This window comes from Barnesiella intestinihominis YIT 11860 (genome assembly GCF_000296465.1).
Lineage (GTDB): Bacteria > Bacteroidota > Bacteroidia > Bacteroidales > Barnesiellaceae > Barnesiella > Barnesiella intestinihominis.
Genome location: NZ_JH815203.1, coordinates 459,872 through 517,542, shown reverse-complemented (window position 1 = coordinate 517,542; position 57,671 = coordinate 459,872). Strand labels below are relative to the sequence as shown.

The following is a 57,671-nucleotide window of genomic DNA, read 5'->3' as shown; positions in this document are numbered from 1 at the left end:
AATGGCAGCTACTAATATTATCGGTCGCCGTTTTGACAGAGAAGTCGTAAATTTAGGGTTTAGTGCAAATGCTTTTTTAGATAAGGAGATCGCCGAATTGATGAGCGAGGTGGAGGCTTCGGCATACGTATTGGATTTTGTGCCGAATGCGTCGGTCTCTCAAATAAAAGAGCTGACAATTCCCTTTTATCGTATTTTGAGAAAAAAACATCGGACAACGCCTATCATATTCGTGGAAGACCCTCAGTTTCCGAGTGCTGTTTATAATCGGGTGTTGGCCGATGAGATACGTGAAAAGAATGAAGCTTTGCAATTGGTCTACAAGGAGCTGCAAAAAGAAAAGGAGAAAAATATATATTACGTCCCGTCTCAGGCTTTGATAGGTGATGATTATGAGGCGACGGTCGATGGAATCCATTTTACCGATTTGGGACAATTTCGTTATGCCGAGTGTATAGGCGATTGTCTGGAACGAGCATTTAGAAAAAATACCATAAAAGATTTGGCGTTGATTTATCAGGGCGGAATAAATCGAATGGACTGGACGGAGGAGCAGTTTCGTCCGTATGTAATGCATCAATTTCAAGATGGCCGAAAAGAATGGCTTTTTGACGGATTTCTCTTTTTGGAGTTTAGCGATGGGAAAGGCCGGCGTTATGCGCAAGGTTACGGTAAGGATGCAAGGAAGCAAGAATGGGAGTGGTTGTTACAAAGATTATTCGAGGAGGGAAAATCGTTATCTGCTCTCGATGCTTGTATTGAGACTGTGAAAAAAGAGATAGGCGAGCCCGAATTTCGTCATCGGGTTGTTATCGGGTTACCAGCTGCCATGTTTAGACAGAGAGATTGGGGTGAACTGAATGGTAAAACATTGTGCTTTTTGTATCGGGAAGACCAAGTAGCCGCCACACGGTGGTACGTCGATAGGGTTTTGGAGTCTTTCCGTAATGCCAATTATAAGAATTTGGATCTTGCCGGTTTCTATTGGGTGGACGAGGATATTGCTTATAACGGTGATTTATCCTTGTCGGTGAGCGAATATATACATTCGAAGAATCTATTGTTTTATTGGATTCCTTATTGGAAAGCAGTGGGTTATGATAAATGGAGAGAGCTTGGTTTCGATATGGCCTATCTTCAACCCAACCATTTTTTTGAAGAAAATATTCCAGATTCGAGATTGGAAGAGGCTTGTAAAGAAAGTGAAAAGAACGGAATGGCTATCGAGATGGAGTTCGATTCTCGTGCGTTATCTGATTATGAGCCGGTTTCTTTTCGTTCTCGAATGAAATCGTATATCGATGTTTTCAAGGACAATGGAGTCTTTTTTGATCTTCCGATTGCATATTATAGTGGAAGTAGAGCCATTTATGAAATGTATAAATCCGAAGATGAAAGAGATAAGGAAATCATGGACGAGTTGTGTGAATTGATTGTAGAACGACATAAAAAGTAAAATTATGAATAAGTTGATGAAAAGTTTATGTGGAACATTATGGATTGCTTTAATGTGTCCAAGTTGTGATTCGGCCGAGAGTTATGATCCGCCTATCGATTTGCAAAAGAGCTGTGTGGTGGAACGGATTGGAGATGCTCTTTATGTATCGTCGAAACTTGATGAAAGTAACGATATCGTATATGTATTTGAGAAATGTATGTTCAATAAGTTGTACACTTTTTCGAAGGTGGGAGTTGTTGCGAATAGTTCGAGTAAGCCAGTCGCTCACTCTCAAGATGTTGCAAGTATGACCTTATTGAATGAGGCAACTAGTGATAACATTGGTCCGTTTGAATTGATGGCTGGTGGTTGGTGTGGGGGTAATCATTCTTATGCAGATGATAATACGACCCGAACGGCTTTTACAGATAAAGTCATTATTAAATGTAACGATAAAGAGTTGACCGGAGATGCTGTGTTGAATGCTACCGATGTGAGAGTGTATGTGTGGAGTTATATTTACAATCCGGCTAGCGCCTATCAAGAAGATGGGAAATATCTTTTTTCCGATACCTTGTGTAAGGAGTTTAGCAGTTATAATATCTGCCGAAATACTATAAATGTAGAGGTGACTCATACCTATATGAATAAAAGTAGTGTTACTGTAAATCGTTATTATGGCATGCAATCGATGTTTAAAGACGAAGAATGTACTTTTACGCCGGAAGGTGAATATATAGGTTGGATTCCACAGGCACAGGTCGATAGGTTTACAAAGACCAATTATCCTAATTTTCACCGATTTATAGAGAAAAGTTCGACCGCTTATCAGTCGGCACACATGTTTAATGAAGGTTTGGGAACAAGAGGGGAGGTTGATGCTTCGGACGTAGTATTTATCGGTAATTCTTATGGAAAGAGTTATCATAAAGTCATAGGCAGCAAATCGCGTTCGAAGGGTGATACGGACTATTGGAAAGGGGCTTATACGTGGTTTGTCTCTCCTGTGGCAGATGATGAAGATTTGCTTTGTTATTGCGGATATATCAGAGACAAAGAGGCTGTTTACATAGATTTTAAAAAAGCGGCTAATAGACAGATTGCTTTGCCGGAACGTTTTGTTGGTAAAGACTTTGCAATTTATGAAAGTAGTGAAGGTGTTTCCTGTAAGTGGAGTGAAACACAAGGAACTATAAGTGTCGTAGCGAATGAGGCAGGTAGCTGTGTAATCGTGTTTTGAAATGGTACAGTAGATGTAGTAGGGGCTGAACTTATTGAAGTTCAGCTTTTTTTATTAAATTGTTATTGGTATTTGATTTTTAAATGTAATTCATTCCTTTTTAAAGTAATTGGGGTGGATTGTTATAGATGTATAAGCAGGGATAAATTTTATGTAAGGTATCGGAGTTTCATTAAAATTTAGCATCTTTGCATGAGATGTGAAAATGGGATGCGGTTTGGCATGATTAATAAAAGACAGATGAACGTAAATAGTCCTTGTCCGGGGTATTTTTCGGGAAGGAAATTTATAATTTTGTAAGAAAGAGAGATAATATAGAAATCGATGAATAGGATTGTAGCGAAAGAATATTTTTCGGAAAAAGTTGTAAAGTTTGTCGTAGAAGCCCCTCTGATTGCGAAGGCTCGTAAAGCAGGTCATTTTGTTATCGTGAGAGTCGGCGAGAAGGGCGAGCGTATTCCGCTTACGATTGCTGCTGCCGATGTCAAGGCCGGGACAATCACTTTGGTCGTACAGGCGGTAGGAAAGTCTTCTTCGAAATTGTGTGCTCTTAATCCCGGGGATTATATTACAGATGTAGTAGGTCCGTTGGGCAGGGCGACTCATATCGAAAAATTCGGTACGGTAGTTTGTTGTGGCGGTGGTGTCGGTTGTGCTCCCTTATTGCCGATTGTTGCGGCGATGAAGGAAGCCGGTAATCGGGTGATTACGGTGTTGGCCGCTCGAACGAAAGAGCTGATTATTCTTGAAAAACAAATGCGGGAATATTCAGATGAAGTAATAATTATGACCGATGATGGTTCGTATGGTAATAAGGGTCTTGTGACACAAGGTGTAGAGGCTGTCATCAATCGGGAGAAGGTAGACCTGTGTGTGACCATAGGGCCGGCGGTGATGATGAAGTTTGTTTCTCTATTGACTCGAAAGTACGATATACCCACGGTTGCATCTCTGAATACGATTATGGTAGATGGAACCGGCATGTGTGGAGCATGTCGGATTACGGTGGACGGAAAAACTCGTTTCGTATGTATAGACGGGCCGGAGTTTGATGCCCATCAAGTGGATTTTGACGAAATGCTTATGCGATTGTCTTCCTATAAAGATTTGGAATCGAAGTAACAAGTTTTGTTATATTTATGAATAAAGAAGAATTATCGGCGCAACGTGCCGAAAAATGGAGAGAAGAGCTGCGTAAAAGTAGAAAGGCTAAGGAGCGTACCGATATACCTCGGGTGAGAATGAAAGAGCTCGATCCTGCTTACCGCATAACTAATCGGGAAGAGGTGAATTGTGGGCTTACACGTGAACAAGCCGTTTTGGAGGCTACTCGTTGCCTCGATTGCGTAGAGCCTCTTTGTATGACTGGTTGTCCGGTTGGGATCAATATACCAAAATTTATTAAAAATATAGAACGGGGTGATTTTTTGTCGGCGGCTCGTACGTTGAAAGAAACGAGTGCTTTGCCTGCGGTGTGTGGGCGAGTATGTCCACAGGAACGTCAATGTGAATCGAAATGCTTTTATACTCAAAAATTGAAAAAAGAACCGATCGCTATCGGTTATTTGGAGCGTTTTGCTGCCGATTATGAACACGCTTCGGGAGAGGTCGCTCTCCCTGCCATGAAGCCATGTAACGGAGTGAAAATAGCCGTAGTCGGTTCGGGCCCTTGTGGACTTTCTTTTGCGGGAGATATGGCTAAATGGGGATATAGAGTCACTGTGTTCGAGGCTTTGCATGAGATAGGAGGTGTTCTAAAATACGGTATACCCGAGTTCAGATTGCCCAACGAGGTTGTCGACGTTGAAATAGAGAACCTTCGTCGTATGGGAGTCGAGTTTATGACCGATTGTATTGTCGGGAAGACTCTCTCGTATGACGACCTTCATGAGATGGGATTTAAGGGTATCATGGTCGCCAGCGGAGCTGGCTTGCCGAGATTCATGAATATTCCGGGCGAGAATTTGAATGGGGTGATGTCGAGCAATGAATATCTGACACGAGTGAATTTGATGGATGCCGCTAATCCCGATTCCGATACTCCGGTGTGGAGAGGCCGTAGAGTGGCGGTTATCGGAGGAGGTAATACGGCGATGGATTCAGTCCGGACGGCTCGTCGGCTGGGAGCGGAGAAAGTTATGATAATCTATCGTCGCTCAGAGGACGAGATGCCGGCTCGTAAAGAAGAAATACATCATGCTAAGCAGGAGGGTGTGGAATTTTTGACATTGCATAATCCTGTCGAGTACATAGGGGACGAACGGGGTAGGGTTTGTCAAATGCGACTTCAAAAAATGGAGTTGGGAGAGCCGGATGCTTCTGGTCGGCGTTCTCCTGTCCCTGTTCCGGGAGCTATCGAGACCATCGATATCGACGAGGTGATTGTCAGTGTGGGAGTTTCTCCTAATCCGTTGGTCCCTAATTCCATAGAGGGCCTTGAAGTAACTCCGAAAGGGACGATTGTCGTCAATGCCGACACATTGCAGTCTTCAATACCTGATATTTATGCAGGAGGAGATATTGTGAGAGGTGGTGCTACGGTTATTCTTGCTATGGGAGACGGTCGGCGTGCTGCGGCTGCTATGCACAAGGCTTTGCAGGAGAAATAAATAAGTTTGTATTAAAAGAAAAGGGCTGCATTGCAGCCCTTTTCTTTTAATATATCTAATGCCGATCAGCTGGCTTCCCAGCCCAGAGCACTGGCTCCCAATACGGCGGCATCGCTCTCTTTCAATTCCGAAAGTACCAGTTTTACTTTTCCTTTGTAAATAGCAAGCAGATTTTTTTCCATAGCTTCGCGGATAGGACGCATGATCAGTTCGCCCGACTTTGCTAATCCTCCGAACAGGACAATCATCTTGGGGCTTGAAAATGCAATGAAATCGGCGAATGCTTCTCCTAAGATTGTACCGGTATACTCGAAAATCTCCTGAGATAGTTTGTCGCCTGACACGGCCGCATCGTAAACATCTTTCGAAGTGATCTCTTGAATGGGAAGCTGCCGTAAAGTGGATTCGTCGTTGCGAAGTTCGAGGAATTCCCGAGCCGTACGCGCAACACCTGTGGCGGAGGTATAGGCTTCGAGACAACCCGTTCTGCCGCAACCGCAGAGGCGGCCATTTCCACGGCGTACGATTACGTGCCCGAGTTCTCCGGCGAACCCATCGTGTCCATAGACCATTTGTCCGTTAATGACGATACCGCTACCTACACCCGTACCGAGGGTAATCATGATGAAATCTTTTACACCGCGGGCAGCTCCATAGGTCATTTCACCGATGGCGGCGGCATTGGCGTCGTTGGTGATAGTTACCGGGATATTGAATTTTTCCCGTACCATTTGGGCTAAGGGGATTACGCCTTTCCACGGGAGGTTGGGAGCAAATTCGATTGTTCCGTTAAAATAGTTCCCGTTAGGAGCACCTATACCTATACCGGCAATTTGATCGGTTACGTTCTCTTGTGCCAAAAGACGGGATAGTTCTTCGTGCAGTGCATTTACGTAATCTGTTATTTCGGTATATTTCTGAGTCTTGATAGAACCTGTGGCTAAGATAGAACCGCGGGCATCAACAATTCCGAATACTGTATTGGTACCACCTATATCAATACCTACAACATATGGCTTACTCATGGTTTTGTGTGTATAAAATTATTATTTTAGTTAATTTCACGATACAAATATAGCGAAAGATGATCGGTGGGACAAAATGAACAACAAGTTTTTTTATTTTGCCTTGTCCAAATCGAGACCTATATTTTGATAGAGTCAAATATACGGATAAATTTTCGATGGGAGCTGCTTTTTTTATTCTAAAAGTATTTAATAAATGAAATATCCTTTTTGATGGTCGATGTCGTTTGAGCGAGTCATTGGTCGTTTGGTTTTGTCAATTTGTAAGTTGGAGATTATAAAGTGCTGAATTGTAATGTCGAGATAACAAAATCGAACTTTTTGTTTTGCGGTTAAAAAAAAGTGTCTATATTTGCAGCCGCAAAACGGCACAATATTGCACAAACTGTGCAATATTGTGCTTAAAAGTATAAATTATGAGTTATAACTTATTAAAGGGAAAAAGAGGTATTATTTTCGGAGCCCTTAATGAAATGTCCATTGCATGGAAAGTAGCTGAAAAAGCTGTGGAGGAAGGTGCAACGATCACTCTTTCCAATACGCCTATGGCAGTGCGTATGGGGGAGGTGAATACATTAGGTGAAAAATTAAATGCTGAGATTATTCCGGCAGATGCAACCAATGTGGAGGATCTTGAAAATGTTTTCAAGCGCTCTATGGAGGTCTTGGGGGGTAAGATAGATTTTGTGTTGCATTCTATCGGAATGTCTCCGAATGTAAGGAAAAAGCGTCCTTATGATGATTTGGACTACGATATGTTATCCAAGACATTGGATATTTCGGCTGTTTCGTTTCATAAAATGATACAGGTGGCTAAAAAGATGGATGCCATTAACGAGTACGGCTCTATTTTGGCTTTGTCTTATGTCGCGGCTCAGCGAACCTTATTCGGCTATAACGACATGGCGGATGCGAAGGCTTTGTTAGAGTCTATCGCCCGTAGTTTTGGATATATTTATGGTAGGGAGAAAAATGTTCGAATCAATACTATATCTCAGTCTCCTACCATGACGACTGCCGGTAGCGGGGTGAAAGGAATGGAATCGTTGATGGATTTTGCGAACCGTATGTCTCCTCTCGGTAATGCCAATGCCGACGAGTGTGCCGATTATTGTATCGTAATGTTTTCCGATTTAACTCGTAAAGTGACTATGCAAAACTTGTATCACGACGGAGGATTTTCGAGTATGGGTATGAGTTTGCGGGCGATGACTCAGTATAATAAGAGTTTCGATGAATATCGAAATGAGAATGGTGAGATTTGTTATGGATAAGTTTGGTAATTTGATTTAGATAGAACTGCCCCCGACTGTTGATCGACCGAAACAGCCGGGGGCGATTTTTAATAGTCTATGTCGGTACTTTCTCCATATACGTGGTCATAGAATTTTTTGTAGTTTTTCCATTCAGGGTCGTTTTCCCACAAGAAACGGTATGTTTCCGGGTCGGATTCGGTTAGTGGTGTCCCTAAGTCGTCCGATTCGTTTAAATGCCGTTGTCGGATTTTTTTGTTCATCTCGGAAATTGAATCGTCCTTTTTTAATGCATTTTTGGAACGTATGAGAATGTTACGTATTTCTCTTTCCGAGAAGTTTAGTCCCGGAATGAATATTCGGAGCATATTTCTCAATTCCCCATAGATTTGATCCCATGCGGAAGACGATACGCCGTTACTCGCCAAATCGGCCAAATACTCTTCGGCATCGGTTTTTCGAGCATTCCACGAATTGCCTCTCAATTTCCATTCGGAGGGCATAGACCGATAGACTTTCATTAAAAATTCGTCTTTAAAATAAGAGTCGCCGAAAAGAGCATCAAGGCCTTGATGCCCTATCGCTTCGTGCAATAGGACTCTCTGCAATCTCGTGTAGGAAGGGATATTGTCGAGAACGATACCTATGTTGCCGTTGTGCATATAATATCCGCCTATTTTACCACCTTGTTTTTTTAGAGATCGGACGGAGACCGGTAGGTCGGACTCATGTTCATAAACAATAACGTTATCGAGCCCCATACGTTCGGCTAAATCTTTGGTTAGTCTGTATTTCCCACGTGTAGACATTTTTTGCCATACTTTATCTTTGGTTTGGTCCGGTATAATTGGGGCGAACGGATCGGGTTCGTTTATCTCTCTTTTTATTTTGCCGGTATTTTTATATTCTCCTACGGAGAAGGAATGAATCATGTCGGGCTCAATATCGGGTACGTTTATTGTATTTTTTCCATTGGGCGAAAGTACTTCGGCGATTTTGTTTTCCGGATCGTAGTCGAGGACTTCCCATGCAAATCCATGTTGGTCTACAAGGGCTGTGGTGGTTTGCTTGTTTCTCCGCATATTTCTCTTTTTCAGATTGATGGCTCGTCCTGTGCCCCCAACGGTAGCTCCGCCCAAACTACCCGATACCATACCGGTAGTAGCGTTTTGTAGGATCGATTCGAGAGTCGGATATTGTCCCGGTTCGTTGTAAATCGTTTTAGCCATATCGTGAGCGACCGAATTGAGAGCTTCGGCGGTCCCTCCTGTTACTGCATCGTTAAAGGTTCCTGCTATAAGAGCCGATTTATCGGTCTTTGACAGTTTACTCATTATTTTACTTATTTCAGTCTGTGCTGTTTGATTTTTAAGAATCGTCTTTTTGAAATATTCCGATGCTTTCTTTTTGGCTCCCGATTTTAGATTTTTAAGGTATCGGCTTTGTAAGATTGTGTCAAACAGGAGATCGGCTCCCATACAAATAGCTACGAATCCGGTACGTTGTCCGTCGGTTAAACGTTGTCCTGTTTCTTGTTCGAAATTATCCAGTTCCATTTGTGCTTGTGCGTGGCTTTCGGCAACGGAAGAGGCAACATTAGCAATACCAGCAGCGATACCTGCCGGAGCGAAGGCGGCTCCGGCGGCAACCGGTATTCCCACTCTCCCTATATTAGCTATGATTTCACCAATAGTTGCCCAGCCTTCGGTTTCGGGAAAAGAGTTATTCGCTATGCGAGCTTCTTCCATGAGTTTTTTCCCTTCGTTTCCCCATCGGGCTGTCTCGGAGAGTTGTCTGTTTATTTCGTTTGGAGAAATATTCTCATTCCTTAATCGACGATATTCTTCGAGTCCTTTTAATTCAAGACGAGGACGATCGGAGGTACTGTGTTCGGTTTCATTTTGTAAAGAGTCTTCTTTATTTTGTAGTTGGGACTCGGTGCTTCTTTGATATTCGGGAAGTCGCTCCAACGCTTTTTGGGCGGCTTCGGACATTTCACTATCGGATAGTTTGTCTTGTATGTATCCTCGGGAATATTTTAGATCGTTCCAAATACGTTCGCCCGCTAGATTTATTCCTTCGGTTAAAGACTTTAATTTGCGAGGTGTTTCGATCGGGATTTCCGGTTCGGGGTTTATCGGGTAGTCGGGTTTTAGGGGTATTGGTGTTTCTTGTTTAGGAATAGAGGGGAATGGTACAACCGAATTTTCTCCCGGTAACGGAGCTATGAAAGCGGGTGATTCTTCGTTCTCTCCATTTTCTTTTTTTCGATACCATTCTTGTAGATAGGGATTGATTAAATCCCAACCATATATACCATTACCTTCTTGTAGTAAATCGGGGTTTAAGGTGCTCATATTTTTATTGGAAATTTTTTAATGAATATTATTATCTAAATATTTAGCAAGCAGGCCGGCTTGTTGTAAAGGGTATCCGATGGATACCAATAGATTGAATATGTGATGTTTGCGCTCGAACTCATTACGTCCCATACGAAAGGCTTGCAATAAAATTTTTTCGCTCAAAGGAGGGCAAGGGTGTTTCGGTTTGTTACGGTCAGAGATAAACGTTAACCATGAGAGATAGTTAAGGAACCTCTTTTCTTTTTCAGGATATGTTTTCGGAATTAAAACATCTGTAACCTGCTGTACCTCTGTATTATCCGGCTGATGTAACAAGTTTAACAGCTCTTTCAGCATTTCTACCTGTTCGTATGCTTTGCCTCTGGCAAGTCTTTTTGGTGATTGAGCTTGATAGGCTTCCAAAAAACTTTTCCCTTCATTTATATAGTCTGCTAATGTTTTAGTCGGTTGCGAATTTTCTGTTGTAAAAATTGTATCCATGATCTTAAAATTGTGTATTTGGGTTGAACAGATTTTGTAAAGGATTGAAGGAGGGAAATGTTTTACCGAGTATATTGCTCATATAATCCGATTTCAACGGACGGTAAAAATCTTCCAAAGCACTACGGGCCGACAAATAATTTTGAAGCGTATTTTCTTTCCATGTCGCCGCTTGACTTGCTATTTGGCTGACGGCATTGCCGTATGCTTGGTTTTGAGATTTTTGGACAGTGACGACGGTCTCGGGTGTAGCTCCGGTAATGGTTGCCTTATTTTTTAGATTTCGGGTTGTTTCCGACATCTGTTCGCGTAGATTACCAAGTAACCCCCTCACGTCGGATCGATCGAGAATGTTACTGTAATAGTTCCTATTGAAGAGACTATCTAGTTGTGATAGTTTTTGTTCATAGCGTTTTTGATTTGTTTGAATGGTTTGTTGAGACTGTTTTTTATTCTTTTGTGAAAACAAATAGTTCCCTAACAGGGGAAGTGCCGTTAAAAATAAGTTTAGCATTTTAATAAGTTTTTAGTTTGTTCGATTGTATCTACTGCAAATATCTATGAGAAAGAGGGGGAAATTGTGGCAGGATCGAAAAACATACGGGAGGGGAAAATAAAAAGGCATCCGATGAAAATCGGATGCCTGTAAAATATTCAGATCAAGTTATTTTAGAATAGTAGAGAGGTCAGATACAATCCTCGTTTTTTACCCATGTACCTGTTTTGTCGATAACTCCCCAAAGCGTATCCATTTTGACTTCGGCGAATCCTTTTGAGAAAGAATCTGCTTCGTCATATAGGAACGGTAGAAATTCTTGCCCCGCTTTATCTATAAAACCCCATTTCCCGTTTTGCTTTACCGCTGCGACATCTTCTTTGAAATTCCAAGCATAATCATATTGTAAAGGTATGAGTAAATGTCCGGTTTTATCTATAAAGCCCCATTTCTCATCGACTCTGACAGCCGCCAATGACTCGTTGAAACACCAAGAATCGTCGTATCGAGGGGGAATGACAACTTTCCCCGAACAATCTACATAACCCCATTTATCATTTAGTTTTACCGGAGCCAGCCCTTCGTGAAAATCGTCGATGTGTTCATAAATAATAGGAACGATTTCTTTGCCTTCTTGATTGATATATCCATATCGATTGTTTCGTTCTACCATGGCTAATCCATTATGAAAGGAGCTGGCCCAGTCGTAGTCGAGTTTGATGACTATTAATCCGTGTCGGTCGATGTATCCATATTTATGATCAACTTTCACTGCCGCTATTCCTTCGTGAAAAGAATATGCTGCATCGAATTGCGGGGCGATAAATATCTTTTGAGTTTTTTTCTCTCGATACCCATATTTCCCAGATTCGTCTTTGAAAGATTCAAGATCGGGAAAACCTCCTAATGAATTGAATTTGGAACTATTTTTCATAAGTAATGTGGTAAAGATAAAAAGGAAACAAGAACAAATATATTTTTTTTAATTGTAACTTCCAAGAAATATTCCCAAAATGTTTGAATGTAAAAAGGAGGGTTTCATACCGATCGATACTGTTTTTTGAGGACTAAAAAACAAAAATTAGAGAAAAAGATTTGGCAGTTTATGCAAACCAACTTACCTTTAACCAGTCTAAAAATGTTAACTTAATTATATAATTGCTATGACAAATGCATTATTCTGGCTTGTGCCTATTTCTTCGGTATTAGCATTACTCTTTGCTTGGTATTTTTATAAGCAGTTGATGAAAACGGACGAGGGAACGCCTCAAATGAAAAAAATAGCTCTTTATGTTCGCAGAGGAGCTATGTCTTACTTACGTCAGCAATACAAGGTCGTGGGTTTGGTGTTTTTAGTTCTGGTGATATTGTTTTCTATCATGGCGTTCGGTTTTGGAGTCCAGAACAAGTGGGTTCCGGTGGCGTTTCTCACGGGCGGTTTTTTCTCCGGCTTATCGGGGTATTTGGGAATGAAGACAGCCACTTACGCATCTGCTCGAACGGCTAATGCCGCCCGTACTTCATTAAATAGTGGACTGCGAATCGCTTTCCGCAGCGGGGCTGTTATGGGGCTTGTCGTTGTAGGGTTAGGTCTTCTCGATATATCGTTTTGGTATCTTCTGTTGAATGCAGTGATTCCGGCAGAAGCTATGAATCCTGCCCATAAACTTTGTGTAATAACGACTACGATGCTTACCTTCGGAATGGGAGCATCTACACAGGCTTTGTTTGCCCGTGTGGGAGGAGGTATTTATACAAAAGCTGCCGATGTGGGAGCCGATCTTGTCGGTAAGGTCGAAGCGGGGATTCCAGAAGATGACCCTCGCAACCCAGCAACGATAGCCGATAATGTGGGTGACAATGTAGGAGACGTGGCCGGTATGGGGGCCGACTTGTATGAATCGTATTGCGGTTCGATATTAGCGACATCGGCTTTGGGAGCTGCGGCCTTTATGGGAGCCGGCGAAACCGACATGCAGATGAAAGCCGTAATCGCTCCTATGTTGATTGCGGCAGTGGGTATATTGCTTTCTATTATCGGGATATTTTCGGTTCGTACACGGGAAGATGCAAAGATGAAAGATTTGTTGAAATCTCTCTCTTTCGGTACAAACCTCAGTTCTGTACTTATCGTATTCGCTACTTTTGGAATTTTATGGGCTTTACAGTTAGAAAACTGGGCATTTATCGGCGGTTCGGTAATCGTGGGATTGTTAGTGGGGATTGTTATAGGTCGCAGTACGGAATATTATACCTCTCAATCCTATCGTCCGACACAGCGTTTGTCGGAGAGCGGGAAAACGGGCCCTGCAACAGTCATAATTTCGGGTATCGGGTTGGGTATGATTTCAACTGCCGTTCCTGTGATTGCCGTTGTCGCTGGTATTATCCTTTCCTATTTGTTTGCATCCGGGTTCGATTTATCGAATGTCACTCTCGGTTTATATGGTATAGGTATTGCTGCGGTGGGAATGCTTTCGACATTGGGAATCACGTTGGCAACCGATGCTTATGGTCCTATTGCCGATAATGCGGGAGGAAATGCTGAGATGAGCGGTTTGGGCGAGGAGGTGCGAAAAAGAACCGATGCCCTCGATTCTTTGGGAAATACAACGGCGGCTACCGGAAAGGGATTTGCTATCGGTTCTGCTGCACTTACCGGTCTCGCTTTGCTGGCTTCTTATATGGAAGAGATTCGTATCGGGTTGACTCGTATCGGAGAGACGGTGCTCGAATTTGCCGATGGTACATCGGTCTTGATTAGTGAGGCGACATTTACCGATTTTATGCGGTATTATGATATTACGTTGATGAATCCGAAAGTTTTGTCGGGTATGTTCATCGGTTCGATGATGGCATTTCTTTTCTGCGGATTGACGATGAATGCTGTGGGACGCGCTGCTGCACACATGGTGGAAGAGGTGCGTCGCCAGTTCAGGGAGATAAAAGGTATTCTTACCGGAGAATCTGAACCTGATTATGAACGTTGTGTAGCCATTTCTACTCAGGGAGCGCAACGGGAAATGGTATTCCCTTCGTTATTGGCGATTGTCGCTCCTATTGCTACGGGATTGATATTCGGTGTATCGGGTGTTGTCGGGTTACTTATCGGTGGTCTTAGCGCAGGATTTGTTTTGGCTATCTTTATGGCGAATGCCGGAGGGGCTTGGGATAATGCCAAGAAGTATGTCGAAGAGGGTAATTTCGGAGGAAAGCACAGTGAAGTACATAAAGCGACGGTTGTTGGAGATACGGTGGGCGATCCGTTCAAAGATACGTCTGGTCCGAGTTTGAATATATTGATTAAACTAATGAGCATGGTCGCTATTGTGATGGCGGGATTGACGGTCGCTTGGAGCCTTTTGTAGTAAAGATTGATTTATAGAGTATAGAAAAGAGTCGCTCCGAAAATCCGGAGCGACTCTTTTCTATGTCTGTTCGAGATGGTTTAGAAATGGGGAAAGGGTATCGAAGTTCCCTTTTGAATGGATATTTTCGAGTAGGGCGATACTGCTGCCCAAGTTGCCATATCTTCCAACGTTGCCGGATAATTTTCCCGGCCTTGCAGAGCTTCACCCAAGACCCTTAGCATGATGTAGTCCATGCCTTGATGATGCCCGTCATAGCGAAGAGCTTCCGATTCCCATTGCTGCCAGAACCGATGTTTGTATTGCTCGATGTATTTATCTTCGGGTTCCCATTCCTCGAAAGGACTTAATCCATCGATGTAAATGGCATTTTTCTCGGCATTCCAAATTCCGTTGGTTCCTTGAACTTCGTAGTTGAGAGAACGGGGCCGCGGGAGAGTGGTATCGTGCAATAAGTTTATTTGAGCCCCGGAATCGGTTTGGAGTATCGAAGTGACGACATCGCCCATTCGGAATGTGTGTTGTTGTATGTCGGTATATTTCATTCCGTTTCGCTTGGCCATACAAGCGTGGAGTCCTAATCCCGGTTTTGTGGAGAAAGACGTGATGCTTTTTATATAGTCTGTATGATTGATACCAAGGAACATGCACAAGGGGGCTAGACCGTGGGTCGGGTATAAATCGCCGTTTTCGGTTTTGTAATATTTCGATCTCCACTCCGATTCAGACCCATTTTGTACGCCGAAGTTTCCGGTTTGATCTATGAGTATATGGGTGAGGTCATGCCGGTATCCTCCTTGAAGAAAGACCAAGCGACCGAATATCCCGGCATGTATCATATTGTTTATAGCCAGAATATCGTTTCTGAATAGTGTGTTTTCAAGAGGAAAGACCTGTTTTTTATTCTGTCGGCTTTCATGGATAATATCGGGGTACTCGTCTATATCCAATGCTCCTTTCACTTCTATTGCGACGTGGCATCCAGATTTTAATGCCTCGATGGTTTGTTCTTTGTGGAGATGCCACGGGGAAGCTATGATGACGAGGTCTATCGTGTTTTCATTTAGCATTCGTCGATAATCGTCAGTCCCAGAATTGTAAATTTTAGGAATCTTTTCTCCCGCGAATAGTTGCGATATAATTTCTGATAGGTTGGGAGATATATCGCTGACAGCGATAATATCGAATAGATTTATTTTTTGCAAAAGGGTTATTAAGTACCGTCCCCGGTAGCCGGCTCCAATAATGGCTGTGCGTATGTTTTTCATTGCAGAAATTTTATAATTAAAGAAAAACTCTACAAATATAGCGAAAGGCAAGTGCAAAGGCAAACGGAAATTTCATTTCCGATTTGACTCTGCCGAACCGTATCCTATATTCTACAAATATAGCGAAAGATGAGAAAAAGATAAAGCGACTAATTTCATTTTTATTCGAATCTCCTCTATCTCAATGATCCCAAGTATAAAGGTGAGAATATCGGTTCTTGTGAATATGGAAGTAGAATTGTAGGTGTCGTGGTGAACCAACGAGATATCGCAATTGTTATTAAGGAAAGTTTTTAATCTAAAAGAGATATAATTATGGCAAAAGAAAGTGTAGCTATTTTGAAGGGAAGAATAGATGTATCGGAAGTTCTCGATGAGTTGAATGCCGCTTTGTCGGAAGAATGGTTGGCGTTTTATCAATATTGGGTGGGAGCCCTTGTAGTGAAAGGCGCTATGCGTGGCGATGTACAACGAGAATTTCAGGAACATGCTATGGAAGAGTTCGAACATGCTAAATTGATAGCCGACCGTATTATCGAGTTGGAGGGTGTTCCCGTATTGGATCCTAAGAAATGGTTCGATTTGGCAAAATGTGCTTATACTCCTCCTACTGATGTAGATGTAGTCAAGTTGCTGAAACAGAATGTCGCAGCAGAACGTTGCGCTATATTACGTTATCAGACGATCGCTGCATTGACCGACGGGAAGGATTTTACGACTTGCGATATCGCCAAACATATTTTGGCAGAGGAAGAAGATCATGAACAAGACTTACAAGATTATTTAGACGATATAGCTCATATGAAAGAATATGTGTTACAGAAGTAGTGTCTGTTTTGATTTATATTTATGGTTAGAGTTCAAAGACAGAATCCCAAGCGGATTCTGTCTTTGTTTCGATTAAGATAAACCGATCGTCTAAATTTGCGGTGTGGTGTTTTGTTGTGTCGATTCGGCTTGACTTTGATGGATAGCTTGCAGCAGTTTGTCGGCGAAAGGAAAGGCTCCGTTTTGCAGAAGCATTTCGAGCGATATTTTCCCGGAACGAAACAGCTCCATAAGAAATTCGTTGGATGCCATTCTTAAAGCGGGTGTCGATAGTGTTTCGGCAATTGATAAATCGAATTCTGTATTACGAACTTCCTCTGGGGTATAGGTAGAGATTTCTTTTCCGTAATTGTTTCCTGCTAAGTTTAAATAACGGTTATCCGAGTAGAATTGCTGGATTGTTTTCATGATTTTTATATCCCGGTCTTCTCGGAATGTTTTGAACGACTCGAATAGATCGAGCAGATTGGTCGAAGAATATTGTATTTGTTGGGCATATAGAGAGGCCGGAGTACCGGATTGGGCTGCTTTGCCCTGTATAGCACCGTGGACGCCGGATATGTCTTCGAACAAGCGCATTTGCAACGAAAGCATTTCATAAGCTCCCACTTGTGTGGCATTGACCGCTATTTGCTGGGGCATGGGAGAGCCCGGTCTGGGACGGAATAAAATGATACCGTTATATTTGGTCCACTCGTCGGCAATATCTTCGATTGTCATGCCATCGGGAATTTGATCTTCCGGGAATAGTAATACGCCTTTTGCGCTCGAACCCATGATAAAATCTATCATGGTAATCAGTCGGTTGATATACCTCTGCTGGTCGATTACATCTTCGACGAAGGCATGTACTTCACCGTCTATGAGAGGGTATAGTTTAAACACGTAAGGGTGTTCTCCATGCCAGTAGGGAGTTTCTCCTTCGTCCAATAAGTCTCCCAGTGGGGAGAAGAAGCGATACCGCCATGTTTGCATTATACTCCATTCAGTTTCGATAAGCTGTGCAGTTTCTTCCGGTTGTCCCGATGTGCGAGCTTCGTGTACTCTTTTCCTATTTTCTTTGTTTATATCCTCGGCTCCTGTCACAGGTATGTGGTAATATTCACCGGAACGGAAATCGTGGCAGTTCAGTACTTCCCGACTTTCGAGTTTCCATATTTCTATGACTCGGCACATATCTTGATTGGCCGGCATAAAAAAATCGAGTCGGTCGATTGCTTTTGCCGTGAGGTTCTCGAAGTTGTGCCGTATCGTTTCATTGTCGGCCTCTGAGTAGATGTTACGTAATTGTATGGCACGAGCCCTTGACCCGAAAGAAAATCTCGATATTACTTCGGCGATAGACATGTCGTGTAGTTCGCCTATGAGAGTACAATCCCAATGGCGGCTGTCCTCCATAGCGTTGAAGAATATTCGGTTCGGATTTATTTCATCTACCCAGACGTCGGTTTTTCCTCTACGGTGTCCATATCCTATTTTCTGGAAACAAATACCCGAAATCAAAAACTCTTCCAATGTGCGGCTATCGAGTTCTTGTAACCGATTATGCTGGTAGGCGTATTGAACGGCTGTGCTCATCAGTTCCCCCAAACTCTGTTCCTGCCTGTCGCGAGCTATACATACGGGTTGGGTTTGGTTGTTTCTGAATTGCCCTAAAACGGCTTTGACCATTTGGCGGATCAGGTTGTTTTTCAGAGGAACTTTTCCTTGTTCTCGTATATACTGTTCTTCGCTTACGACTCTGCCGTCGGGTAGTTTTATCAAGTCGTTCCATTGTTTTCCATAAGTATAGTCCCTGTTTCGTTTTCGCTTTTGCCTGAAATGTTCTATATTCTCCCATGCTTTTTGAGCCTGTAACAGTATCGGGTAGTGAGAGCGCTCTATTTCGTTTTCGGTTTTTAAAATATCGAGTTGTTTCATCGACGGATTTTTGTACGAATTATTTGCCATAGATTTTTGTTTTTAAGTTCGCTACAAAGAAAATAGTTGGTATTTTTATTTTTATGGCATGATTATATAAATATTCGTATTTTATATTATTATGTTGATGGCTTATGTAGTTGATAGATAATGTGTTGTGGAGTGTGCCTTTGTGGTGTGGAAGAAAAAGAATATAAATAGTTTTTATATATAGCTTTAATGGCTATATTCGCGCTTTATTAACATGCGATCAGTAAATATTTTGAAAAAAATTACTGAAGTTCTCCCCGCAGAAATTGTATTAAAATACCCCTTTGGAGAACTAGGTGTAACAAAACTAAAAAGAAATGAGAAAGATTTTATTGGTAGTCGCTACCGTGATGTGCATGGGTGGAGCTTTCGCTCAACTTTCTATGGGTCCGAAATTAGGTCTTAACGTCTCTTCTTTGACTGGAGATGGATCGAATTTCAGAGCAGGAATGAATGTGGGGATCTTTGCTAATTATCGTATTAATAAATTATTGGCGATTCAGCCCGAATTTTATTATTCGATGCAGGGGGCTGGTTTTGATGATATATCGGTTCTCACGAAAACTTTGGAATCGAACTATACTTCACACTATCTGAATATACCAGTTTTGTTGAAAATTTATCCGTGGGCAGGTTTGAATGTTCATTTTGGTCCTCAATTCGGCTTCTGTGTCGATGATGAATATAAAGCGAAGTTGGCGGGAAAAGAGATTTCGTCCAAAGATTTGGAACCATATGGATATGGCTATAAGGCTAAAACATTCGATTTTTCTCTTGCTTTGGGAGTTGGGTATGAGTTTGATTTTGGTATGACGATCGATGCCCGTTATAATTTCGGACTTTCTAATGTCTACGATGAGGAGGGTAGTCCTAATAATACAATGTTCATGCTTTCATTAGGCTATAAGTTCGATTTGTAAATAAGAAAGGATTTTAAAATAGAATAGAAAAACAGAGGGATACATCGTTAACATGTATCCCTCTGTTTTTTTAGGCTAATACTCTGCTAGTCGAACAGAATTTTGGGGTTCATTTGGGACGGGCTACGCCACTGGATATCGTAGTCTTCGGCCAAAATAGCAGATAACGTCGGCCAATAGGCATGACAAAACCCCATGCCCTGAGGGTGTTCTTGTAATCTGGCATATGCTTTTGCTTCTGCTTCGTCGATAACCTCTTCCCAGCGGGCAGTCCATTCTACCGGGTCGTGTTTCAAATGTCCCTCGTCTTTAATTTTATCATATTCACCACGGTCGGCATACCATATATTTGTTCCTAATAGGCTAATTTCATGTTGAACGTCTTCGGTGATACCCAGTTCGTGACCGGTTTCTGCTTCGATACGATAAAGGGCTTCCCTTTCCAATTCGAGAATTTTTACAGATAGGCGAGGATGTGAAAATATAGTCCTTTTTATTCTGTCGCATGTTTTGTAAACGAGGTCATACATGCTCATTTCTCCCGTTTCGAGTAAAAGAGGCCCATATTGTAATACTTCACGTATCAGATTCGCATTTTGCCATGTGTTTTTGTTTCCCTTTATATTTTCTTCGGCCCAAAGGCAGTTACAACGCAGTAGGTCGGCACGGGCTTCCATGTCGTTCGGGTTTTTCGCCAATCGGCTAAGTAAGGTCTTGTGTTCTTTGGAGAAATCTATCATAATGTTTCATTTTTGGTTAACTGTAAGGTTCTGCAATATCGCCGGGGCTGTAATAGTCTCGTAACCATTCATGAGCCTCTTTACTACCCAGATTATCAGCAACGGCCATATATTCTGCGATAATTTCGAGCGACTCCGGTGATTGTTCGGCAATAGATTCGGCAATGAGTAAAGCAGAGTCTACATCACCGTCTTGCATGAGATCCCAGTCGATTTTATCAACCGTGAATTGCCGAGAGCATTCGAAAAATTCGTCCCAGTGAGTGAGTCGTACTTGGGAGCAAATCAATTCGATGTAAAAATCTCCTTGACTGCCGGGGAGCACTTGTGGAACTTCGAAATGATATTTTGCTCCATCGGACAATATTATCCTCGTGCCATTGTGTATAAAAGTTATGGAAGTATCGGTCGTTTCCAGAATTGTTAAGGTTCCCCACGATGTTTCGAGATTCAGACGTTCGATCAAATTCACTCCGATAGCCAAACCGTCTTTATCGAACGTATGGATTCTGGCAATTCTGTAATCATACGACCATGTTAACAATAGGCTATTCCAAAGAATTTCGATTTTTGCTTCCATACTGCTCATGAGGCAAACTGTGTGATGAACATTCAATTTAAATAAAATGAAGTAAGGTTAATCCCTACACAGCCTCCCTTTCGTGAAATTTCTTGCTTACAATATTCGTAAAATTTTTTGATATATGCAAGTAGAAATTTAGAAGCTGTTTTAAATTTATAGAGAAATAATATTATCATTTCAAGCAGGTATGTTCCGGCCATATTGAGCCCCAGTCTCTCATCTAGAATCCCTTGATTTTTGTCAATAGCCCGCTATTGACTGCCTATCTCGGACTCCAATCTGCTTCAACATAGGTCTCAATCTGTCTCGGAATAAATTTAAAACAGCTTCTTATTTTGTATTCTCGAAAAGAGCTCTTAATATTTATGGAACATATGGTATCGTATTATACCGACTGGGCTATCTTCTCATCTATCTTAGCTATTTTTTCATCGAGAGAGAGGGCTGCGTCGAGCCAAAAAATGGAGAATCCCCGACGCTCCATACCCCGGAACCATGTCATTTGCCGTTTGGCGAATTGGTGAATCGCTATTTCGAGCAATGAAACCATTTGATCGTATGAGGTGCGCCCGATGAGGTACTCGGTAATATATTTGTATTCGAGCCCGTAGTAAATGAGAGATTCTGGATCGATGCCGCTGTCGAGCAAACCTTGAACTTCGGCCACCATGCCTTGTTCGAGACGATTGCGCAGACGTTGCGAAATTTTGGCGCGTCGGTTTTCCCTATCTATGTTCACTCCGATAATCAAAGCGTTTTTTACCGGATTAGGAATAAGTTTTTCGGGCTCTTGCCGAGAATAATATTCGGCTATTTCAATGGCGCGGATCGCTCGCTTACAAGTATCGGTATCTGTTTGGTTGTGTAGAGTCTTGTAGTTTTTGAGTATTTCTTCCAATTCGGATAGTGATTTTTCAGCAAGATTTTCACGCAGGGCCTTGTTTTCGGGTACGGGAGGTAACGAGTACCCTTTGAGTACGGCTTCTATGTACAGACCTGTACCCCCGCAAAGAATGGGCGTTTTACCCCGCTTGATAATATCTGCGTAAGCGGTGTTGTAATCCCGAATATATTCAAATAGATTATATTTATATCCGGGTGGGCAAATATCGATTAGATGATAGGGAATAGCGTGTCCTTCATAGGTGTATTCGGATAAGTCTTTACCTGTACCGATATCCATTGAACGATATATCTGACGGGAATCCGCACTGATAATTTCGGTGTCGAGGTGGGCGGCCAGCGCCACCGCCAAAGATGTTTTACCGGAAGCGGTGGGACCCAATATGGTGATTAAATCAAGCATCGCAGCAATTTGATGAGGAACATTTTTTACCTAAAATTTTTCGAATCCATTTGTCTATACGGTATAAAAGGCGGTCGTCGTTGTGCCGGCTTACGTAAAGCCAAACCGGGTCATCTAATTCGATATCCAGCAAATCGATTCTGTGTAATGTAAAGGACGGCTTATATCCTCTTATCGGATATCTCCTTTTTCCATTGCTGTAATAGGTACGGGCCGTATTGACAATCGTATAGAAACGGGCATAGATTTCTTTAAATAGAGGATAAAGCCTATTGCTATGGAATAATCTTGTTATTTCTTCTAAGGTGTACCAGCGGCCGTTATATCTGTTTAGTTTATTTTGATCCTTGTCCGAGATAAATAATACGTAATGTCCGACCCTTCGCCAAGAATCTTCGGCGATAGCCGATGATATGTGGCGTAAATCGGGTTTTTCTATTTGAAGTTCTTCGCGTATGATTTGCCGGGCTTTTTGTTCCTCTTCTTCTTGCGTCGTACAATAGTCTGTATAACGATGTATAGGAATATCGAACCCTTTGCCGCTATTGAATTCTATTTCATCTCCTTTGTTTTCGATTAAGTAGATTTTTTCTTGACCTATGACCATAATACGAATTACCGTGAAAAAGTAATCCATATCGGGATTATTCGTTTTGTCGTTGATATAACGTTTACATTTTTTCTCGTGACTTTCGATAAGTTGTTGGATCAGCAGACGGCGAATAATTTCGAAGATAATGATAGCTATACTTAACCCCAGAGGAAAATAGAAGTAAAAATAATTCCCGGCACGGCTTTGCCTTTCCACGCCAAAAGCAAAGAGTATCCATGATAACATAGTTACTAATATAGAGCCTATTAGAATTAAGCGTACGATATAATGAGTTTCATAGCGGCTGAAATCTCCCAGTAAATGCCGTTCTCGAATCCCTCCTCGTTTCAAGATACACTGATAACAGAATGGGGGGTGTATATTCCGATGTTCGAACAGATATAATATGACAACCATGCAGGGAGCCCAAAAAAGTACGATAGGGATATTATAATACCCGAAAAGGAGCAAGAATGCTTTTGTTATTCCTCCAAATATCATAGACCACCCTGTTATCCACCCTATTATTCCACATCCTTTAAAAAAATGTATGTAAAGCCGGGAGAATATAGTCCATATAATACCGGCGATAATCGATGTCAGGACAATGACATTTTCTTTAAGCGATGGGGCTAATCCCCATACGAGAATAGCAGGCACCAATCCCAAAGAATAGATGGTAGACCAACTTATTTTGTTACTTTTTTTCTTTTCCATAGGGTTGGGATGCTATTCCTTTTATTTCAGTTTATCGAGGAAAAAGTTACATACTTTGATATACAGATGATGACGGGTGTTGCAACCTCGTATATGGTGGTCTTTATTGGTATATATTTGAGTATCGAATTGTATTCCTGCTTCGATTAAAGCAGCGGAATATTGTAATGTGTTAAGATAATGAACATTATCGTCTGCTGTCCCCGATATAATCAACAAATCTCCTTTTAATTTTTCGGCATGAGTAATGGGGGCGGATTGTTCGTATCCCTCGTTGTTTTCATTCGGCGTACGCATAAAGCGCTCGGCGTAAATCGTATCGTAATAACGCCAGTCGGTTACCGGAGCGATAGCCACTCCGGCTTGATAAGTACCGTTGCTTGTGGACATGGCCATAAGAGTTTCGTACCCACCGTAACTCCAACCATATATACCTATGTGTTTGTCGTCTACATAGGGTAGGGTCCGCATGTATTCCGCTCCCGCTACTTGGTCTTCGGTTTCGAGTTTCCCTAATTGCATATATACAGAGGTTTCGTATGCCCGACTGCGTCCGCCGGTTCCTCTCCCATCGACGCAGGCGACGATAAACCCTTTGCTGACTAAGTAGTATTCCCAGTCTATTGTCCATTTATCCAGAACCGATTGGGAACCCGGGCCACTGTATTGCGACATGACTACCGGATAGCGTTTCGAGGGGTCGAAATTCGTGGGTTTCAAAATATAACCGTTCATTTGATCGCCTGCGTGATTGGGGCAGGTAAAAAATTCTTTGCGTGGCAAATCGGTTTGGGCGATTCGTGCTTTTAGCGTAGCATTGTCTTCCAGTGTGCGTATTACTTTCCCTTTGGCATCGCATACGGTTACGAGCAAAGGTTCATTGCTGTTGCTGTATTTGTTGATAAAATAAGTACACGAGGGATTGAACGAAGCCTGATTTGTCCCGATTCGTTCCGATAATTTGGTTTCTATCCCTTTTTCATTTATTTTGTAAATGGCTTTGTAAAGAGGACCTTCTTGATTCGATTCGTAAAAATAAGAGCGACTTTTTTCATCATAACCCAAAAATGCTGAAACATTCCATTCGCCTTTGGTGATTTGTTTAGCTAATGTTCCATTATAATTGTATCGGAAAAGGTGTTGATAACCGCTACGACTGCTGGCAATCACGAAGAAATCGGGATAGAACGAGATATTGTCTAATATAGATTCTTCGATCCAAGCTTTGTCTGTTTCTCTCAATAGCAGTTTGCTGATTCCCGATTTAGGATTGACAGAGTATATATCCATTTCGTTTTGTGTGCGGTTTAGCGTGACAACCGCGAGTCTGTTCGGATCGGTCGTAAATTTGATTCGAGGTATGTAACTGTCTGATGATATAGGCAGTTTCATCGTTTTTAAGGCTCGTGTTTCGACGGTATAAGAGAGTACCGATACTTGTGAATTGGTCTCGCCTGCTACCGGATATTTGTAAGTGAATCTTCCCGGATATAGGGTGTATTCCGGGTATGTGGGACAGTAACCTTCGTAGAGAGAGAAAGAATATTCGGGAACATGGCTTTCATCAAATCTCACAAAAGCTAATGTAGCATCGTCCGGCGACCATTGCAGGGTAGAAGTAAGAGCGAATTCTTCTTCGTAAACCCAATCGGGAATCCCATTGATGATTTTGTTTCGCTCTCCGTCGCGGGTGACGGCTACTTCTGTACCGTAATCGAGTTTTTTGATAAAGATGTTGTTATTTCTTACAAAAGCGACCATTCGGCCGTTAGGAGAGTATACGGCAGCTTGTTGTTTCCCTCCGTCGGAAAGCGGTTTCAATAAGTTCCTGCGTATCTCGAACGTGTAATAAGTGGCTTTGAATGAGCGTCGGTAAATAGGTTCCGAGTCGGCATAAATTAATAGATGTTTTTCATCGGGGCTGAGAGAAAAACCGTCGAATTGTTCCAAATTGCATTCTCTGGCAGTTTTTACGTCAAAGAGGGTATCGACTTCGTGTCCCGTCCGGTATTCACATTTTACGATACGTGTATTCCCGTTTGTCGCTGTGAAATAATGAACGCCATCGGCTGATGGATAAACCTCTGCTATATCTTTGGACTGAAATTTCCCGGAAGTAATATCTTCCAATGTAATAGCTTTTACTTGAAACGTGAAAATAAAAATCAAAGAAAGGAAAATGAGAAATACTTTTTTCATTGTTGTATAGTGATAAATCTATTGTTACATAAGTGATGAACAGTTTCGACACTAAATTTTATTCATTAGATACAAATGTAATAAAGGTTGATAGCGGTTACAAATAAGTTGCTCGGTTTTAATGTCGAGACGTATATTTTATTAGGAATCAAAAGTAGGAAAAAATATGGATAAAAAATTATATATATAATATATTAACTATATCGAGCCGAAAATTCCGTTTGCCTCTGCGCTCGCCTTTCACTATCTTTGTAAATACGAAGATAGGATGCGGCTCGGCATAGTCAAAACGGAAATGTGATTTCCGTTTGTCTCTGCACTCGCCTTTCGCTATCTTTGCAGTTTGAACAAAATGAATAAAAAGAGAACGATATGATAGAATATATTACGGGAGAGGTTACCGATTTAACTCCCGCCACGGCGGTAGTGGAGTGCATGGGAATAGGTTATTTGCTTAATATTTCGTTGAATACTTATTCTTGCCTTTCGAAAGGGCAAGCTACACGTCTGTATGTTTATGAAGCGATTCGGGAAGATGCCTATCAGCTTTATGGCTTTTATGACCGTCACGAACGTGAACTATTCATATTGTTGATTTCTGTTTCGGGAGTAGGGCCCAATACAGCCCGCATGATATTGTCTTCATTGAATCCTTCTGAGTTGGAGCAGGCGATTGTGTCGGAGAATCTAAATTTATTGAAGTCGGTAAAAGGAATAGGCGCTAAAACTGCACAGCGTGTAATTGTTGACTTGAAAGATAAAATAAAACCTACCGACAATCCGTTAGTAATAAGTACGCCCGCAGCCTCGGAAATTTACGAGGAAGCTGTGGCTGCGTTGGTGATGCTTGGATTTTCACAGCCCCAATCGCAAAAAACAGTTCAAAAGTTATTGCGTGATACTCCTTCGATGAGAGTTGAAGAGGTAATTAAGCAGGCTCTGAAAATGCTCTGATACCGGCGTCGTCGCCTTTTGAGTAAAGGCGGGAATTTGTGTAGGAGTATCGAATGAGAAGACGGATAAGGATTGGAACAATAGTTGTGCTAGCAGTGAGCGGATTAGGAGCCTATTCCGCTTTTGCTGCTTTGCAGTCGGCCGATCCGCAAAGTTCATCGAGCAGTATATCGGCAACGCAAAGCAATAAAGAATCCGATTCCATACAAGTCCGTTATCCTGTCACTAAAACATCACCCGAATCGTACGATGAAATCGGGCAGTTAGCTCCGATGGATTTGAAAAATCCTTCTAATCTGAAAACAGAAGTAGAGTATGATGCTGAAACGAATTGTTATGTAATCCATACCCGAGTCGCCGGGGTTGATGTTTGCACTCCTTTCATGTTGTCGGCGGCCGAGTATAACGATTATACGTTGCGTAAATCCATGCAGCAGTATTATCGGGAACGAAATGCACAGAATTTTGCAGAGAACAGCAAATCGGAGTTTAATTTTTTGGATATGCAGTTCTCTCTCGGGCCATTGGAAAAAGTTTTTGGACCGGGTGGCGTACAATTGAAGACACAAGGTTCTATCGAGTTGAATATGGGATTGAAACATAACAAACTCGATAATCCCGCACTACCGATGAGTTCCAGAAAGAAGACTTATTTCGACTTCGACGAGAAGATACAGGCTTCGGTAACGGCGAAAGTCGGTGACAAGATGTCGTTCAATATGAACTATAACACCGATGCGACATTCGATTTCGACTCGAAAAATCTCAAATTACAATATCAGGGAAAAGAAGACGAGATTATTAAGAATATCGAAGCCGGTAATGTGAGTATGACCACAGGGTCGTCGTTGATACGTGGTAGTACGGCTTTATTCGGTGTAAAGACGACTATGCAGTTCGGTAAACTGACGGCTACCGCTCTTATTTCTCAACAACAGTCCGAATCGAAAACGGTCAATGCGAGTGGTGGGGCACAGACCACGCCGTTCGAAATCCGGGCAGACGCTTATGACGAAAACAGGCACTTTTTCTTAGCTCATTTTTTTAGGGACAATTACGATAAATTTGCTTCCAAATTACCTTATGTCTCATCGGGTGTGAGTATCAATCGAATAGAAGTTTGGATTACGAATAAACAAGGTAATTATGAAGAATCGAGGAATATTGTCGGTTTTATGGATTTGGCCGAAAATGTTCATATCGGTAACGACCATTGGATATCGGCTACCGCGCAGCAGAATCCGATGAATAACTCCAACTCGTTGTATGCCGAGATTAAAAACGGTTATCCCGATGCTCGTAATATCAATTTGGTGACACAGGCTTTGGAACCTCTTTCTGTTTATGGTATCGAGGGGGGGCAGGATTATGTGAAAATAGAGAGTGCCCGGAAACTTGCTTCTTCTGAATATACCTTGAATTCCCAATTGGGTTATATCTCTCTGAAAAGTAAGCTGAATGCCGATGAGATGATTGCTGTCGCTTATGAATATACTTATAACGGACAGGTTTATCAGGTTGGGGAATTTTCGGGAGATGTTACCGATACGGATCAATGTCTTTTTCTGAAAATGTTGAAGGGTTCTACCATATCGACCTCATTACCCATTTGGGATTTAATGATGAAAAATGTTTATTCGCTGGGGGCCTATCAGGTTCAGAAGGATAAATTCAGGCTGTACATTAAATATCAGAATGATTCTACGGGGGTAGCTGTAAATAATATACCGGAGGGGAATATATCCAATCAGACTTTGTTGCAAGTAATGAACCTCGACCGTTTGGATGCGAATGAGTCGGAATATTCCGATGGTATTTTTGACTACATAGAGGGGTATACGATTCAATCTTCGAACGGGAGGATTATATTTCCGGTCATAGAGCCGTTCGGTAGTCACTTGGCAGAAAAAATAGGAAATGCGGCGATAGCGGAAAAGTATGTTTATCAAGAGCTGTATGATTCGACATTGACTATCGCCCAGCAAGTATCGGAGAAGAATAAATTTATTATGACCGGAGAATATAAAGCATCTTCGGGCGCAGAGATAAGATTAAATGCGATGAATGTACCTCGGGGATCGGTGGTTGTTACCGCCGGAGGTATGACTTTGGTCGAAAATTCCGATTATATTGTGGATTATGCGATGGGTGTCGTGACGATATTGAACCAAAGTATAATCGAGGCGGGAACTCCGATTAGTGTATCGCTTGAAAATCAATCGATGTTCAATATGCAACGTAAGACAATGCTGGGACTCGATTTGAATTATGCGTTCTCCAAAGATTTTAATGTAGGAGCGACGATTATGCATTTGTCTGAAAAGTCCCTGACGGAAAAAGTAAATATGGGCGATGAGGTACTGAATAATACTTTGTGGGGAGTGAACTTGTCTTATAATACGAATTTTTTATGGTTGACCAATTTGTTGAATAAAATTCCGACTGTAAACGCAACAGCTCCTTCTACGTTGGCTCTCACGGCTGAATTTGCCCAATTGATACCGCATAAATCCAAAAACGGCAGCTCGCAGGGAACATCGTATATCGATGATTTCGAATCGACACAAACAGGGTTGGACTTGAAGTCTCCTTATTCGTGGACGTTGGCTTCCACTCCGTACGACCCTTCATCTGATGCTTTGTTTCCCGAAGCTCGTTATTCCAATGATATTCGTTATGGGCAAAATAGAGCATTGCTATCGTGGTATTATATCGATAGAATGTTTACTCAGAAAAACTCGACATTGATACCGGCTCACCTGAAAAATGATTTGGACCAATTGTCTAATCCTTATGTGCGTGAGGTGAGTGTACGGGAGATATTTCCCAATAAGGAAATCAATTATGGAGAATCGACGACCTTACAGACATTGAACCTTTCATTTTATCCACAGGAACGGGGACCGTACAATCTCGATGCCGATAATATCGACTCACAAGGGCTTTTGTTGAATCCGGAGAACCGTTGGGGCGGGATTATGCGAAAAATGGATTATACCGATTTCGAATCATCGAATATCGAATATATACAGTTCTGGCTCATGGATCCGTTTTTAGATGAGAATCAGACTAATCATAACGGGGGAGAATTGTATTTTAATTTGGGAGAAGTGTCGGAAGATATTCTTAAAGACGGTATGAAGTCTTTCGAGAACGGTTTGCCTGTCGACGGTGATACAACACAGATAGCGACTACGGTGTGGGGAAAGGTATCCAAACGTCAGTCGTTGACTTATGCATTCGATAATACCAGTGGTGCACGGGCTTTGCAAGACGTAGGTTTAGACGGTCTGTCGAATGACGAGGAATATGGGTTCTCATCTTATAGAGATTATTTGAACAAGCTCGAAACTAAACTATCTCCGGCGGTAGTAGAGGCTATGCGACAAGATCAGTTTTCTCCGTTTAACGATCCGGCCGGGGATAATTACCATTTTTATCGTGGACACGATTATGACGATGCACAAACTTCTATATTGGACCGATACAAACGATATAACGGAACAGAAAACAATTCCCGGTCTCCCGAGGAAATGAATGATTCGTATTATCAGTCTTCCAAAAGTGTTCCTGACGTGGAGGATATCAATCAGGATAATACGTTGAACGAATATGAAAGATATTATCAGTACCGCATATCGTTATGCCCCGATAGCTTGGAGGTGGGAAAAAACTGTATTACCGATAAACGGGAGACAACCGTCCGGCTCCGCAATGGTGAAGAAGGAAAAGCTGTGTGGTATCAATTCAAAATCCCTTTGTCTCGTCCTCAAAAGAAAGTGGGATCTATTCAGGATTTTAAGACGATACGTTTTATCCGCATGTTTATGACGGGTTTTGAGTGTGAGACACATTTGCGTTTTGCCACGTTGGAATTGGTTCGGGGTGAATGGCGGACGTATAACTATGCTTTGAATTTGAAAGGAGATGCTCCGGCTCAGGGTAAGATGGATATATCGGTGGTAAATATTGAGGAGAATGCAGGACAGGTTCCTGTTAATTATGTTTTACCTCCGGGGGTAACCCGTATCATAGACCCGGGGCAATCGCAAATAACTCAGCTTAATGAACAAGCCATGTCTTTGAAAGTAACCGATTTGCAGTCGGGAGATGCTCGTGCGGTTTATAAGAACAGTGGTATGGATATGCGTACGTACAAGCGGTTACAGATGTTTGTACATGCAGAGAAGCTGATTGACGATAAAACTAATTTACGAGATGGCGATGTGTCTGTATTTTTACGATTAGGATCCGATAGCAAATCGAATTATTATGAGTATGAGGTTCCGTTGTCATTGACGGAGCCGGGTAATTATAGCACATATAATGCACAAGATCAGGAAGCGGTTTGGCCACAATCCAATATGTTTGATTTCCCTCTTTCTTTGTTTACCGATTTGAAGCTGGAACGGAATGCAAAGAAGCGTATGGATAATTCGACGGTGACGTTTCAAACTCGTTATTCTAGTTATGATCCCGATAAAAATCAAAATAAGGTGACTATCGTGGGGAACCCTTCTTTGAGCGATGTTCGTACGATGATGATCGGTGTGAGAAATAATTCGAATGCAGCTAAGGATATAGTCGTTTGGGTGAATGAAATGCGTTTGACCGATTTTGACCAATCTGGTGGTTGGGCTGCCAAAGCAAATGTAAATCTCGGTTTGTCGGATATTGCTACGCTGAATATCGCGGGGCATGTAGAAACTGTCGGTTTTGGGGGGATAGACCAAAGCCTTACGGAACGTCGATTAGACGATTACTATCAGTATAATATAGCTACGATGGTCGAGTTAGGGCGTTTTTTGCCAGAAAAAGTCAAATTGAAAGCCCCGTTATTTTATTCGATTACCGAACAACGTACTTCTCCTAAATACAATCCGCTCGATCAAGATATCTTGTTGAAAGATGCTTTGGACAATGCGGGTAGTAAAGCCGAGCGTGACTCTATAAGTGATGCTTCGATAGAGAAATCGACTGTCGAAAGTTTCAGTTTGTCGGGAGTTTCTTTCGATATTAGGAGTAAGAATCCTATGCCCTATGACCCGGCTAATTTTTCTATCAGCTATTCTTATAATCGACAATCGAAACAAGACCCTACTACCGAATTTGAGAATACATACGATTATCGGGGTAGTTTCACTTATTCCTATACTCCTTTTGTTAAACCTTTTGTCCCGTTGAAGGGATTAAAGAGTAAATCTAAGCATTTGAAATTTTTGAAGGAATGGGAATTTAATTATTTGCCTAATAATATTGCGTTTAATACCAATATGTCGCGATATTATTATGAACAGCAGATTCGCGATGTGAGTGGATCGGGAGGAATGGCATTGCCGACGAGTGTAAGTAAAAGTTTTTTATGGGATCGGCAGTTCTCGTTGACATGGAATCTCACCAAGTCGATAAACCTTTCGTTGCAAACGATGACGAACGCTCATATCGAGGAGCCGGTCGGTGTGGTGAATAAACAGCTTTTCCCAGATGAATACGAAGCATGGAAAGATACCGTGTTGACCAGCATCAAGAATTTGGGAACACCGTGGAATTATAATCAAACTTTCAATGCATCGTATACGGCTCCGTTCAGCAAGATACCTGTTCTTGATTATTTGTCGTTTAATGCCAAGTATAACGCTACATACACTTGGGATAGGGGAGCCCAGATTTCAGAGGAAATAGATTTAGGTAACTCGGTGAATAATCAGGGGCAGTTGAGCTTTGACGGGCGTTTCAATTTTGAACAATTGTACAATAAGTCGAAATATTTGCAGAAGATAAACAAACGTTTTTCTTCCAATAATAGGGCTGCGGCGACGGCGAAGAAAAATAGAAAATTCGAACGTACCATTTTGCTTCGGGAAGATACTACGGTTACTTTAAGGCATAATCTCAACAATAAGAAGGTAAAAGTTGTGGCGAGGGACGATGCCGGAAAGAAAGTGGCCCTGAGGACGAAAGTGCTCGATGCCAATAATGTCGTGATTCTCGATAAAGGGACCCAACGCCTGAATGTGATAATTACTCCTTCGAATAAGAATGAACGTAATTTCTGGAAAGAAGCAGCCGAGTATTCTTTACGGGGATTGATGATGGTAAGAAATGCGAGCGTGCGTTATCGTAAGACCAATACTACTTCGTTGCCTCTGTTTTCCCCGAATGTAGGCGATATATTCGGGCAATCGACTTCGTATGGTCCTATGGCTCCCGGCCTCGATTTCGCTTTTGGTTTTACTGATGAGAACTATGTATACCGGGCAAAAGAACGTGGTTGGCTTTTATGTGATTCCACGCAGATAAGTCCGGCGGTCATCGGTCGTACCGAGGAGTTTAATTTTGAAATAGCGCTTGAACCTATCCGGGGTTTGAAAATAAACTTGACAGGAAATAGAACAGACACGCGTAGTTCTCAAATGCAATTTATGTTTGATGATATGCCGACTGTACGAGGCGGAAGCTATACCAAGACACATATTGCATTGAAGACTGCATTTAGGAGTAGTTCTGCAAAAGACGGATATTCGTCGCAAGCATTCGATGATTTTTTGAAAAATCGGGAAATAATAGCGGCCCGGTTAGAAGCGCATTACGGATCGTTGGGCAATTATCCGAATAAAGGTTTTATTGCCTCTACCGGCTTTGGAGATAAGCCCTATGATTCGGCTAACGGCGGTGTGAATCGTAGTTCTGCCGATGTAATGATACCTGCATTTATTGCTGCATATTCTGGCCGTGACGCCCGTAAAATCGATTTGTCTCCGTTCCCGGGATTGTCGGCTATATTGCCGAACTGGCGAATTACTTACGATGGTTTCATGCAAATACCATTTATAAAGAAACACTTTAAAGCGTTTACTCTATCGCATGCTTACCAGTGTACCTATGCTGTGGGATCATTTACTTCGTTCCTTAATTGGGTGGAATCGGACGGGGATTTCGGTTTTGTTCGCGATGAACTTACGGGCAATCCCATACCCTCTTCTCCATTCGATATATCATCGGTAATGATAACCGAGAGGTTTGCTCCCCTTATCGGGTTAAAGGTGACACTGAAAAATAATGTTACGGGCAATATAGAGTATAAAGATTCTCGCACGTTGACATTGAATTCGGCAGCCGGACAAATCGTAGAGGCGTCGACAACCGATTTTACAATCGGGGCCGGGTATAAGATCGCTAATTTTAATACGATTTTGAAACTGAAAGGGTCTCAAACAGGTGTTAGCAACGATTTGACGATCAATGCCGATTTTTCATTCCGCAAGAATCAGGCTCTTATTCGCCGTATTGAACAGAATTTTACTCAGGCAACCAGTGGCACTCGTACTACGATGTTGAAAGTAACGGCCAATTATGTATTGAGTAAACGTATTACGGTAGGGGCTTATTTCGACCATCAGATTAATACTCCGTTAGTATCCTCTTCATCATATCCTATTACGAACAGCAATTATGGAATCTCGGTGAGATTATCGTTATTGAAATAAAAGGAATTTATATTTTAAGTTAAACAGGTCGTTTGTTTAAACTGTTTCTTCAATTATTCGTTTTTCTTAATTAAAGGAGGGATAGAGAAATTTTTGAGTCGGAGCTTAAACTCCTATCTTTGCAGTTGAGATGCTTCTCCGTAGTTTTATAAAACCCAAATAAATGTATTGAATAAATGAAACGACTGATTTTTATTCTTATGGCTTTGTTGTCTTATGGCATTTTGAGAGCCGAGACTTTGAAATCTCCTGACGGGAACATTGTATTAGATTTTGAATTGGACAATGGAGTCCCTGTTTATAAAGTAGATTATAAAGGTCGGCCGGTTATTAAAGAGAGTAAATTGGGATTAGAGTTAAAGTCGGGAAAAAATTTAACCGATGGATTTCGTTTGGCTGGTTCTGAGACATCGACTTTCGATGAAACATGGAAACCCGTTTGGGGAGAGGTAAAAGAGATTAGGAATCATTATAATGAATTGGAAGTAACATTGGAACAACCGTCGACCGATCGTCGTATGATTATTCGTTTCCGGGTATTTGACGATGGGGTAGGATTCCGATATGAATTTCCCGATCAGCCCAATTTGGATTATTTTGTGATTAAAGAAGAGAAGACGCAGTTTGCTATGGCGGGAGACCATACTGCTTTTTGGCTCCCGGGCGATTATGATACACAGGAGTATTCCACTGTGACGTCGAAATTGTCCGAAATCCGTGGATTGATGAACGAGGCTATTACACCGAATTCTTCTCAAACTCCATTCTCTCCTACGGGGGTGCAAACGGCTTTAATGATGAAAACCGACGATGGCTTGTATATTAATTTGCATGAAGCTGCATTGGTCGATTATTCTTGTATGTCGCTCGATTTGGACGATAAAAATATGATATTCGAGTCTCACCTTACACCCGATGCATTGGGGGATAAGGGATATATGCAAACCCCGGCGAAATCTCCGTGGCGCACGATTATTGTTAGTGACGATGCGCGTGATATTCTTGCATCCAAAATGACTCTTAATCTGAATGAACCGTGTGTCTATGAAGATACGAGTTGGATAAAACCGACGAAATATATAGGTGTATGGTGGGAAATGATAACCGGGAAAAGTACTTGGGCTTATACCGATTTGCCTCATGTGAAACTCGATTTGGTCGATTATTCTCGTTTGACGCCTAATGGACGTCATGCCGCTAATACCGAGCATGTAAAAGAATATATCGATTTTGCCGCAGAACATGGATTTGACGCTGTACTGGTGGAAGGTTGGAATATTGGGTGGGAAGATTGGATAGGTAAGTCGAAAGACTATGTATTCGATTTTATCACACCGTATCCCGATTTCGATGTAGAAGAAATAGAGCGGTATGCCAAATCGAAGGGGGTGAAAATGATTATGCATCATGAGACCTCGGGTTCGGTTCGTAATTATGAACGGCACATGGAGAAAGCATATCAGTTTATGAACGATCATGGCTATGATGCCGTGAAGAGTGGATATGTGGGAGATATTATACCTCGTGGGGAACATCATTACGGACAATGGATGGTTAATCATTATCTCTATGCATTGACCGAAGCCGCCAAGCATAAGATTATGGTGAATGCCCATGAAGCTGTTCGTCCTACGGGTTTGAGCCGTACTTATCCCAATCTTATCGGTAACGAGTCGGCGAGAGGAACCGAGTATGAATCGTTCGGGGGTAATAATCCCGACCATACCACTATTTTGCCGTTTACACGGCTTATCGGAGGTCCGATGGATTATACTCCCGGTATTTTCGAAACGGATATTTCTAAACTTAATCCCGATAACCACAGCTATGTTCGTTCTACTTTGGCTCGGCAACTGGCTTTATACGTGACCATGTATAGCCCTTTGCAGATGGCCGCCGATTTACCCGAAAATTATAATCGTTTCCTCGATGCTTTTCAGTTTATTAAAGATGTGCCTGTCGATTGGGACGACAGCCGTTATTTGGAGGCAGAGCCGGGAGATTATATTACGGTGGCACGCCGGGAAAAAGGTGGTAATAATTGGTATGTAGGTTCCACGGTCGATGAGAATGGGCATACGGCTCGTTTCTCCTTAGATTTCTTGGAGCCCGGGAAAAAGTATATTGCGACTATATATGCCGATGCTCCCGATGCTCATTATAAGGATAACCCGCAGGCTTATACGATTTGTAAATATATTGTGACGAACAAGACTCGTATCGTTCAGCCTTGTGCTCCGGGTGGAGGCTTTGCTATGAGTATCGAGGAGGCTACCGATCCAGCAGCTTTGAAAGGATTGAAAAACTATAAACCGTAGATTGCGGTAAGATGTGAATAGGAGGGTAGGACTTATACAATAAGTCCTACCCTTTTTATATTAGCGTAACCGATTGCTGATGATGTTTTCGGAGTAGATATCGACAGACGAAAGATGGAAATCAGAGGAGACGTTTCCGCAAAGAATAAGCCTGAAATATTTATATGCCGGACCTGTAAAACGCATGGGTAATTGCCCAGCTATTTTTGATGCGCTCGATATTTCACAGATTTTGGAAAAGTTGCCTTCGGCATCATTGCCTCCCCAAAGAGAAAGCAGGAGCTTTCCTTCTGACATCGAGAGCCGCCAGAAAACTTCTCTCCATTTTTGGTAATCTTCACTTTGGAGAGTAATTGGTCGGGATACGAGTGCGATTGGGGTTATCTCTGCTGATTCTTTTTGTAAATCGTAAACTTTTCCCTCTGCGTCTTGGGCGAGTAGATGACTGGCATCATAGAATAGGGAAGAGTACTGTCGGCTTATGCGATACATGTAGAGAGAAGAAATATGAATAATGAGACTATATTTGAGATCGGGCCTGCAACATATCAATTCTTTTTCGATTGTATTGTAGGCGATGATACTTCCTTGAATAAACTGAGATAAAGTCGTTTGATCGGTGGTCGCAGGAATTAATGTAGAGTTTATGTCGTGGTGATCGATTGGGCTATTGTTTTCGCAGGCGGTTTCGTCGAACGATAAGAGTTGTTGTATTTCGGAGCCTCGTATGATAAATAATCCTTTTGCCGTAGTAAACATAATCATGTCTTCGAGAGGGACGATAGGGTTTTCCGGCAGTATGGGTTCTCGATTCAGTTGATGTTGTGCTCCGTAACATACGATTCCGTTTCCGTTTTGCAAAGCCCATATTCCTTCTTCTGTAAATACATATAAGGGAAATTCACCGAACTGTCCTTCCGATAAAGCTGCTGTAATGGTCGCTATGCCTGTAATCTCTCCGTTCGAGATGGTATAAGTTTGTTCGGACGGGAATACAAACGGGTTTTCGAGTTCCGAAACCCGCAGTATATTAGGCTGTGTGTAAGTGTCATTTTCGGACAAGGGTATATCGAGTGGGGTAGAGGCCGGCAGAGAATCGTTTTCCAATGTGATTGCAGAGAGTGTCTCGTCAAGATAATCGGCCCTATTTTCATATTCGGAGGCTGTCAGTAGAAAGCTCCCTTTGTATCGGGTTTTCTCGCTTTTTACGACGATTTCCATTTTATAGGCGTTACTGTCGGGGTAAGAAATCAAAGGTGAAAGTTGATTGAAGAAATAGTTCGATTTCCCGTGCCAAACGACTTTGCATTCTCCTCTTTCGGTTTTGAGATAAGTGCAGATATAAGCACTGACAGTCTCGGCATTTTTGTTTCCCACGTTGAACAGACTGAGGGGAAATCCGGGAAAAAGTTTTTTCTTTAAGTTGGCTATGTGTAGTCTTTTGTTGTGTATATAGCTGACATGTGCTCCCGTAGAAAGCAGTGTCGTATTATCTGGCGAAAGAACCTCCTCGTGTATGAGTAAATCTGGCCGTATTTTATTTTCTATGGTGTACGATTCACCTTCCTTCCAGTCGCTCCAATCCTCTATGGTCGCTATTTTATAAAATAGAGAATCTTGTAAGTAGCGTTTCTTTATCTCTTTCAGGTCGAGAAAAGAGATGTCTCCTTTCAGTAGAAAAGAGATCATTTCGTTTTCTTCTGTACGTTCGATCGTAAATTTAAGGCCTTGTTGTTTTTGATCGGGTTCGAAGATCGTGGCTTCGGGAGAGACAAAAAAGTCTATACTTCTTACGATATCTTTCCAGTTGTTGAGATTGAATTGATGAATATAATATTTCAGGCTATAATTCCCGGCGATGATTTGTCCTTCATGAGAACCTAAGCAAAGATTGTTTGAATTTTTCAATCGTATGCTCATTTGATAGGGTTGTATGGGGTGTGGCAAAGAGACCATGACCGGAGCCGATGAAAAAATTCGGCTCCCATCATATAAAGTGAGGGCATAACGTATGAGTATGGGTTGTATGAAATAGTGCCGTTTCCATGCTTTTTCTTGTAGCTGAAAGAATGCATTGTAGTAAGCATCGTTGTAATAATTGATGTCTTCGGTGTCGAGTCGGGTCGGATTGCTGTATCCATGTTGAAAGGTATATTCGCTTACGAAGTAGGCATCGGTATATTCTACATAAGGGAAAAATGAAATTTCAGGTATGTCGGGCTTTTCACCCAAAAAGATATATTTTCCCTCTTTATAAAGTAAATAGTATATACTTTCGGTACAGATGATTATGAGTGTGTTTCCTATGGATTGAATAGACAGAACTTGTAGGTCGTTTAGCTCGAACAACAGGCTTGATTCTTTTTGGATATTTCCGTTTTCTTTTTTTATCAGAGCCTCATAATACAAGGTATTTTCATTTTCCGTTATATGATGCTCTCCGTCGTAGCAGATATGAACATAGACGAGCCAATGGTTTTTCTTTTCCGGAGTGTATAGATATTCCGGTGTCCCGACAGGTTTGAGGCAGTTTGATTGATTTCGTAAATTGACAATAGCTGTGCAATCTCCCGGCTGTGCCGAGTTCGGTGGGGAATAACGGTTCATGCCGTTAAATGTAATTCTCGATTTCATAGAGCTGGTAATTTTTCGTAAAGGTACACCCGGTATGCGGCTCTATTTTGGCATGATGATATTCTTTGAAAAAGAGACTCCTTCCGAAGCTATTGATTGAATTTTTGTAAATAAAAATAGGAAGGAGTCTCCTGTTTCCCGCTTTGGGGAAACTGCGCAATTGCCCAAGTATAACCAATCACTTCATTTATTGCGCAAATTTGTTCTTCTACTATGGTTTTCAAGGTAAAAACAAGTGATATTGAATGAAAGTTCATTTTTGGAGCGATTATAAATTATATGTTTTTGAATGAGACTTTATTTTTAATCGAGATGTTTTATTGGGGAAATGATTATCTTCGCTTATAGAATGAGAAACTTTATGGACAGACTTAATTTTGCGGCCATAGATATTGGCTCGAATGCAGTGAGATTGCTTATCAAAGGTATTTATCCGGGAGAGAGTGTATCGGATTTATCGAAAGTTTTTATTGTGCGTGTACCGCTGCGATTGGGACAAGATACCTTTACAAAAGGTCGTATTTCTACGGAGAAGACAGAAAAATTATTACGTCTCATGCATGCTTTTTCTCAGCTGATGCAGGTTTATAATGTCTTGTCTTATCGGGCTTGTGCTACGTCGGCTATGCGGGATTCTTCGAATGGAGCCGATATTGTCCGGTATATCTCGGAGAGAAGTGGAATAAATATCGAAATTATTAATGGTCTTGAAGAAGCACGTATCGTATATGACAGTCATATCGTGGACGAGCTGGAACAAGAGGGTGATTTTATCTATGTCGATGTTGGTGGCGGAAGTACCGAGATAAGTATAATTAGTGACCGTTCGTTACTCCAATCTCAATCTTATAATATAGGAACTGTACGTATTTTGAATAAAAAACTGAGTCGTAGTGAATTGTTCCGTATGTATAGGGATTTAAAGCGTTTGAAGGAAACGTATCGGCATATCTCTATTATCGGGTCGGGTGGTAATATCAATAAATTGCATCATTTGGCAGGAGTGTCTGCTCGGGAGCCATTGACTGTGGAGCGGCTTTTGACCCTGAGAAATGAATTGAATAGCTATTCGATCGTGGAACGTATCGACCGTTTTGCATTGAAACCCGACCGAGCCGACGTGATTGTACCTGCCGCCGATATTTATTTACAAATAGCGACGCATATCGGCGCACGAGAAATATGGGTTCCTACCATAGGAATCGTTGATGGTATTATTTATTCTCTTTGTTCCGATTACTTGAAAGAGAATTGATACCTATTTCTTTTTCTCCCATTTAGGCATCCCGTCTTTCTTTTGGATAAAATCGCGAATAAATATGGCTGTCTCTTCACTGCCCAATATAGAGGAATCGATAGAAAGGTCGTATGAAGAGGCTACTCCCCAACCCTTATCGGTATAAAAATTGTAATAAGAAGCTCTTAGTTTATTTTTCTTTTCGGCGAGTTCGATAGCCTCTTTTCGAGTCATTCCATGTGAGCGGCTGATGATTCTCTCGATTCTGTCTTCAAGGGGAGCATGTATAAATACATTGTAGCATCGTGGGTATTGTCTGAGAATATAATCGGCGCAACGTCCGACGATGACACACGATTGAGTTTCAGCTAAATGACGAATGACGTCGGATTGAAATTTGAAAATGTATTCGTTCGATAGGCCTCCGTCGCCCCATATTCCTCCTGCTCCTGTGAGCCAGTTTATTGAAAAAGAATTTAATAAAGCGCTTGGAGCCCGCTCGTCGGCTTTCTCGAAATACTCGGTGCTGAGTCCGCTCGATTTCGAAGCCTCGTTGATTAATTCTTTATCGTAATAAGCTATTCCGAATAAATCGGCCAAACGTTTTCCTATTTCTCGTCCTCCGCTTCCGAATTGACGGCCTATGGTAATGATGAGATTGTCATTCATGATGGTTGTAGATTCGATTATTCATAAGCAAACATACATCAAAAAAATATTAATTCCTATATCAAATATCTTTTTTTGTTTACAGAAGTTGTTTTTTAGGGTTTCTTGAACTGTTTTTGTGAAATATTTTGTTGCGAAGAAAGTTTTTATTTAATTTGTGTCATTCAAAAGAGGTCAGCTATGAATAATGATTTGAAAAAAATATTGAATAGTGATACTGATGGATTGCTCACCTACGAATATATTGCCAATCATATGGGCTCTTGTGATGAAGATATGCCCGTCCTAGCCGATAATATAATACGGGTAGATATGACGGGGCAGATTACGGTGAGTGCCGCATTATATTTGCACGCTACGGGAGCTGAGAAATATAGGGAAATTATTGACAAGCTCATCGCGGCTTCTTTGTCGAAAGATAGAGAACACAAATATATTGTCGATTTGTTGTCGGGGATTTGGGGTGAAGACTATAAGTTGCATGCAGAGGAGTTGAAGCAAGAAAGTGATAATTTCAGGCGTATTTATAAGCGTGTTTATGTGAACGATATAATTTAGTTTTTTGAGAAATAACAAAGCGGAGGCTTTCTCTAATGAGGGAAAGCCTCCGCTTTGTTATGGAACTTGAAGTATCGTTGTTGTTATTTAGAATAGATATTGTCTGTTTTTTTGCAAAAATTGTTATTATTTGTATAAACATTCGTTTTTTATAAAAAAATAAGAGTGTTACGATAATATTTTTGTTGAAATATATAGATATTAATAACAAATTCTTATATTTGCTGCAAATAAATTAATAGTTATAACATTTCTGTCTGTTGCATGTAATGTAAATTTTATAATGAACCTAATAAATTATTTACAATGACAAAGAAAATTACGCTTGTTTTTGTACTCTTCTTATTTGTGTTTGGATTGCGTGCCGAATCTCTGTTGAATGAGGGATTTGAAGGTTGGTCGACGACGAACTTTCCGACCGGAGGTTGGACTGTAATTAACGACACCCAAGAAGGGGCTATTAATCATTGGACTGTCGATAATAGCAAATCGGCATGTGCCGGTTCAGTGAGTCTTTATTGTAACGGTGGTGAGTGGGATCCTATTGAGCCTGTGAAAGAAGAGTGGATAGTATCTCCATCTCTGACTTTGAGTGAGACGAATTATAATTTGAGTTTTCTGTGGAAAGGAGCTTCGGCATCTGCATTTAAAAACGAATATGATTTTCAAGTGCGTATCACGGAAGACGATGGTAAAAGTTGGAAAACTGTTTTCTCTTTCCTTGATCAAAGCATGGTAGAAAATAGCGGGGTTGCCTTTCCCTGGACTGGATGGGTTACAAACACTTCCAAGATAAGTTTAGGCGCTTATTCCGGTAAGACAGTAAAAATAGCTTTTGTACATTGTCTATTGGTCAGCGGCGCTGGTAAAGGTAATAGTATATGGGTTGATAATGTTGTCGTAGAAACGGGCGAAGCGATCGATGCTCCTATTGCAGATGTTAATCCCACTTCTTATATATTCGATGGAACCTACATCGGAGTAGGGAAATGGTCGGAGAAATTTGTATTGCGGAATAAGGGCGTGGGCAATTTGACGGTAAGTGGAATTTCTGGATTAGAAGGTTCCGACTTTTCAACCAATATGATTCCCTCGGAAGTTTCGTTGAGACCGAGTGTAGAGTATGAGTTTTATGTGAAATATACTCCCTCGTCTGAGTTGAGTAGTAAATCTGCTACGATGACTATCCATACGAACGGAGGTGACGTCTCTATCGTATTAGAAGGAACAAAGATAATTTTACCCGATGAATACAATCTGGAAAGTTTTGAGAGTGGAACGTTCCCGCCCGTAGGTTGGACTGCCGATAAAGGTTGGACCGTAAGCAGAACTTATGCTACGTCGGGAGACTATTCGGCTTCTTGTAGTTTTGCAGAGAATAACCCGACTTTGGTTTCTCCTCGTCTCGATTGTTCGACGGGTACTCACGAGTTGCAGTTCGACTATGCGAATGTTTGGGAGCCGACGGCAGATGATGCTCCTGCTCCTGAAAGCGAATTTGAAGTCTATTTTTCAAAAAATGGCAAGGAAACGTGGGAGAAAGTTGCTACGTGCGATTCTATCAACCAATGGTGGCACATGAAGCTCGATTTGGGAAGCCCGGCATCCGATAATTGCTATATCATGTTTAAATATGTACTCGATGTCGATTTGTCGGGTGGTTGGGACGATGTGCCCGAGTATGCATCTACTTTCTTGGACGATGTAGTTTTACCTCCGTTCTATGGTAGAACTTCTGTTCCGGGAGCTGCAACTACCCCTTCTCCTGAAAATGGAGCAACCGATGTATTTAACGAAGATATTGTATTGTCATGGAACGGAGTACAGTTTGCTAAGGGCTATAAGGTATATGTTGGAACTTCTACCACAGATTTTTCGGTCGTGCCGGGTACAGAGGTAGAAGGTTGCTCTTATACGATTCCTGTGTTGGACTATGCTACTACTTACTATTGGAAAGTAGTTGCTTATAACGATATGGGAGAGACGCAAAATCCTTCGGTGTGGAGTTTTACGACGCTTGCCGACCAAACCGTGAACACATTCCCGTGGTCTGAGGGATTTGAAGGTGACATATTTCCTCCGTTAGGTTGGAAGAGCGAGAAAGAGGGATATACAGCATGGGATAGATCTAATTATAATGCATACGATGGTAAAAATGCAGCTTATATTTCTGCTGGGGGCTCCAACGAGCAAGGCATTCTTCAAACACCGATGTTCGTGCTGCCTGCTGATAAAGATATGCAGGTTAGCTTCTACTGGGGAAATGCCGTTCCGTCTGGATTGACGAAATCGGTAAAAGAGACGATGACGATTAACAAAGATACGCTTTACTTCGAAATAAAATCCGATGGAACATGGCAGGAACTCGCCCATATTTCTTCCGCTCAGGCCGAAGGTCAAAAATGGGTTCGTCAGCGAATCGTTTTGTCCGATTATAGAGGTAAGAATGTGAATTTCCGTTGGCGTTATAGTGCAGTAGATTTTACCGGATCAGGAGGTGCTTTGGATAATATTTTGGTTGAAGAAGCTCCCGTTGGAGGAAAAGCTGTTATTAATGTGACTTCTTGGAATGCGGGTGATGTGAATTATAATAAAGCCGTTACCTCAAAGACATTGAATCTTTTGAACGATGGCGAGCAAACAATGAAAATCACCGATGTGTCATTTAAGAATAAGAATTTCTCTACTTCGTTGCACAAGGATTTAGTGTTAGACAGTCGTGAGAGCGTAGATTTCAATATCACGTTCGCTGCCGGTGAAACAGATGCCCTTGTAGAGGACGAGATGACTGTTACATTCGACAATGCTCCTGCTGTGACGTTGCCTGTTTCGGGTAATGCGTTGGGCATGTACACTCGTTATTTTAGTTTTGAAGATGATGAATTTGGTTCTGTGGCTCCCAAAGGCTTTACAACGGTAGATGCCGATCATAAAGCGACAGTTCAACCTCTTATGATAAACTATCCGAATATTGGGAATGCTTATGCCTATATTGTCATTAATCAACAACCGGAACCAGAAGGAGCCGATTGGAGGAATATCTATCCTCGTTCGGGAGACCAACTGTTAGCGACGATGGCGACTGCCGATGGGACAGAAGCCGTAGACTGGATTATCAGCGACCAAATGACGGCTCGAAATGATGCCAAGTTCCGGTTTTATGCTAAGTCGTATGATGGAGATAACACTTATCATCCGTGGGCTTATTTGACAGTATTGGTTAGTACGACAGATAACGCTGTGTCTAGCTTTACTCCATTGTCTGGATTTACATCGGTTCAAGTTCCTCACAAGAATAATAACGATAGTCAGACATCGTGGACAGAGTTTGATGTGGATTTAAGTGCATATGCTGGACAGAAAATCTATATAGCTGTTCGTAATAATACTCCGTCGAATGGTTTTGTGACTTTCTTCGATGATTTCTATTTCGAAAATTTTGAATATGTCAATAGTGACAATAGTGCTCCTTACTTTACTACGGTTCCTGAGACAACAGCAACGGTAGGGAAGAAATGGACTTATAACTATTCTGTGGCCGATCCCGATGGAGATCCGTTGACGGTGACCTTGCAGGGCAAACCCTTCTGGCTGAATCATACTCCGGGTACTAACGGCGGTACGATTACCGGCATTCCGGGGGCAGAACAAGAAGTGATTATGAAACTATCTGTTTCAGATGGTTCAAAGACAACTGTACAAGAAATTATTCTTGTTGTGACTGATGGTTCGGGAATCGAAGGCGTAAATGGTGATCGATTGACGGTTTATCCTAATCCTGTCGTTTCCACGCTCTATTTGAATGAACTGTGTGACAAAGTAGTGGTTACCGATATTTCTGGTAAACAGCTGCTTTTTGCCGAGCAAGTAGAAAGTGTAGACGTTTCGATGTTATCGTCGGGTATTTACTTTGTAACCATGCAATTGGGAGATCGAGTCAATACCACCCAAGTTATTAAAAGATAATTAATTCTATGGAAACTATGAAAAGTATGTTTTTCGCCTGTGCATTGTTGTTAGGCAGTGCAGAAACCTTTTCCGCTGAAAATCTTGTACTCAGCGAAGATTTTGAGAGCCAAACATTCCCTCCTTCGGGGTGGGTTGTAAAAGGTACTGAATTATCGGAAGATCTTGAATCGGGTTATGCGCATTGGAGCCTTAATTGGAATGAAGTGACGGGTTGCAGTATCGCTGGTTCGGGGTGTGCCGAAGTGATGAGTGACTTTAAAGAAGGACAGGCCGGTATTTCGAAGGAGGAGTGGCTTATTACTCCTGCCGTGCAGGTTGCTGATAATGCGTCGCTGTCTTTTACTTTTTGGTGTAACGCTTCATCGTTTATGACCAATAAATACGGAAGTTTTTTGGTGAAAGTTTCTACCGATGATGGAGATACATGGAGCGATTTGTGGAATGCAGCTTCTCAGGAAGATATTGAAAACTCTGGACTGACATGGCCGTGGAATAAAGATGCTATGGGGATAGAAAATAACTGGCAAAAGTTAACCCCTAATGTGAGCCTTGAAGCGTATGTCGGGAAGACGGTAAAGATTGCATTCTATTTTCGATCTATTCTTGTAAATAATTATACACAAGCGACATTGGCCGTTGACAATGTAAAAGTGGGAAATCAAGAGATTGAAAATTTGCCGGTTATAGAGGGCTCGACTTCTTACGAGTTTTCCAATTCTTATATTGATTATTTGGCTCAATCCGAACCGATGACTATTCGTAATGTGGGTTATGGCACGTTGACGATAACCAGCATTGAGGGTATTGAAGGTACAGATTTTTCTACGACACTCGATCCCGCTTCCGTTTCTTTGAAGAGGGGAGAAGAGCTTTCATACCGCGTCAATTATACTCCTACGATTACGGGAGCCAAAAGCACGGTCATGAAAATAAATACGAATGGCGGAACTTTGTCGGTCGATTTGTCGGGAACCAAAGTTATGTTGGAAGAAGGATATACTTTGGAAAGTTTCGAAGGTGATATTTTCCCACCGGCCGGTTGGTCTCGTAATGAAGGCTGGAAGACGATGGAAGGTATGGCTACATCGGGTGTGAAGTCGGTTACAGTAGGCGGTATGATGACGTGTGATATCGTTTCTCCCCGTTTGGATTTATCGGCTGGAAACGGTAAAGTGAAATTCGATTATATCGAAACTACCGGTGAAGAATACATCGATGATTCGTTCTTACCGTCAACATATTTCATTCTTTATTATAAGAAAAATACCGATACCGATTGGACGGAGTTGTGGTGTTCTCTTGATGATAGTAAGTATAATGAATGGGTACAAAAAGAAATCGAGATTAAAGACGCAAATGGAAATTTCGTAGTGGACGATAATGTATACCTACGTTGGACCTATGAGTTTGAAATGGGCGACGGTGGTCTCGATAATATGGTGGTGACCGATATCTATTTCGATAATGTAGTGTTGCCTAAGCTATATGGAGAAGGAGAGCTCCCGTTGGCAATTACGACACCCAATCCGGTGAATGGCGTTTCTAACGTTGATTATAGCAGGTTGACTCTTTCTTGGGAGCCCGCTTTGTTTGCCGATGGATATGAATTGTCGGTAGGAACGGATAAATCCAACCCCACTTCTTTGTTGGAAAATGAGAAATTAGAAGGAAATACATCGGTGTCTTATACGATTCCCGAGCTTGAACCTGCTACTACCTATTATTGGAAAGTTGTACCTTACAATGCAGTAGGTAAAAATGAAAATGCTTCGGTTTGGTCGTTTACTACGATGGAAGATCAGTCTGTACGTGATTTCCCCTATACTATGGGATTTGAAGGAAATAACGGAGAAATTCCTCCTATGGGCTGGAAAAACGATCATGAAGGCAAAGGTATTCAGATGTGGAAATCTAATGAGATAGAGCCGTTTGCTGGAAAATATTCTGCTTCGGTATGGCATAATAATGCGGGCGAGGTTTCTGTCCTGACTTCTCCTGTGTTCGCAATCCCTGAAACCGGTGATATAGTTGCTTCTTTTGCTTGGGGTGGTGCTCTTTGCAATCGCCTTGAAAAAGGGTATGAAAATGAGGCGATCACCGAAGGGCCTATTTCCGAAGTTAATGATGCCGATGGAACTCTCTATTTCGAGATTCGAGCTGTCGATGCAGCCGATTGGACTCCTTTGGCTTATACTCAGGACCGCACGAAATGGCGTCATAAATATGTTTCACTCGCCGATTATGCTGGTAAGAGTGTGAATATGCGTTGGCGTTTTGTCGCTACTGAAAATGCCGGAGTTTCTTCGGGCGGGGCTTCTCTCGATGAGATATTTGTTGGAGATATAAAAGATATGCCTACCTTAGCCGTTTCGGAAATTAAGAAAGAAAATCTGACTGTATATCCTAATCCTACTTCCGATTATGTCTATTGGGCAGGAGGAAAAGCCGATGTGAAGGTATATGATTTAGCCGGAAATTGTATAAAAGATTTGACCGAAGTCGAGTCTGTGTCTTTGGAAGGTTTGGCTTCTGGTATGTATATCGTATCCGTATCGTGTGGCGATTCGGTTTCTACGGCACGAGTAATGAAACGATAAAAGAGCCCGTTTAATCGGGAAATGTATACCAAAGAGGACTCCGTACTGAGGAGTCCTCTTTGTGCCTTTCGAGAAAGATTTGTAAGAATTTGTTTCAAAATTGTATTGAAACTATAAACCCAAACTTTTTGTAGAAAAAATGAAGAGAAAAATTTTGTGTTTTGTAACAGCTCTGTTAAGTTTTTTTATTGTTGAGGCTCAGCAACCTTGTACATTGACTTTGGAGGTTTCGGCTGTTACAGGAGAGGATATGGCTGGGACTCCGTTTCATTTGGAACGGGTAGAATCGGGATTGATTTATGACCGAGTACTAGGTGAGAATGGAACTTATACAATAAATAATATATATTCCGGTATACACCATTTGGTGATTGAAAAAGAGGGATTAAAGACTTATGATAATTCTGCTTTGGATATAAAAGGCGATACCGTGTTAAAGATTAAGTTGGAAGAACCGGTACGTACACCTTATAATTTGCAATCGGTTTTAGCCCATGATCCTAAAACGGGAGTTAATGATGCTTCGTTGGTTTGGAATGAGGAGACCGATTATTTCTTCGATGATTTCGAGAATTATACCTCTTTTACGCTCGATTTCGCTCCGTGGACCGGAATCGATAAGGATCAGGCAGAAGCTGCTATGTTAATGCAAGGAGGTTATCCGAATAGTAGCTTGAAACAATATGCGACTATTATTGCTCCCGACGAAGCTTATGTCTCTACTACGGGAGGTGACGTTTCATGGTGGTTTTATGCCCCTCAATTGAGAGCTTATAGTGGAAAGAAATATATGGGATTTATTCGTACGGCAAGCGGAACTACGAATAATGACTGGGCGATAACCCCTCAGGTACATGTCGGTGTAAATAACGTCGTTCGATTTAAAGCCAAAGCAGCGGATGCTCCTATTGAAAAATTCAAGGTATGGATATCGACCACCGGAACAGAGGAAAGTGATTTCAAACCTTTGACACAGGGTAATTATGAGTCAGTTAAATGGGAACAATGGCTTACGATGGAGTATGATCTTTCGAAGTACGAAGGACAAGATGTTTATATTGCCATTCAATATATTACACAAGCTGGTTGGATGTTGATGGTTGATGATTTTTATGTAGGGCCGGCAAAGTTAAATCCTTCGTCTATAAAAGCTCGTCTTCCGAAAACACGTCGTGTTCGCAAAGCAGCGGAGAGTGATGCCCCTCAAAGTTATACGGTTTATTTAGATGAACAAGAGATCGGGTCGGTTAAAACGAACTCGTTTATCTTTGAGAATCTTTCGGCTGGAATACATACGCTGGGTGTTAAGTCGGTTTATAAAGTTTCCGAGTCGGATATAGCGACAACGACGTTAGAAGTTCCGGCGACTTCGGATTATGCCGATGTAAAAGTAAAAGTTTCTACGAACGGAGGTTCTTCCGAGGGAGTGGCTGTGAACTATCTTTCCGGTTCTTATCAGGTGACCGATACAATCAAATCGGGAATATCTCATTTTGCTTCTTTGAAAAAAGGGGAATATATGATTAGTATTAACGATGATCGCTTTTTGGCGGTAGATACGCTCATCGATATAGACAAGGATATGGAGATAAATTTGTCGTTGGTGGAAAAAATTACTGCTCCATATAATCTATCTGTTGATTTTTCTTATCGTGACACGGATAAGAAGACCGATGTCTTGTTTAGGTGGAATCAAGATTTGGGTTGGAGCGATAGTTTCGAAGAGTATGATGATTTTGCGACCCAATTCGGTGGCTGGGCCACTTTCGATAAAGATCGTCTGCGTCCTTACGGTATAACCATAAATAATACGTATATATCTATTCCCGGACTTGAACAGGGCGAATCTCCGGTAATGGTATTCAATCCTGAAAAAACGACCCCCCGGTGTGATAGCGATGCATTTTTAAATACGGTTTTCGGGAAAAAATACATCATGTTTTTTGGAGTCCAAAGCAACCTGTCGGACGACTGGCTCGTTTCTCCGAAACAGAAAATCAACAAGGGGTATGTGGCTCATTTTTACGTGCATGTTTATCCGAGTATGGCTACGGTTTATCCCGAAACCATTAAGGTGTTGGCTTCCACAGGAGCCCAGACCGATCTTTCTTCGTTTGTCGAACTATATAATTATACTTTTACCGAGAGCGGTTGGTATGAAGTAACAGTCGATTTGAAAGATTATGTGGATCAGGAGGTTTATTTAGCTGTTAATTATGTTTCTAATGACGGGTGGATGCTTAAAGTGGATAATTTTTATGTCGGTCCTTCGGACGATGCTCCGGCTCCCGAAGTTGGAAATGCTACCTATGATATATATTTGAATGGAGAGAAAAAAGCATCTGCGATAACTGATAATTCCTATACATTCGAAGCATTAGATGATGGTACATATACAGCTGGTGTAAAAGCAATATATGAATCCGGAGAGTCTGAGGTCGAAGAGTATGTGTTTACAACTCAGTATAGCGGGATTGAAAATGTAGTTGTTTCGACCGTAAAGGTATATAGCCGAGACCATGCTATTTGTCTGGAATCGATAGAAGGCGAAAACGTGTTGGCGGAGGTTTATGGCGTTTCTGGACAGCTAGTGGAATTAGTAGAATTTGAAAACAGTGCCCAGATTTCTGTTTCTGAGGGGCTTTACTTGGTACGGTTGACAACACCACAAGGGACAAGTACAGTTAAGGTATTGGTGAAATAATTACTGTCTATTCATAAAAAACGTCATGAGAATTATTCTCATGACGTTTTTTTATCTACAAGTTTAAATTTCTTTTTTCCTTTGTTAATAATTTATTTAATTTTGTACCTTTGTATATATGATATATCAACGTTAGAAAGTAAATTTATTCGCTTGATTCGGTTTTGAGCCGATATTGCTTTTATGAATGGGAATTGCTAAAACTGCAATTGTATGGATAAGAAGATTTATTTTATTTTGTTATTAACTATAATAATCAGTATGAGTTGTGAGTCGAGAAGTCATAAGGAAACGGTTGTCCTTATGGAAACGTCTTTGGGGAATATAAAAGTAAAACTTTATGATGATACACCTGCTCACCGTGATAATTTTATAAAGTTGGTCGAGGAAGGATATTATGACGGGACTTTGTTTCATCGAGTGATTAATGAGTTTATGATTCAAGGAGGCGATGGCACGTCCAAAAATGCTCCGGCAGGAAAAATGTTAGGTACGGGTGACCCGGGATATACTATTCCCGCAGAGTTCGTTTATCCGAAATATTTTCATAAACGGGGTGCTTTGGCCGCGGCTCGGCAGGGAGACCAGGTAAATCCAGATAAGGCCTCATCGGGTTCCCAGTTTTATATTGTCACGGGGAAAGTTTTTAATCCGGGACAGATTGACCAGCTGGAACGTCAAATGCAGATGCAGCAAGAGCAATCGGTTTTTCAGTCGTTGGCGGCAAATCATAGGGAGGAAATCATGAATATGCGTAGAAATCGTGATATGCAGGGACTGCAAGCGTTGCAAGATACATTGATCGCTCAAACTTATGAACAAATTAAGAAGGAAGGAAAGCGGACGCTCACGCAGGCGCAACGTGAAGCTTATACGACTGTTGGCGGAACGCCTCATTTAGACGGTGAATATACTGTTTTCGGTGAAGTGATAGACGGAATGGAGGTTGTAGACAAGATACAACAAGTCGAAACAGGCTCTGCCGACAGGCCTAAAACCGATGTCAAAATCTTGAAAATGAAAGTGGTCAAATAGTGATATCGTTTCGTCGTCACATATTGCCTAATGGATTGCGCATCATTCATCATTACGATGGCTCTACGAAAATGACTGCGTTGAATCTGCTTTATGATGTCGGTTCGAAGGACGAATCGCCGGAGCGGACAGGATTTGCACATTTGTTCGAGCATCTCATGTTTGGTGGGTCTGTGAATATTCCCGATTTCGATACCCCTCTACAAAAAGCAGGAGGAGAGAATAATGCGTGGACAAGTAACGATGTGACCAATTACTATACGGTAGTACCTACGCATAATGCCGAGACGGCATTTTGGTTGGAGTCGGATAGAATGTTAAGCCTTGCTTTTTCTTCCGAGTCTTTGTCTGTACAGAAACAAGTCGTTATAGAAGAGTTCAAGCAACGTAATTTGAACCAACCCTATGGAGATTCGTTCTTGCTATTGCGACCGATGGCTTATCGGGTACACCCATATCGGTGGCCTGTTATCGGGAAAAATACTTCGCATATTGGTAATGCATCATTGGAAGAAGTAAAAGAATTCTTTTTTGCCCATTATGCGCCCAACAATGCGATATTGAGTATTTCGGGAAGCCTACCATTCGATGAAGCCATATTGCTTTGTGAGAAATGGTTTGCTCCTATTTCTCGAAGAGAAGTCGCTTGCCGCGATTTACCTCAGGAGCCGGTTCAGACAAAACCTCATAAAAAGATAGTGGAAAGAGAGGTTCCCTTAGATGCGATTTTTAAGGCCTATCATATGGTAGACCGTAAGCATCCCGATTATCAGGGGTATGATGCTCTTTCCGATGTATTGGCTTCCGGTCGATCCTCTCGGTTGTATAGACGGTTGGTGATGGAAAAGAAACTATTTACAGAAATAGATTCTTCTATTACCGGTGATATAGAGCCCGGTTTGTTTTTACTGAAAGGGAAACTATCACCGGGAATTTCGTTGGAGCAGGGAGAAGAAGCCATTGAAATGGAATTGCGACGAATGAGGGAAGAACTGTTGGAGCAAAGGGAATTGGATAAGGTGATAAATCGTTTTGAATCAAACGATTTGTTTTCCAATTTGCACTATCTGAATAAAGCCACCAATTTAGCTTATTATGAATTGTTGGGTGGAGCGGAAAATATTGATACAGAAGTTGAAAAATATAAAAAACTTACCCCTTTCGATTTGCGGCGTATTGCGGAAAAATTGTTTGTCCCGGAAAATAGTTCTACATTATGGTACAAATCGGTACATGCAAAACGAGAAATAATAACAGATGTCTCTGATTGATAAAAGATATAGAATAGTACTATGCGTTTTAAGTTAGTGTTGTCGGTTAAATCGGAAAGTTTTGGTAGTGTTTTGCCTGTAAGCTACCAATACGAATTGTCGGCAGCTGTATATCGTCGTATTCGGGAAAATTTCGAGCTATATTTACACTGGCTTTCGAGCAACGGTTTCGCACCGATCGATGATTGCCGTAATCGCTTGTTTTCGTTTTCAAATTTATATATCCCCCGCATTCGGGTAGAGTATGACAGATTACATATTTTGGTGAAGAGGGTTCAAATGTGGATTTCTTTTTTGCCTGTTCGGGGAACTCACGAGTTTGTAAAGCAACTTTTTTCGGGAGAAACTTTTGTACTTGGGGATAGGCGTAGTCGGGTGGAGTTAGAGGTCGAAGATATCGTTGAATGTCCGGCTCCTGAGTTTGGAGAGGAAGCAGAGTATTTGGCTTTATCTCCAATCGTGTTTATGGTGGCTCGCCCCAATCGGAGCATGGAATATGTCGGGCCCGATTATCCCGGGTATGCCGATTGTTTTTATCGCTCGGTGCTGGGAAAATATGAAAAGATTTTCGGTCGGCCTTTTGATGGTGATACAGGATTTTCATGGAGTTTGCTTTCCGAACCGAAAAGAAAAGGAATTTTTATGATGCGGTTTACTCCCGAAGAGTCGAAAGTTATAGGATATATGTATAAATTCAAATTATCGATGAGTCCTATTCTCCATCAGATAATGTATGAAACGGGAATAGGGGAGAAAGTAAATCTTGGTTTTGGTTGTGTAGAGATTCTTCGTCAAGATACGACTCCTAATGACCAAAATTTCCTTTCTGATGAAAAAGACGATACTTCTGTGAAAATAATATGATTTTTTTGTATGAAATGACAAAATATTTTTTTTAATTTGTATAGATAATAGAGAGTTTATTCCTCATAAAAATAGATTATACTATGACAACAGCGCTTGAAAAACCTGACATGAATACAGAAGAACTTCTTGCAGGTCAAACTATTACTCCCGCCGAGGAGGAACAAAATTCGGTACAATCGACTTCACGGCTTTCGAGAGAAGAAATTATAGACTCGTTGAGAAAACTGGTAGAAGGTTCGGTTGAAGAAGTCAAAGATGAAGTTGACGAACTGAAACAGGCTTATTATAAACAGAAAAAAATTGAAATAGAAGAGGCTCGTAACGCCTTTATAGCCGCGGGTAACCCAGGGGCTGAATTTGTGCCAATGCCCGATGAACAGGAGGAAACATTAAAGTCTTTGTTATCTGTTTTTCGAGAGAAAAAAGCCGAATATACGGCCTTGCTCGAAAAGCAAAGAGAAGAAAATTTGGAGCGTAAGCAACAAATTTTGGAAGAGATGAAATCTATTACCGAAGATTCGGATAATATAAACAGACAATATACCCGTTTTCAAGAGTTGCAGCAATCGTTCAAAGAGCCTTGCGAATTACCCTCGGCGGCGGTGTCTGGTCTTTGGAAAAAGTTCCAGTCTTACGTCGAGAATTTTTATGACTTGTTGAAAATAAATAAAGAGTTACGGGATTATGATTTCAAGAAAAATCTGGAACAGAAGACCGCTCTTTGTGATGCAGCAGAAGCATTATTGGCAAATGACGATGTTGTAGCAGCATTTAAGCAATTACAATTATTGCATGACGAATGGCGCGGAATAGGTCCCGTCGCCAAGGAGCTGAGAGAAGATTTGTGGAATAGGTTTAAAGATGCTTCAACAGAAGTAAATAAACGCTATCAAAGTTTTTTTGAGGCGCGTAAAGAAGTGGAACGTAAAAATGAAGAAGCCAAGATTGCTTTATGTGAGGAAATCGAGTCGATGGATTTAAGTTTATTGACTTCTTTTGCTCAATGGGACGATGCTACGAAGCAAGTTCTCGATTTACAAGGTAAATGGAAAACGTTGGGGTTTGCCTCACGGAAGATGAATAATCAGTTATTCGAGAGATTCCGTAAAAGTTGCGATGAATTTTTTGCAAAAAAAGCCGAGTACTTCAAAGCTGTCAAGGAAAGAATGGCAGAGAATCTCGAAAAGAAAAAAGCGTTGTGTGAAAAAGCAGAGGCATTAAAAGACAGTACTGATTGGAAAGCTACTGCCGACATTCTTGTCGCTTTGCAAAAAGAATGGAAAACAATAGGCCCTGTGGCTAAAAAACATTCCGATGCTATTTGGAAACGTTTTGTTACGGCATGTGATTATTTCTTTGCGCAAAAGAATGAACAATTGGCTTCCACTCGACAAGTAGAACAAGAAAACTTGGAAAACAAGCGGGGTATTATCGATAAATTGAAAGAGATAGATGAATCTATGGATAGTACAGAAGCCGTCAAAATAGTTCGTGACTTGATGGCTCTGTGGAATTCGATCGGTCATGTACCTTTTAAAGAGAAAGATAAAATATATAAAGAATATCAGTCTTTACTCGATACTCTTTTCTCCCGTTTGAATATGAATGAGAATCGCAATCGGTTAAGTAACTTCTCGGCTACGGTACAGCAAATGGCCGATACGAACCACGATAAACTCTATCGGGAGAGAGAAAGACTTTTGCGCATGTATGAACAGAAAAAAGGCGAGTTGAAAACCTATGAGAATAATATAGGATTTTTGAATATATCTTCGAAGAAATCCGGTGGCTTGTTAAAAGAGATGGAACGGAAAATGCAAAAAATTCGAGAGGATATGCAGCTTATCGAACAAAAAGTGCAACTTATAGATAAGAACTTGTAATTAAGAACAACGTATTTTATAAACAGGGCGGCTCAATAAATTGGAGTTGCCCTGTTATTTCCGGGAGAAAAGTAAAGCTCTCTGAAAAATATTTATGTAGTTAGTCGTGTAAAAAAGTAAGAAAGAGAGAATGGCACGTGGGCGGTATGGACATATGATAAAGTCACTGATTGTTATCGGCGACTTCTTTTGCTTGAATATTGCCTATGCCGTAGTTTGTTATTGGGGTGGCGGATTCGACGGCGGATTTGGTGTGAAAATAATATGGCTGTTACTTAATCTTTCTTATTTCCCGGTATTTTCACTTTTTGCAAAAATACATGAATTGCGTATTTTACATGTCGATAGAGTCTTGATAAAAGTTACACAGGCCGTGTTGTGCCACTTAGCGGTTTTTCTATTATTGATATTCTTTTTGCAAATCGATAATATTGGAGCGCGAGTATTGTTGAGGTTCTATTTGCTTCTATCGGTCTTGTTGGCCGTGTGGTGGATCGGATCGAGAAAACTTTTGAAATATTTTCGACGGAAAGGCTATAACTTCAAGAAAGTAGTTATTGTAGGAGCCGGGGCTATGGGTATAAAATTATTAGACGAGTTACGTTCCGATGCCGGATATGGCTATAAATTTATGGGCTTTTTCGATGATAATCTGTCGTTAAAGAAATCTTTGCCGAATTTTCAAGGGGACTGTTCTTCTGTCGAGGATTTCGTGATAGAAAATAAAGTCGATGAGATTTATTGTGCGTTACCGATGAGGCAAGAAGAAAAGATAACTCGGTTATTGAAGTTTTCCGAAGCCAGTAATATTTCGTTTTATATGGTTCCCGATGTCGGTCGATATATTCATCGTCAGCTCGAATTTCAGTTAGTGGGTAATGTTCCGGTTCTTTCGTTGCATCCAGAACCTTTACAAAATATCTTTTCGCGTTTCTTGAAGAGGGTGTTCGATCTATTGTTTTCATCAATTGTACTGGTTTGTTCTCCCATTATTTTCACTCCTATTGCTATTGCCGTTAAATTGTCGTCTCCGGGTCCAGTATTTTTTAAGCAGAAACGGACAGGATTTAAGGGGAAAGAATTTAATTGCTATAAGTTTCGGACGATGAAAGTCAATGCTAATAGCGATCAGTTGCAGGCTTCTCGTCATGATCCTAGAAAAACAAGAGTCGGAGAATTTTTACGGAAGACGAGTTTGGACGAATTACCTCAATTTATCAATGTTTTTGTGGGGGATATGTCGGTCGTTGGTCCGCGTCCTCACATGGTGAAACATACGCAGGATTATTCGAAGATTATAGATAAATACATGCTTCGTCATCTTATTAAACCGGGCATTACCGGTTGGGCACAAGTAAACGGGTATAGAGGGGAGACTCGGGAGTTGTGGCAGATGGAACGTCGGGTAGAATATGACGTTTGGTATATCGAACATTGGAATTTTTGGCTCGACATCAAGATTATATTCCTCACTGTCGTGAATGCTTTTCGTGGAGAAAAAAATGCATTCTAAGAGGGTTTTATAACAAGCAGAAAAAGTCCTATAAAAATAATTCTTTCTTTTGGAGATTTGCTATCTTTGCACCCCGAAAAATAAAGTAAGATGAATCTGAAAGTCAAGGGTACAATATTAGGAATTGTTTCTGCGGTCAGTTATGGAACAAACCCGTTGGGGGCATTATTCTTATATCAAGAAGGATTGAATTCGAATTCGGTTTTGTTTTATCGTTTTTCATTGGCAGCAGTTGTTTTGGCATGTATTCTGTTTATTCAGAAACAGTCATTTAGATTGTCTCGCAAAGAGGTGAAAGCATTGTGTTTGTTAGGAATCTTGTTTGCTGTGTCTTCTCTGACTTTTTATACGAGTTTTCACCACATGGATGCCGGTATAGCTTCGACTTTGTTGTTTGTGTATCCTATAATGGTAGCTGTCATTATGTCTCTATTCTTTAAGGAGCGTATATCGCCAGTGACTATGTTTTCGATTATTCTTGCTCTATCGGGGATAGCTTTGCTTTACCGGGGAGGAACAGGAGCCGGATTAAATGGTTTGGGCGTATCGTTGGTTATGATTGCATCGTTAACTTATGCCCTTTATATTGTCGTAATCAAT

The 57,671-nt window shown here is 41.4% G+C and carries 36 protein-coding genes and 1 pseudogene (2 of these 37 running past the window's edge); 23 read left to right on the top strand and 14 right to left on the bottom strand.

Annotated elements, in window-relative coordinates; genetic code table 11:
* The 5 genes and pseudogenes from HMPREF9448_RS14970 to gltA form a co-directional block, all read left to right on the top strand.
* Window positions 1–484, top strand: a pseudogene (locus HMPREF9448_RS14970) (SGNH/GDSL hydrolase family protein); its annotated part reaches 548 nt to the left of the window's first position; the annotation flags it as partial.
* A gap of 18 nt (window positions 485–502) precedes the next feature.
* Entirely contained in the window at window positions 503–1,456 is a 954-nt protein-coding gene (locus tag HMPREF9448_RS14965; protein WP_262483649.1) for a DUF4855 domain-containing protein, read from the top strand.
* A 4-nt stretch (window positions 1,457–1,460) separates the two neighbouring features.
* Window positions 1,461–2,678, top strand: coding sequence for a hypothetical protein (locus tag HMPREF9448_RS02190; RefSeq protein WP_008860948.1), 1,218 nt, complete (start codon window positions 1,461–1,463; stop codon window positions 2,676–2,678).
* A gap of 324 nt (window positions 2,679–3,002) precedes the next feature.
* Window positions 3,003–3,800: a sulfide/dihydroorotate dehydrogenase-like FAD/NAD-binding protein gene (locus HMPREF9448_RS02185; RefSeq protein ID WP_008860947.1), complete on the top strand. Its 798-nt coding sequence runs from the start codon at window positions 3,003–3,005 to the stop codon at window positions 3,798–3,800.
* 17 nt (window positions 3,801–3,817) lie between these two features.
* Window positions 3,818–5,287 carry an NADPH-dependent glutamate synthase gene (gltA, locus tag HMPREF9448_RS02180; protein WP_008860946.1) on the top strand — a complete coding sequence of 490 codons (1,470 nt, stop codon included), beginning with the start codon at window positions 3,818–3,820 and terminating at the stop codon, window positions 5,285–5,287.
* Between the two features lie 65 nt (window positions 5,288–5,352).
* Here the strand turns inward: gltA and HMPREF9448_RS02175 are convergent, their stop codons facing one another.
* On the bottom strand, window positions 5,353–6,312 hold the full coding sequence (locus HMPREF9448_RS02175) for an ROK family protein (RefSeq protein ID WP_008860945.1): 960 nt from the start codon (window positions 6,310–6,312) through the stop codon (window positions 5,353–5,355).
* Window positions 6,313–6,728: 416 nt separating this feature from the next.
* On the opposite strand from HMPREF9448_RS02175, the gene HMPREF9448_RS02170 reads away from it, so the two are divergent.
* Entirely contained in the window at window positions 6,729–7,586 is an 858-nt protein-coding gene (locus tag HMPREF9448_RS02170) for an enoyl-ACP reductase FabI (RefSeq protein WP_008860944.1), read from the top strand.
* 68 nt (window positions 7,587–7,654) lie between these two features.
* Here HMPREF9448_RS02170 and HMPREF9448_RS02165 read toward each other — a convergent pair whose 3' ends face one another.
* The 4 genes from HMPREF9448_RS02165 to HMPREF9448_RS02150 all read right to left on the bottom strand — a co-directional run bounded on the left by HMPREF9448_RS02165 (window position 7,655) and on the right by HMPREF9448_RS02150 (window position 11,838).
* Complete coding sequence (locus HMPREF9448_RS02165) at window positions 7,655–9,922, bottom strand: hypothetical protein (RefSeq protein ID WP_008860943.1); 2,268 nt, start codon at window positions 9,920–9,922, stop codon at window positions 7,655–7,657.
* An 18-nt stretch (window positions 9,923–9,940) separates the two neighbouring features.
* Window positions 9,941–10,408, bottom strand: a complete 468-nt coding sequence (locus tag HMPREF9448_RS02160; RefSeq protein WP_008860942.1) for a hypothetical protein — start codon at window positions 10,406–10,408, stop codon at window positions 9,941–9,943.
* A gap of 4 nt (window positions 10,409–10,412) precedes the next feature.
* Window positions 10,413–10,922 carry a hypothetical protein gene (locus HMPREF9448_RS02155; protein WP_008860941.1) on the bottom strand — a complete coding sequence of 170 codons (510 nt, stop codon included), beginning with the start codon at window positions 10,920–10,922 and terminating at the stop codon, window positions 10,413–10,415.
* Between the two features lie 172 nt (window positions 10,923–11,094).
* Entirely contained in the window at window positions 11,095–11,838 is a 744-nt protein-coding gene (locus HMPREF9448_RS02150; protein ID WP_008860940.1) for a WG repeat-containing protein, read from the bottom strand.
* A gap of 229 nt (window positions 11,839–12,067) precedes the next feature.
* Here HMPREF9448_RS02150 and HMPREF9448_RS02145 point away from each other — a divergent pair, with 229 nt between their 5' ends.
* Window positions 12,068–14,272, top strand: a complete 2,205-nt coding sequence (locus HMPREF9448_RS02145; RefSeq protein WP_008860939.1) for a sodium-translocating pyrophosphatase — start codon at window positions 12,068–12,070, stop codon at window positions 14,270–14,272.
* 80 nt (window positions 14,273–14,352) lie between these two features.
* Here HMPREF9448_RS02145 and HMPREF9448_RS02140 read toward each other — a convergent pair whose 3' ends face one another.
* Complete coding sequence (locus HMPREF9448_RS02140; protein WP_008860938.1) at window positions 14,353–15,540, bottom strand: Gfo/Idh/MocA family protein; 1,188 nt, start codon at window positions 15,538–15,540, stop codon at window positions 14,353–14,355.
* 315 nt (window positions 15,541–15,855) lie between these two features.
* Here HMPREF9448_RS02140 and HMPREF9448_RS02135 point away from each other — a divergent pair, with 315 nt between their 5' ends.
* On the top strand, window positions 15,856–16,368 hold the full coding sequence (locus HMPREF9448_RS02135) for a ferritin-like domain-containing protein (RefSeq protein WP_008860937.1): 513 nt from the start codon (window positions 15,856–15,858) through the stop codon (window positions 16,366–16,368).
* Between the two features lie 90 nt (window positions 16,369–16,458).
* On the opposite strand, the gene HMPREF9448_RS02130 is transcribed toward HMPREF9448_RS02135, so the two are convergent.
* Window positions 16,459–18,318 (bottom strand): portal protein, encoded by a 1,860-nt coding sequence (locus tag HMPREF9448_RS02130; protein WP_008860936.1) that lies wholly within the window; start codon window positions 18,316–18,318, stop codon window positions 16,459–16,461.
* Between the two features lie 317 nt (window positions 18,319–18,635).
* Here HMPREF9448_RS02130 and HMPREF9448_RS14075 point away from each other — a divergent pair, with 317 nt between their 5' ends.
* The gene (locus tag HMPREF9448_RS14075; protein ID WP_008860935.1) at window positions 18,636–19,238 is read left to right on the top strand and encodes a porin family protein; all 603 of its coding nucleotides are present in this window, start codon (window positions 18,636–18,638) and stop codon (window positions 19,236–19,238) included.
* 86 nt (window positions 19,239–19,324) lie between these two features.
* On the opposite strand, the gene HMPREF9448_RS14070 is transcribed toward HMPREF9448_RS14075, so the two are convergent.
* From HMPREF9448_RS14070 to HMPREF9448_RS02100, 5 genes are all read right to left on the bottom strand, one after another.
* Complete coding sequence (locus HMPREF9448_RS14070) at window positions 19,325–19,978, bottom strand: hypothetical protein (RefSeq protein ID WP_008860934.1); 654 nt, start codon at window positions 19,976–19,978, stop codon at window positions 19,325–19,327.
* A 16-nt stretch (window positions 19,979–19,994) separates the two neighbouring features.
* Window positions 19,995–20,558, bottom strand: a complete 564-nt coding sequence (locus tag HMPREF9448_RS02115) for a hypothetical protein (protein ID WP_040295818.1) — start codon at window positions 20,556–20,558, stop codon at window positions 19,995–19,997.
* 388 nt (window positions 20,559–20,946) lie between these two features.
* Window positions 20,947–21,867 carry a tRNA (adenosine(37)-N6)-dimethylallyltransferase MiaA gene (gene miaA / locus HMPREF9448_RS02110; RefSeq protein ID WP_008860932.1) on the bottom strand — a complete coding sequence of 307 codons (921 nt, stop codon included), beginning with the start codon at window positions 21,865–21,867 and terminating at the stop codon, window positions 20,947–20,949.
* On the bottom strand, window positions 21,860–23,176 hold the full coding sequence (locus HMPREF9448_RS02105) for a hypothetical protein (protein ID WP_008860931.1): 1,317 nt from the start codon (window positions 23,174–23,176) through the stop codon (window positions 21,860–21,862). Before HMPREF9448_RS02105 ends, miaA begins: the two co-directional genes overlap by 8 nt.
* A 21-nt stretch (window positions 23,177–23,197) precedes the next feature.
* Window positions 23,198–25,375, bottom strand: coding sequence for a S9 family peptidase (locus HMPREF9448_RS02100; RefSeq protein WP_008860930.1), 2,178 nt, complete (start codon window positions 25,373–25,375; stop codon window positions 23,198–23,200).
* A 372-nt stretch (window positions 25,376–25,747) separates the two neighbouring features.
* On the opposite strand from HMPREF9448_RS02100, the gene ruvA reads away from it, so the two are divergent.
* The 3 genes from ruvA to HMPREF9448_RS02085 all read left to right on the top strand — a co-directional run bounded on the left by ruvA (window position 25,748) and on the right by HMPREF9448_RS02085 (window position 36,134).
* Window positions 25,748–26,329: a Holliday junction branch migration protein RuvA gene (ruvA, locus tag HMPREF9448_RS02095; protein ID WP_008860929.1), complete on the top strand. Its 582-nt coding sequence runs from the start codon at window positions 25,748–25,750 to the stop codon at window positions 26,327–26,329.
* A gap of 53 nt (window positions 26,330–26,382) precedes the next feature.
* Window positions 26,383–33,816: a T9SS outer membrane translocon Sov/SprA gene (gene sov / locus HMPREF9448_RS02090; protein WP_040295817.1), complete on the top strand. Its 7,434-nt coding sequence runs from the start codon at window positions 26,383–26,385 to the stop codon at window positions 33,814–33,816.
* A 176-nt stretch (window positions 33,817–33,992) separates the two neighbouring features.
* A complete protein-coding gene (locus tag HMPREF9448_RS02085; RefSeq protein ID WP_008860927.1) occupies window positions 33,993–36,134 on the top strand; it encodes a glycoside hydrolase family 97 protein in 2,142 nt (713 codons plus the stop codon).
* 60 nt (window positions 36,135–36,194) lie between these two features.
* Here the strand turns inward: HMPREF9448_RS02085 and HMPREF9448_RS02080 are convergent, their stop codons facing one another.
* Complete coding sequence (locus HMPREF9448_RS02080) at window positions 36,195–38,768, bottom strand: hypothetical protein (protein WP_008860926.1); 2,574 nt, start codon at window positions 38,766–38,768, stop codon at window positions 36,195–36,197.
* A gap of 361 nt (window positions 38,769–39,129) precedes the next feature.
* On the opposite strand from HMPREF9448_RS02080, the gene HMPREF9448_RS02075 reads away from it, so the two are divergent.
* The gene (locus HMPREF9448_RS02075) at window positions 39,130–40,023 is read left to right on the top strand and encodes a Ppx/GppA phosphatase family protein (RefSeq protein ID WP_040295815.1); all 894 of its coding nucleotides are present in this window, start codon (window positions 39,130–39,132) and stop codon (window positions 40,021–40,023) included.
* Window positions 40,024–40,026: 3 nt separating this feature from the next.
* Here the strand turns inward: HMPREF9448_RS02075 and HMPREF9448_RS02070 are convergent, their stop codons facing one another.
* Entirely contained in the window at window positions 40,027–40,674 is a 648-nt protein-coding gene (locus tag HMPREF9448_RS02070) for a cytidylate kinase-like family protein (RefSeq protein ID WP_008860923.1), read from the bottom strand.
* A gap of 180 nt (window positions 40,675–40,854) precedes the next feature.
* Here HMPREF9448_RS02070 and HMPREF9448_RS02065 point away from each other — a divergent pair, with 180 nt between their 5' ends.
* The 10 genes from HMPREF9448_RS02065 to HMPREF9448_RS02020 form a co-directional block, all read left to right on the top strand.
* On the top strand, window positions 40,855–41,232 hold the full coding sequence (locus HMPREF9448_RS02065) for a hypothetical protein (RefSeq protein ID WP_008860922.1): 378 nt from the start codon (window positions 40,855–40,857) through the stop codon (window positions 41,230–41,232).
* Window positions 41,233–41,538: 306 nt separating this feature from the next.
* A complete protein-coding gene (locus HMPREF9448_RS02060) occupies window positions 41,539–45,198 on the top strand; it encodes a T9SS-dependent choice-of-anchor J family protein (RefSeq protein ID WP_008860921.1) in 3,660 nt (1,219 codons plus the stop codon).
* An 8-nt stretch (window positions 45,199–45,206) separates the two neighbouring features.
* A complete protein-coding gene (locus tag HMPREF9448_RS02055) occupies window positions 45,207–47,798 on the top strand; it encodes a T9SS-dependent choice-of-anchor J family protein (RefSeq protein WP_008860920.1) in 2,592 nt (863 codons plus the stop codon).
* Window positions 47,799–47,937: 139 nt separating this feature from the next.
* Complete coding sequence (locus HMPREF9448_RS02050; protein ID WP_008860919.1) at window positions 47,938–50,502, top strand: T9SS-dependent choice-of-anchor J family protein; 2,565 nt, start codon at window positions 47,938–47,940, stop codon at window positions 50,500–50,502.
* A 213-nt stretch (window positions 50,503–50,715) separates the two neighbouring features.
* On the top strand, window positions 50,716–51,537 hold the full coding sequence (locus tag HMPREF9448_RS02045; protein WP_083855829.1) for a peptidylprolyl isomerase: 822 nt from the start codon (window positions 50,716–50,718) through the stop codon (window positions 51,535–51,537).
* A gap of 2 nt (window positions 51,538–51,539) precedes the next feature.
* Window positions 51,540–52,808 carry a M16 family metallopeptidase gene (locus tag HMPREF9448_RS02040; protein WP_118687458.1) on the top strand — a complete coding sequence of 423 codons (1,269 nt, stop codon included), beginning with the start codon at window positions 51,540–51,542 and terminating at the stop codon, window positions 52,806–52,808.
* 21 nt (window positions 52,809–52,829) lie between these two features.
* Window positions 52,830–53,672 (top strand): CRISPR-associated endoribonuclease Cas6, encoded by an 843-nt coding sequence (gene cas6 / locus HMPREF9448_RS02035; RefSeq protein WP_008860916.1) that lies wholly within the window; start codon window positions 52,830–52,832, stop codon window positions 53,670–53,672.
* A gap of 83 nt (window positions 53,673–53,755) precedes the next feature.
* Window positions 53,756–55,558 (top strand): DUF349 domain-containing protein, encoded by a 1,803-nt coding sequence (locus HMPREF9448_RS02030; RefSeq protein WP_008860915.1) that lies wholly within the window; start codon window positions 53,756–53,758, stop codon window positions 55,556–55,558.
* A 154-nt stretch (window positions 55,559–55,712) separates the two neighbouring features.
* A complete protein-coding gene (locus HMPREF9448_RS02025; RefSeq protein ID WP_229033590.1) occupies window positions 55,713–57,071 on the top strand; it encodes an undecaprenyl-phosphate glucose phosphotransferase in 1,359 nt (452 codons plus the stop codon).
* A 90-nt stretch (window positions 57,072–57,161) separates the two neighbouring features.
* Window positions 57,162–57,671, top strand: the 5' portion of a protein-coding gene (locus HMPREF9448_RS02020; protein WP_008860913.1) for an EamA family transporter. The gene runs 429 nt beyond the window's last position; the window shows 510 of its 939 coding nt (coding positions 1–510); its start codon is at window positions 57,162–57,164; its stop codon lies beyond the right edge, outside the window.

Coding starts and splice junctions, on each gene's coding strand:
- HMPREF9448_RS02175 (WP_008860945.1), bottom strand. CDS start 6,312: ATGAGTAAGCCATATGTTGTAGGTATTGATATAGGTGGTACCAATACA.
- HMPREF9448_RS02045 (WP_083855829.1), top strand. CDS start 50,716: ATGGATAAGAAGATTTATTTTATTTTGTTATTAACTATAATAATCAGT.
- HMPREF9448_RS02085 (WP_008860927.1), top strand. CDS start 33,993: ATGAAACGACTGATTTTTATTCTTATGGCTTTGTTGTCTTATGGCATT.
- HMPREF9448_RS14075 (WP_008860935.1), top strand. CDS start 18,636: ATGAGAAAGATTTTATTGGTAGTCGCTACCGTGATGTGCATGGGTGGA.
- HMPREF9448_RS14070 (WP_008860934.1), bottom strand. CDS start 19,978: ATGATAGATTTCTCCAAAGAACACAAGACCTTACTTAGCCGATTGGCG.
- HMPREF9448_RS02140 (WP_008860938.1), bottom strand. CDS start 15,540: ATGAAAAACATACGCACAGCCATTATTGGAGCCGGCTACCGGGGACGG.
- HMPREF9448_RS02145 (WP_008860939.1), top strand. CDS start 12,068: ATGACAAATGCATTATTCTGGCTTGTGCCTATTTCTTCGGTATTAGCA.
- miaA (WP_008860932.1), bottom strand. CDS start 21,867: ATGCTTGATTTAATCACCATATTGGGTCCCACCGCTTCCGGTAAAACA.
- HMPREF9448_RS02160 (WP_008860942.1), bottom strand. CDS start 10,408: ATGGATACAATTTTTACAACAGAAAATTCGCAACCGACTAAAACATTA.
- HMPREF9448_RS02065 (WP_008860922.1), top strand. CDS start 40,855: ATGAATAATGATTTGAAAAAAATATTGAATAGTGATACTGATGGATTG.
- sov (WP_040295817.1), top strand. CDS start 26,383: ATGAGAAGACGGATAAGGATTGGAACAATAGTTGTGCTAGCAGTGAGC.
- HMPREF9448_RS02185 (WP_008860947.1), top strand. CDS start 3,003: ATGAATAGGATTGTAGCGAAAGAATATTTTTCGGAAAAAGTTGTAAAG.
- HMPREF9448_RS02150 (WP_008860940.1), bottom strand. CDS start 11,838: ATGAAAAATAGTTCCAAATTCAATTCATTAGGAGGTTTTCCCGATCTT.
- HMPREF9448_RS02165 (WP_008860943.1), bottom strand. CDS start 9,922: ATGAGCACCTTAAACCCCGATTTACTACAAGAAGGTAATGGTATATAT.
- HMPREF9448_RS02050 (WP_008860919.1), top strand. CDS start 47,938: ATGAAGAGAAAAATTTTGTGTTTTGTAACAGCTCTGTTAAGTTTTTTT.
- HMPREF9448_RS02075 (WP_040295815.1), top strand. CDS start 39,130: ATGGACAGACTTAATTTTGCGGCCATAGATATTGGCTCGAATGCAGTG.
- HMPREF9448_RS02025 (WP_229033590.1), top strand. CDS start 55,713: ATGATAAAGTCACTGATTGTTATCGGCGACTTCTTTTGCTTGAATATT.
- HMPREF9448_RS02055 (WP_008860920.1), top strand. CDS start 45,207: ATGGAAACTATGAAAAGTATGTTTTTCGCCTGTGCATTGTTGTTAGGC.
- ruvA (WP_008860929.1), top strand. CDS start 25,748: ATGATAGAATATATTACGGGAGAGGTTACCGATTTAACTCCCGCCACG.
- HMPREF9448_RS02060 (WP_008860921.1), top strand. CDS start 41,539: ATGACAAAGAAAATTACGCTTGTTTTTGTACTCTTCTTATTTGTGTTT.
- HMPREF9448_RS02155 (WP_008860941.1), bottom strand. CDS start 10,922: ATGCTAAACTTATTTTTAACGGCACTTCCCCTGTTAGGGAACTATTTG.
- HMPREF9448_RS02105 (WP_008860931.1), bottom strand. CDS start 23,176: ATGGAAAAGAAAAAAAGTAACAAAATAAGTTGGTCTACCATCTATTCT.
- HMPREF9448_RS02190 (WP_008860948.1), top strand. CDS start 1,461: ATGAATAAGTTGATGAAAAGTTTATGTGGAACATTATGGATTGCTTTA.
- HMPREF9448_RS02170 (WP_008860944.1), top strand. CDS start 6,729: ATGAGTTATAACTTATTAAAGGGAAAAAGAGGTATTATTTTCGGAGCC.
- HMPREF9448_RS02070 (WP_008860923.1), bottom strand. CDS start 40,674: ATGAATGACAATCTCATCATTACCATAGGCCGTCAATTCGGAAGCGGA.
- gltA (WP_008860946.1), top strand. CDS start 3,818: ATGAATAAAGAAGAATTATCGGCGCAACGTGCCGAAAAATGGAGAGAA.
- HMPREF9448_RS02080 (WP_008860926.1), bottom strand. CDS start 38,768: ATGAAATCGAGAATTACATTTAACGGCATGAACCGTTATTCCCCACCG.
- HMPREF9448_RS02130 (WP_008860936.1), bottom strand. CDS start 18,318: ATGGCAAATAATTCGTACAAAAATCCGTCGATGAAACAACTCGATATT.
- HMPREF9448_RS02115 (WP_040295818.1), bottom strand. CDS start 20,558: ATGGAAGCAAAAATCGAAATTCTTTGGAATAGCCTATTGTTAACATGG.
- cas6 (WP_008860916.1), top strand. CDS start 52,830: ATGCGTTTTAAGTTAGTGTTGTCGGTTAAATCGGAAAGTTTTGGTAGT.
- HMPREF9448_RS02030 (WP_008860915.1), top strand. CDS start 53,756: ATGACAACAGCGCTTGAAAAACCTGACATGAATACAGAAGAACTTCTT.
- HMPREF9448_RS02100 (WP_008860930.1), bottom strand. CDS start 25,375: ATGAAAAAAGTATTTCTCATTTTCCTTTCTTTGATTTTTATTTTCACG.
- HMPREF9448_RS02135 (WP_008860937.1), top strand. CDS start 15,856: ATGGCAAAAGAAAGTGTAGCTATTTTGAAGGGAAGAATAGATGTATCG.